The 57,671-nt window shown below is 57.1% G+C and carries 50 protein-coding genes (1 of these 50 only partly in view); 16 read left to right on the top strand and 34 right to left on the bottom strand.

Translation table 11 applies throughout. From position 1 onward, the window contains the following. From HY298_10130 to HY298_10110, 5 genes are all read right to left on the bottom strand, one after another. Positions 1-273, bottom strand: partial view of a diacylglycerol kinase family lipid kinase gene (locus HY298_10130; protein ID MBI3850611.1) — the 5' portion only. The gene continues 618 nt to the left of window position 1, outside the view; only the first 273 of its 891 coding nucleotides appear in the window; it begins with the start codon at positions 271-273; its stop codon lies off the left edge, out of view. Between the two features lie 267 nt (positions 274-540). Further along, complete coding sequence (locus HY298_10125; protein MBI3850610.1) at positions 541-648, bottom strand: prepilin-type N-terminal cleavage/methylation domain-containing protein; 108 nt, start codon at positions 646-648, stop codon at positions 541-543. Positions 649-738: 90 nt separating this feature from the next. Continuing rightward, on the bottom strand, positions 739-2,049 hold the full coding sequence (locus HY298_10120; protein ID MBI3850609.1) for a hypothetical protein: 1,311 nt from the start codon (positions 2,047-2,049) through the stop codon (positions 739-741). A 9-nt stretch (positions 2,050-2,058) separates the two neighbouring features. Then, on the bottom strand, positions 2,059-2,565 hold the full coding sequence (locus HY298_10115; protein ID MBI3850608.1) for a hypothetical protein: 507 nt from the start codon (positions 2,563-2,565) through the stop codon (positions 2,059-2,061). Between the two features lie 78 nt (positions 2,566-2,643). Next, positions 2,644-3,144 carry a prepilin-type N-terminal cleavage/methylation domain-containing protein gene (locus tag HY298_10110; GenBank protein MBI3850607.1) on the bottom strand — a complete coding sequence of 167 codons (501 nt, stop codon included), beginning with the start codon at positions 3,142-3,144 and terminating at the stop codon, positions 2,644-2,646. Positions 3,145-3,703: 559 nt separating this feature from the next. Between HY298_10110 and grpE the strand changes: the two genes are divergently transcribed. Then, positions 3,704-4,624, top strand: a complete 921-nt coding sequence (grpE, locus tag HY298_10105) for a nucleotide exchange factor GrpE (GenBank protein ID MBI3850606.1) — start codon at positions 3,704-3,706, stop codon at positions 4,622-4,624. A 10-nt stretch (positions 4,625-4,634) separates the two neighbouring features. On the opposite strand, the gene HY298_10100 is transcribed toward grpE, so the two are convergent. Continuing rightward, complete coding sequence (locus HY298_10100; protein ID MBI3850605.1) at positions 4,635-8,270, bottom strand: UvrD-helicase domain-containing protein; 3,636 nt, start codon at positions 8,268-8,270, stop codon at positions 4,635-4,637. A gap of 217 nt (positions 8,271-8,487) precedes the next feature. On the opposite strand from HY298_10100, the gene HY298_10095 reads away from it, so the two are divergent. After that, positions 8,488-9,339, top strand: coding sequence for a hypothetical protein (locus tag HY298_10095; protein ID MBI3850604.1), 852 nt, complete (start codon positions 8,488-8,490; stop codon positions 9,337-9,339). Positions 9,340-9,490: 151 nt separating this feature from the next. Here the strand turns inward: HY298_10095 and HY298_10090 are convergent, their stop codons facing one another. Further along, positions 9,491-10,093, bottom strand: a complete 603-nt coding sequence (locus HY298_10090) for a HupE/UreJ family protein (GenBank protein MBI3850603.1) — start codon at positions 10,091-10,093, stop codon at positions 9,491-9,493. 148 nt (positions 10,094-10,241) lie between these two features. On the opposite strand from HY298_10090, the gene HY298_10085 reads away from it, so the two are divergent. Continuing rightward, positions 10,242-10,385, top strand: a complete 144-nt coding sequence (locus tag HY298_10085) for a hypothetical protein (GenBank protein MBI3850602.1) — start codon at positions 10,242-10,244, stop codon at positions 10,383-10,385. 964 nt (positions 10,386-11,349) lie between these two features. Continuing rightward, complete coding sequence (locus HY298_10080; protein ID MBI3850601.1) at positions 11,350-11,865, top strand: hypothetical protein; 516 nt, start codon at positions 11,350-11,352, stop codon at positions 11,863-11,865. Between the two features lie 45 nt (positions 11,866-11,910). Here HY298_10080 and HY298_10075 read toward each other — a convergent pair whose 3' ends face one another. From HY298_10075 to pyk, 7 genes are all read right to left on the bottom strand, one after another. Continuing rightward, complete coding sequence (locus tag HY298_10075) at positions 11,911-12,483, bottom strand: restriction endonuclease (protein MBI3850600.1); 573 nt, start codon at positions 12,481-12,483, stop codon at positions 11,911-11,913. Then, a complete protein-coding gene (locus tag HY298_10070) occupies positions 12,480-13,439 on the bottom strand; it encodes a site-specific DNA-methyltransferase (protein ID MBI3850599.1) in 960 nt (319 codons plus the stop codon). The genes HY298_10075 and HY298_10070 overlap by 4 nt, the downstream gene beginning before the upstream one ends. A 9-nt stretch (positions 13,440-13,448) precedes the next feature. Then, positions 13,449-13,919, bottom strand: a complete 471-nt coding sequence (locus HY298_10065) for a site-specific DNA-methyltransferase (GenBank protein MBI3850598.1) — start codon at positions 13,917-13,919, stop codon at positions 13,449-13,451. A 72-nt stretch (positions 13,920-13,991) separates the two neighbouring features. Further along, on the bottom strand, positions 13,992-14,276 hold the full coding sequence (locus HY298_10060; protein ID MBI3850597.1) for a DUF3892 domain-containing protein: 285 nt from the start codon (positions 14,274-14,276) through the stop codon (positions 13,992-13,994). Between the two features lie 252 nt (positions 14,277-14,528). Then, complete coding sequence (locus tag HY298_10055; protein ID MBI3850596.1) at positions 14,529-14,831, bottom strand: DUF3892 domain-containing protein; 303 nt, start codon at positions 14,829-14,831, stop codon at positions 14,529-14,531. Between the two features lie 110 nt (positions 14,832-14,941). Next, a complete protein-coding gene (locus HY298_10050; GenBank protein MBI3850595.1) occupies positions 14,942-15,634 on the bottom strand; it encodes a hypothetical protein in 693 nt (230 codons plus the stop codon). Between the two features lie 749 nt (positions 15,635-16,383). After that, positions 16,384-17,790: a pyruvate kinase gene (pyk, locus tag HY298_10045; GenBank protein ID MBI3850594.1), complete on the bottom strand. Its 1,407-nt coding sequence runs from the start codon at positions 17,788-17,790 to the stop codon at positions 16,384-16,386. Positions 17,791-17,944: 154 nt separating this feature from the next. Here pyk and HY298_10040 point away from each other — a divergent pair, with 154 nt between their 5' ends. Then, complete coding sequence (locus HY298_10040; protein MBI3850593.1) at positions 17,945-18,187, top strand: ferredoxin; 243 nt, start codon at positions 17,945-17,947, stop codon at positions 18,185-18,187. Between the two features lie 43 nt (positions 18,188-18,230). On the opposite strand, the gene HY298_10035 is transcribed toward HY298_10040, so the two are convergent. Further along, positions 18,231-19,214 (bottom strand): hypothetical protein, encoded by a 984-nt coding sequence (locus HY298_10035; GenBank protein ID MBI3850592.1) that lies wholly within the window; start codon positions 19,212-19,214, stop codon positions 18,231-18,233. A gap of 336 nt (positions 19,215-19,550) precedes the next feature. On the opposite strand from HY298_10035, the gene HY298_10030 reads away from it, so the two are divergent. Both HY298_10030 and HY298_10025 read left to right on the top strand, forming a co-directional pair. Next, entirely contained in the window at positions 19,551-20,714 is a 1,164-nt protein-coding gene (locus HY298_10030; GenBank protein MBI3850591.1) for a lactonase family protein, read from the top strand. Positions 20,715-20,774: 60 nt separating this feature from the next. Next, positions 20,775-21,617, top strand: coding sequence for a hypothetical protein (locus tag HY298_10025; GenBank protein MBI3850590.1), 843 nt, complete (start codon positions 20,775-20,777; stop codon positions 21,615-21,617). A 53-nt stretch (positions 21,618-21,670) separates the two neighbouring features. On the opposite strand, the gene HY298_10020 is transcribed toward HY298_10025, so the two are convergent. The 9 genes from HY298_10020 to HY298_09980 all read right to left on the bottom strand — a co-directional run bounded on the left by HY298_10020 (position 21,671) and on the right by HY298_09980 (position 33,267). After that, entirely contained in the window at positions 21,671-22,075 is a 405-nt protein-coding gene (locus HY298_10020; protein MBI3850589.1) for a hypothetical protein, read from the bottom strand. A gap of 73 nt (positions 22,076-22,148) precedes the next feature. Further along, positions 22,149-23,717 (bottom strand): D-alanyl-D-alanine carboxypeptidase/D-alanyl-D-alanine-endopeptidase, encoded by a 1,569-nt coding sequence (gene dacB / locus HY298_10015; GenBank protein ID MBI3850588.1) that lies wholly within the window; start codon positions 23,715-23,717, stop codon positions 22,149-22,151. Between the two features lie 214 nt (positions 23,718-23,931). Continuing rightward, complete coding sequence (locus tag HY298_10010; GenBank protein ID MBI3850587.1) at positions 23,932-24,564, bottom strand: response regulator transcription factor; 633 nt, start codon at positions 24,562-24,564, stop codon at positions 23,932-23,934. After that, positions 24,561-26,042, bottom strand: a complete 1,482-nt coding sequence (locus tag HY298_10005; protein MBI3850586.1) for a response regulator — start codon at positions 26,040-26,042, stop codon at positions 24,561-24,563. Before HY298_10005 ends, HY298_10010 begins: the two co-directional genes overlap by 4 nt. A 250-nt stretch (positions 26,043-26,292) precedes the next feature. Then, positions 26,293-27,369, bottom strand: a complete 1,077-nt coding sequence (locus HY298_10000) for a response regulator (GenBank protein MBI3850585.1) — start codon at positions 27,367-27,369, stop codon at positions 26,293-26,295. Positions 27,370-27,388: 19 nt separating this feature from the next. Beyond that, positions 27,389-27,784, bottom strand: coding sequence for a response regulator (locus tag HY298_09995; protein ID MBI3850584.1), 396 nt, complete (start codon positions 27,782-27,784; stop codon positions 27,389-27,391). Continuing rightward, a complete protein-coding gene (locus HY298_09990; protein MBI3850583.1) occupies positions 27,781-31,062 on the bottom strand; it encodes an MASE1 domain-containing protein in 3,282 nt (1,093 codons plus the stop codon). The genes HY298_09995 and HY298_09990 overlap by 4 nt, the downstream gene beginning before the upstream one ends. 363 nt (positions 31,063-31,425) lie before the next feature. After that, entirely contained in the window at positions 31,426-32,898 is a 1,473-nt protein-coding gene (gene mnmE, locus HY298_09985; protein ID MBI3850582.1) for a tRNA uridine-5-carboxymethylaminomethyl(34) synthesis GTPase MnmE, read from the bottom strand. A 114-nt stretch (positions 32,899-33,012) separates the two neighbouring features. Next, positions 33,013-33,267: a hypothetical protein gene (locus HY298_09980; GenBank protein ID MBI3850581.1), complete on the bottom strand. Its 255-nt coding sequence runs from the start codon at positions 33,265-33,267 to the stop codon at positions 33,013-33,015. A 90-nt stretch (positions 33,268-33,357) separates the two neighbouring features. Between HY298_09980 and murQ the strand changes: the two genes are divergently transcribed. Further along, positions 33,358-35,289, top strand: a complete 1,932-nt coding sequence (gene murQ, locus HY298_09975) for an N-acetylmuramic acid 6-phosphate etherase (protein MBI3850580.1) — start codon at positions 33,358-33,360, stop codon at positions 35,287-35,289. Positions 35,290-35,317: 28 nt separating this feature from the next. Here murQ and HY298_09970 read toward each other — a convergent pair whose 3' ends face one another. Next, entirely contained in the window at positions 35,318-35,908 is a 591-nt protein-coding gene (locus HY298_09970; GenBank protein ID MBI3850579.1) for a YIP1 family protein, read from the bottom strand. 138 nt (positions 35,909-36,046) lie between these two features. On the opposite strand from HY298_09970, the gene HY298_09965 reads away from it, so the two are divergent. Continuing rightward, positions 36,047-36,439, top strand: a complete 393-nt coding sequence (locus HY298_09965; GenBank protein MBI3850578.1) for a hypothetical protein — start codon at positions 36,047-36,049, stop codon at positions 36,437-36,439. Positions 36,440-36,483: 44 nt separating this feature from the next. Then, positions 36,484-36,807, top strand: a complete 324-nt coding sequence (locus tag HY298_09960) for a septum formation initiator family protein (GenBank protein ID MBI3850577.1) — start codon at positions 36,484-36,486, stop codon at positions 36,805-36,807. A 118-nt stretch (positions 36,808-36,925) separates the two neighbouring features. Here HY298_09960 and frr read toward each other — a convergent pair whose 3' ends face one another. The 3 genes from frr to HY298_09945 all read right to left on the bottom strand — a co-directional run bounded on the left by frr (position 36,926) and on the right by HY298_09945 (position 39,196). Further along, positions 36,926-37,486, bottom strand: a complete 561-nt coding sequence (gene frr / locus HY298_09955) for a ribosome recycling factor (GenBank protein MBI3850576.1) — start codon at positions 37,484-37,486, stop codon at positions 36,926-36,928. 62 nt (positions 37,487-37,548) lie between these two features. Next, entirely contained in the window at positions 37,549-38,532 is a 984-nt protein-coding gene (locus HY298_09950) for a glycosyltransferase family 9 protein (GenBank protein ID MBI3850575.1), read from the bottom strand. A 19-nt stretch (positions 38,533-38,551) separates the two neighbouring features. Then, the gene (locus HY298_09945) at positions 38,552-39,196 is read right to left on the bottom strand and encodes a hypothetical protein (GenBank protein ID MBI3850574.1); all 645 of its coding nucleotides are present in this window, start codon (positions 39,194-39,196) and stop codon (positions 38,552-38,554) included. A gap of 168 nt (positions 39,197-39,364) precedes the next feature. On the opposite strand from HY298_09945, the gene HY298_09940 reads away from it, so the two are divergent. Further along, complete coding sequence (locus HY298_09940) at positions 39,365-39,673, top strand: hypothetical protein (protein ID MBI3850573.1); 309 nt, start codon at positions 39,365-39,367, stop codon at positions 39,671-39,673. Positions 39,674-39,850: 177 nt separating this feature from the next. After that, positions 39,851-42,685, top strand: coding sequence for a hypothetical protein (locus tag HY298_09935; GenBank protein ID MBI3850572.1), 2,835 nt, complete (start codon positions 39,851-39,853; stop codon positions 42,683-42,685). Positions 42,686-43,007: 322 nt separating this feature from the next. Here the strand turns inward: HY298_09935 and HY298_09930 are convergent, their stop codons facing one another. Further along, on the bottom strand, positions 43,008-43,409 hold the full coding sequence (locus tag HY298_09930) for a type II toxin-antitoxin system VapC family toxin (protein ID MBI3850571.1): 402 nt from the start codon (positions 43,407-43,409) through the stop codon (positions 43,008-43,010). Beyond that, a complete protein-coding gene (locus tag HY298_09925) occupies positions 43,406-43,801 on the bottom strand; it encodes a hypothetical protein (protein ID MBI3850570.1) in 396 nt (131 codons plus the stop codon). The genes HY298_09930 and HY298_09925 overlap by 4 nt, the downstream gene beginning before the upstream one ends. A gap of 467 nt (positions 43,802-44,268) precedes the next feature. On the opposite strand from HY298_09925, the gene HY298_09920 reads away from it, so the two are divergent. After that, the gene (locus HY298_09920; protein MBI3850569.1) at positions 44,269-48,831 is read left to right on the top strand and encodes an Eco57I restriction-modification methylase domain-containing protein; all 4,563 of its coding nucleotides are present in this window, start codon (positions 44,269-44,271) and stop codon (positions 48,829-48,831) included. Positions 48,832-48,835: 4 nt separating this feature from the next. Continuing rightward, positions 48,836-52,210 carry a helicase gene (locus tag HY298_09915; GenBank protein MBI3850568.1) on the top strand — a complete coding sequence of 1,125 codons (3,375 nt, stop codon included), beginning with the start codon at positions 48,836-48,838 and terminating at the stop codon, positions 52,208-52,210. 193 nt (positions 52,211-52,403) lie between these two features. On the opposite strand, the gene HY298_09910 is transcribed toward HY298_09915, so the two are convergent. The 3 genes from HY298_09910 to HY298_09900 form a co-directional block, all read right to left on the bottom strand. Further along, the gene (locus HY298_09910; protein MBI3850567.1) at positions 52,404-52,727 is read right to left on the bottom strand and encodes a type II toxin-antitoxin system VapC family toxin; all 324 of its coding nucleotides are present in this window, start codon (positions 52,725-52,727) and stop codon (positions 52,404-52,406) included. 71 nt (positions 52,728-52,798) lie between these two features. Continuing rightward, positions 52,799-53,020 carry a hypothetical protein gene (locus tag HY298_09905; GenBank protein ID MBI3850566.1) on the bottom strand — a complete coding sequence of 74 codons (222 nt, stop codon included), beginning with the start codon at positions 53,018-53,020 and terminating at the stop codon, positions 52,799-52,801. 60 nt (positions 53,021-53,080) lie between these two features. Next, entirely contained in the window at positions 53,081-55,147 is a 2,067-nt protein-coding gene (locus HY298_09900) for an ankyrin repeat domain-containing protein (GenBank protein MBI3850565.1), read from the bottom strand. 119 nt (positions 55,148-55,266) lie between these two features. Between HY298_09900 and HY298_09895 the strand changes: the two genes are divergently transcribed. Then, positions 55,267-55,908 carry a DUF1080 domain-containing protein gene (locus HY298_09895; GenBank protein MBI3850564.1) on the top strand — a complete coding sequence of 214 codons (642 nt, stop codon included), beginning with the start codon at positions 55,267-55,269 and terminating at the stop codon, positions 55,906-55,908. A 25-nt stretch (positions 55,909-55,933) separates the two neighbouring features. Beyond that, a complete protein-coding gene (locus HY298_09890) occupies positions 55,934-57,010 on the top strand; it encodes an aldo/keto reductase (protein ID MBI3850563.1) in 1,077 nt (358 codons plus the stop codon). A 34-nt stretch (positions 57,011-57,044) separates the two neighbouring features. Here the strand turns inward: HY298_09890 and HY298_09885 are convergent, their stop codons facing one another. After that, positions 57,045-57,635, bottom strand: coding sequence for a methyltransferase domain-containing protein (locus tag HY298_09885; protein MBI3850562.1), 591 nt, complete (start codon positions 57,633-57,635; stop codon positions 57,045-57,047). Positions 57,636-57,671 lie beyond the last annotated feature (36 nt).

Here is a 57,671-nt window from a genome sequence, read left to right as displayed (position 1 = left end):
TGTTCCCAGCGGGAACAGGCCAAGCCGAACACGATCAAAAGCGCCGGGTTCATCACCGATGCCGTTGAGGACTTCGTTGAAAGTGCCGTCGCCTCCCGCGGCGACGACGGTGTCAAAGTTTTCGCGGACCGCTTCCGCTGCCAGATGGCGCGCGTCTCCCGCCGCCTGGGTCAATTTGAAGGTGCACCCGGTCTGGAGGGTGTCGAGTTGCCGTCGAAATCGCCGGGCCTTGTCACCCTTGGCGGTCGGGTTGAAAATGACGCAGGTGCGCACGCGCCTATTTGTCGAGGGTCGAACTTCGGGAGTCGAGCAGAAAGCGCGATCGCGATGGCGAAGCTTGCCGGTGCGGTTAGCCGGACGGGTCCTTGCCCAGAACCGCCCACTCTCCGCGAATCAGCACATGGAAGGCCGGAGTGGCCGGCGGCATTTTGAAGGGGGGGTCAGGAAATTGTTGTCGAAGGTCCACTTTGCGGCCCGGACTTGCTCCAGCCGTTGTGTTGCCAGGGCTTGGGCGGCCAGCGAATAAGCAGACCACTCCGCCTACCGTGAGGCGAAGATATGACCGGCAACAATCCCCGCCAGTGAGATGCCGGTGATTGCCATGGCAATGACAATCTCCGCAAGGGTGAATCCTGTTCGAGATCGCACTCCGACTCGTCCCAAGGCATTCGCGATCGATCGGTTGGAAGCTTCGGGTTTCTTCCGCTGTTGAGACAATCGCGCTTGCATGTTAACTGTTCATAACTCCGACCAGGAACTAGCGACGTACCCAAGGGAAGGTCCGTTTCGGGCGAGGCTTTCGTCATAATGAAAGTTAAAATGTCCGTTCATTTTAACTGCTCCGGCTACACAGCTACCCTGAAAGTCGCGAATGTTATTACCACCACCACCCATTGTGAAGGTTGCGCTCGGCGCATAGACTGTCCCGACGTATTCGTCATTACCACCCCATGTTAGGCTGGTGTTGGACGGCAGGCCATAATACTGAAAAGCAAAAGGACTGCCGGCAGTATTAACCAGCGTAACATCCGCGCTGGCGCCTCCAACGTAGAATTTCATGCTTGCTCCTGGGGCCACGATTATTTCGGCCGAGCCCAACATTGTAACATTTCCGGTGATGTATAAGACGGCGTCACCGGCAACCAGCATTTTGTCTCCAGTCTTCATGCTCAGAGTGGACAGCGAGTAATTATCTGTGCCCATAATGTAGGTGTAATTTGTGCCGTTATAGATACCACCCTTCGGGGTTGCGCCGCTTCCCGGAGCGAAAGGAGGATCGACATCGGGGAATTGGTAATTGAAGTCATCGCTGAACCAGCCATTCTCAATGCCCTTGTTTCCGCCGTCCACCCAGGCGGAACTGCCGACACTTCCATTCGGGCCGATGGAAGGGCTGCCACTCGGCCCGGTGCGGATACGTCCCTTAATATTGGCATTGCCGGCGCTGAACGAGTTGGTCAGTCCGTTGTTGGTGGCCACGTCAGCATGGTCTCGGCTCTTGGTAGGATCGTAATACCCGCCTGTGCTGTATCGTGAATCCGTGGAATCGTAACTATCAATCGCTATGTCGTTGCCAATCAAATCGATCGTTTTTTGCGCGGCCATGGCAACCGAAAACAAAGACTGGTTGGTGGCTGTAACCCTGACGACGCGGGCAGCCGTAACCCCCGAATATGTGACGGCCGTATAACCGGTGGAGTAAATCACCGCCGTGCTTCCCGGCAAGATTTTGACGTTGTAATAGCTGCTCCCGAGCGCGCGTTGAGGCGCAACATAGTTGGAGCCGGATTGTATCCACCCGTTGCCACTCCAATTCAGGGGAAGCCCGATTTTGACGCCGGAATTCAGTTGGGCCAAAGCCTCTTCGACGCCTGCTTCTGCCACGGCTAGCGAAGCGTTCCATGCTTGAGAATGGACAACGGAAATATTTTGAAAGCGGATCAAGTAAAGGTAACTCGCCAGTGCAATTCCGACGATAGTCGTCACGATCATCGTCATCATGAGAACGCTACCGCCAAGTCGAGATTGTTTGCAGAAATAGATCTTCATAAATATATGTTAGTGTTTGTTACGGATCACGATTTTGGCGGTCTGCACACTTTCAGTGTTGAGTCGCGTGCTCAGGTAATTGGTTCGGACACATTTCCAGGTCAGGTCAACCAATTTGCAAGTGACCGGATTGGTGGTGGCAACGAACCCGCCGCCGCCGGTTTGCGGGGTGCGCTGGTAAATGCCGAATTGCAGCGAGACACAATTCGTTAGAAGGGTGTTGGTTGACGTCGGTTTGAAGCGAGTCAAAGTCTTTTGCGCCGGGTCATAGGTGTAAATTAGGCTGGTTCCGTCGGAATCCAAGAACGCCAGCCGATTCGTTTGGAACGCAGTCAACCCTGTGGTTCCCCGAATTTCTCGAATCATTTGATCCAGCGTCTTGCGACTGGCATTGTCGAGTTCCACATAATTTCCCATGGAAGCAAAGTTACGCCCACTGTATATGGAAAATGTTGCGATTACGGCGAGCACCAGCGAGCCAATACCAACCGCAATCACGGTTTCAACAAGAGTCATGGCGAAACGGGATTTCCTTGCGCGTGACAGATATGTAATCGGAGGGAGGGTCATGCCGTGATTTTGAAGAGAGTTTTGTCAGTTGTAGATGTAGCGTTGAATACCAGACCGGGCGACGTACGTCTGCATTTCTCGGGTACGCAACGTTCCACTAGAAGGCCAGGTAATCTGGATTCGCACAAGGGCGATATTGGTGCGGTAAGCATCGGGCAAGCCAGAGGAAACCGCGTCGGGGGGACCGGGAACAGCCACATTGCCCGCGGCATTAATTACTTTGCCAGTATAAACGGTCGAGTTAGTTCCGGCCGTCGGACCGTATGACTCAATAAACGTCAGAGGAAAATAATTAGTATCATGGAGTTGCGCCCACGTGTAGAGCCGTATGGTTTCCATGCGTTGCATCAGTATTTGAGTCGCACGCAGATTCTCCCGTGTAACCTGCATGACTAAAAAGCCCGAACCGAACCCGGCGTACAAGGAGATAAGGACGATTCCAAGCACAAGAACGCCCACCATTACTTCAACCAGGGAGAATGCGCCCCGCAATGCACTCGAAGTAGTATGTGTCGGTAGTTTCATAGTTTATCATTGGCCCGCAAAAGGTCGCGCGGCTGGCATAACGGCTTTTTGAACTCTCACTCGCACAAGTATGGAGTAGCTTATCGGGTTTATCAAGAGTACTAACATGATCTGAGTCTTGGGTAACTGGAGCCAAACCATTGAATCGTGTCCCGCTCGGCCATTAATTGTGCCCAGGTACGTCAGCGTTAACAAGGCCATTGATAGGAATCCCATCGCACTCGGGATTCTCGACGATGTCATCTCCGAACCTGTGCGTGAAACCTCAGAGACGAACCGGGGAATTGTCCGATCCTTCTTCATTTGATCATGCGAATGTATCGATAGTCTCATTTTACGACTCTGTGTCCAATTGCTAGCCAGCACTTGTTCTGCCATGTCATTCTTGAGAGTTGAATGCCTCAATAAAGTGAATGCCCCAATAAAGACTGGCAGGAACGCGTTTGCAGGTTTTCGGCCACGCTTGCTGGCTTGTCACGATTTGGTGGACAACCATTGTGACCGCGGGTTTCCTAGACCTTGAACTATAAGCCTGATTCCCTAAACTAACGCCCTGACAATGAATAAATCAGTCGGGCTTAACTTGGTTAAAAGGCCATTCTATTTGGGGGATGCCATGCTGGTGGCAGTCGCGTATTTGGTTTACTACCAAAGTAAATCACCGATGGGCTCATTGGAAATACTATTCTGTGTAGTCGCCGTTGGGCTGGGCGCCGCTCTGGGAGTGACACCCTTTTTGCTGGAATACCGGGCGGCAGTCAAGCTTGCCGAAGCCAACGGACTGGCGACAACTGTGGCACAACTTCAGAATCTGGATCGCGTTGCCAGCCACATCAGCGGTGCGACAGCCCAATGGCAGCGCGTTCAAGAGGAGTCTTCCAAAACCGTTTGCGCCGCCAAGGAAATTGCCGACCGCATGACCGCCGAAGCGCACGCGTTCACCGATTTCATGCAAAAGTTCAACTCCAGCGAGAAAGCCACTCTGCGATTGGAGATCGAAAAGTTGCGCCGCGCGGAAAACGACTGGCTCCAAGTGCTCATGCGGATACTCGACCACGTTTATGCGCTGCATCAGGCGGCCCTGCGCTCCGGACAACCCAGCCTCGTCGAACAACTAGGCCACTTCCAAAACGCCTGCTACGACGTGTCCCGCCGGATCGGCCTCATCCCATTTGTCGCCGCCACCGGACAACCATTTGACCCAAAGCAGCACCGGCTCGTGGAGGAACAAGGAAAGGTGCCACCCGATGCGTGCGTCTCCGAGTCGATCGCGACGGGGTATAATTATCAAGGCCAGCTCATTCGGCTTGCATTGGTTTCGCTTCAACCGACCGTGGAGTCGCACTCACCCGCGGCCAGCTCCGACTCCGCATCGGCATCTTCCAATAAAATGCGCAACTCTCAGCTCCTGGATGACACCGTTTCCGCCGAAAACACGGCCGAGTCGATATCGCCGACGGAACAACCGCCGTTGATTTAGCCATCCACCTTCATGCCGGCTGGCATTCGACCGGCGGACAACACACTGTTTTTCTCAAATTGAGGAAGTGCAGCCAACGTTCATTAACCGGGCGCCGGTAAATCTGCCCAAGCGCCAGGGCGTAGAGCCTAATCTGCGGCTCATAAACTTGGACTTTTTCCGCCAGTTCCTCTTCGGTTAGCCGGTCCGTTTTGAAATCGAGCAGCCAGATTTCCCCGGGCAGGAGGACCACCAAATCGGCAACTCCCTGCACGACGACAAATTCCTCCACTGGTGCCGGCTCAGCCTGCACGAGTCCCAAGTGAGCCAGATCTTTAAGAGGAATGCGCGAAGTAAACGAAAGTTCACGATGAACCGATCCAGTCTCAGCCCGGATCGCTTGACCAATTTCCGACTCCCAAAAAGATGCCAGCGCCGCCAGATCCAAAGCCGCCCTCTGTTCCGGCGTCAGCACCTGTTCCCTCTCCAGTCGATCAGCTTCCTGTGTGAGCGATGTCTGGTCGCCGACCAGGCCAAGCGACATGAATTGCAAAAAAGCATGGTGCGCGATCCCAATTTCGGCTGCCGACAACCGGCCCATTGCTGATTCTGGATTGGCCCGGCGCTCGAATTTGAATAATGGTTGCGCCTCCTCCATCTCTTCCACCAGTCGCCGTCGGATGGCCGACACAGAAGTCTTGGCCTTCTGTTTTGTCGCAACCGGGTGGGGATACCGCCACGCCAGCCGTTTCCGCAACGCGGAAAGTGAAACTGCATTCACCGGCTGGGAAGTGCTTTCGTCCTCAGCAGTTTTTTTTGTCGGCGTTGCCAGGTCTTCAGAATCCACCAGGCGCCAGCTAAGGAACTGACTCTGTCCGCTCGGTTCGACAAGCCAGTCGCTGTTTCCGGTCAGCCGAGGCAACAGCGGCCCGAGCCAGTCGAGGTATTGTTTCGCCGACAAGATTTGATGCGTCGTCAGTTGAGGCTCCGGCTCGTTCGACCAGTTCACCTCGGCGCGCTGGCGAGTCGTCGTGCCGGCCAAAATCAATTTGTCGCAGGCGCGGGTCATCGCCACGTAAAGCAGTCGAAGCTCTTCACCCAGCATTTCCCGCTGCTGGCGTTTGCTTGCCAGCCAGTACGGCAGGCTTTGATATCGCTGCTCGCGTTCCGGCGGCTGCACGTGCGGGCAAAGTCCAAATTCCTCATCCAGCAAGATATCGCCGTGCGTATCCGCAAAGTTAAACTTGCCGCCCAGCCCGGCGACCACGACCACCGGAAACTCCAGCCCTTTGCTTTTGTGGATGCTCATCAAACGAACCGCGTCACCCGTTTCGGCGGCGGCCGGCTCGCGGTCCTCTTCGGCCTTTTGTTGTGCTTCGATGAATTTCAAAAAGCGGAACAAGCCTTGCCGCTGGAACTCGTCGAACTGCCGCGTCATGGCCAGCAACCGTTGCACGTTCGCGCGCTTCTGTTCGCCGCGGGGTTGTGCCCGCAACCAATCTTCGTAGTGGGTTTCATCCAGCACGGTTTCCAGACAATGGGAAAGCGCCCCTTGCCGGGCCAGCCGCCGCCACGCGCCATGCGATTTCAAAAACGCGTCCACTTTGGGCCACGCTGTTTGGGCGACTCCTGCAATCGCGCTCATCGCAAACTGAGATTTGAATTCTGCGATGTCGCGATGAAACCTTTCCATCGCCCCCCAAAACCACCCCGCAGGCTGGGCTAGACGGATGGCCGCCAGTTCATCAACCGATAAGCCGACCAACGGCGACCGCAGCACCGCGAGCGCCGGCACATCTTGCAGCGGATTGTCGAGCAGCGACAGCAGATTGAGCAGGTCCGAGACTTCCGTCGTGTCGAAAAAACCGCCTCGCGCCGCTTCCAGCGGCACCTCAAGTTGAGCGAACACCTTGGCGAAGCTTTCGGCTTTGTTTCGAGGGGAACGGTGCAGAATCACCATGTCGCGCCACTCGATGGCCCTCTGGGTTCGGGTGCGGCGGTCCCAGATCGGAAATGCTTTCTCCGTTAATTCGCGCAATCGCAGTGCAATGAAGCGTCCTTCCGTTTCGGTGCTCGAAAGGTCGGCGACGTCATCGGCATCGGCGGAGTCGTTGTCCGGCGCGTCCGCATGGTCAGCTTCCTCCTTGCTGGTCAACCGCAGCATCAACTCGACGCGCGGCGCGGGATCAGCCGCTGTGGACAGGGCCGGGCGTTCGGCTGGCGCACCGAAACGCAGCCGCGCCCGTTCGTCATAATTCACTCCGCCGACTTCAGATCGCATCAACGAGGAGAACAGGGCGTTGACGAAATCCAAAATCGCTTCATGACTGCGAAAGTTTTCACTGAGCGGAATGACCCGGCCGGCCGCATTGCTCTTGGTCCATTCCTTTTTGTAGTTCTGAAAAATGTGCGGGTCTGCCAGACGAAAGCGGTAGATGCTTTGTTTTACGTCGCCCACCAGAAACCGATTGGCCGCCGCGCCCTCGCGACCCAAACATTGAATGATTTTGTCCTGCGCGGCGTTGATATCCTGATACTCGTCCACGAACACCAGTCGTAATTTATGCCGCCAACTCAGTGCGATTGGCGTTGGTCGGCCTGCGTTGGCATCCCAAAGCAGTTGCAAAGTGAACTGTTCCAGATCGTGGAAATCCACCGCGGCCAGCTCGCGTTTGACTTCGGCGAAGGATTGAGTGAATTCCTGCACCAAATCCAGGAGCGCGGCCATGTGAGGTCGCACCCAAATCCAGTCCTCGAACAACGGATCGCGGTCACCGCCCGTTTCAGCCAGCGATTGGAAGAATTCGGCTTCGGCGAACAAAGTTTTCAACGGGGCGCGAAACGCACCCTTCTTCTTGTTCGGCCAGACATCGTCTGCCGCAAGAATGTGCGTCAAGGCTTCCGCAGCTTGCGAGCGATTGGGATTCTCCGGCAAATTTCTCAGTGCGTCCCGGCATTGTTGGGCGTTGACGTTTTCCGGTGGGGCGGTTTGCAATGCGTCCAGCCAGGCCGCCCGCCATTCCGTCAAACCACTTTGCAGCCAGGCTCGCCATTCCCTTGGTTCGGATTGACTGAACATGGCCGATTGCCTTTGCAACCAAGCCACGGGATCGGGGCGCGTTTGAGTGTATTCATGGACGCGCAACACCAATTCGCGAATCGAAGTGTCCCAACCGCGAGCTTGCTTGAGGATCAGTTGCTGGACCCCCTCAGCGTTACGGGTTTCTCCGCCGTAATGTCGTTGCAGAATGGCGTCGAGGGATTCAGCCGCCAGCAGCCGGGACTGCGCTTCATCCAATACCACGAGTTGCGGGTCCAGCCCAAGTTCGTGAAAATGTTCGCGCACCAGTTGGAGACAAAAACTGTGCAGCGTGCAGATTCTTGCGGTGTCGAGCAAAGCGAGTTGTTCGGCCAGCCATTCATTTGTCTGCTGGTTGGCGGACTTCTTGTCCAGCTCCTCCCGAATGCGCTTCCGCATTTCGGTCGCGGCGGCTTCCGTGAAGGTGACCATGAGAATCTGGTCGAGCGACACGGGATCATTCTCGTCCAGCACCCGTTGGAGACAACGCTCGACCAGCGTGCGGGTCTTGCCGGCGCCGGCGCCCGCCTCGACCAGGACGTTACCCTCAGCGGCGACGGCTTGTTGCTGTGCGGCGGTGAGTGGCATGAAGTTTAGTTCCGGATCTAGGTTGAAAAAGCGAGCCAATTAACCGGATTCCGCGAATAAGACTCAAACCATTTATTTCAAAAACAGGCTTAAAAAAATGTCCTGTTCGGATGAAGTCCGTGATTGCGCCGCCGATTTTCCTGACTTAACATCTCGTTGCAAGGTAGTGGGATAGCACGCCAACCTCATGCGGTTGCTGGATGCGACTAAAAGTGCGATGAAGATCAATTCCCTTCTAAAAAGAATCAGCAAGAGCGTCCGCACTCATGTCGGAAAGAGCGGGCAAATTGCCCCTCCGACGCTCGGCTCCGCGAAGCGTTTTCCTTACGGCCCTTTTCAATTCAAGACGCGAGTTGAGCAGGGCGCTCAGTATAATATTCTCGCGTCAACGGATCTCCAGAATTGGGTCTCGATTTCCACCGACATTGCCACTGGGGAAACCTTGGATTACGTGGACTCCGAGGCGTCCAAATTCAGTTATCGTTTTTATCGACTGGTCGCCGGCGAGGCCCATTCCACCAATGTCATCGGCTATGTCTCGGTGACGCTGCCGCCCGGTTTTTCCATGATCGCCAACCCCTTGATCGCGCGGCACAACACGGTGGACGAACTCTTCCCGGAATTTCCGGACGGCACCACGCTCAACAAATATGACACGCGTCTGTTCGCCCTGAATGAAAATGAGGTCAAAGCAAAAAAATGGACCAATCCGGGGGAGAAACTCGCGCCCGGTGAGGGGGCGCTGATTTTCAATCCCACGTCCGATTACAGAACGCATAACTTTGTCGGTAATGTCATGCAAGGCAATCTGTTGAATCCCATTCCCCCGGGGTTTTCGATTCGCAGTTCGTTGTTGCCAAAACCGGGGCGGCTTCATCTGGATCTCGGTTTCCCGATTGCTGAAGGCGACACCATCCATCTGTTCGACCGGGACAAACAAAAATATTTGATCTGCCCATACGACGCGGCAAAATGGGCCTCCAACCCGCCGGTTATCGGGGTGGGCGAATCGTTCTGGGTCGCCAAGACTTCCCCGGGCAATTGGACGCAGAGTTTGGTAGTGTCCTGATTTGACGACACAATTTCTTCGGAGCAACGCTCAAATCAAGTCCGTCTGCTTCTCCGGCCTGGCTTCGCGTTGCGCTTTGGCGAAGGGATTTACTCGCGGCGGCGCTTCGGCGCGCTCGCGCTTGACTCATGAACGCACATGGGAGACCGCATCAGGTCAAACAAAAATAGACGCCACAAGCTGTGATGGCGACTCCGGCATAACGAATGATCCGGGCAGTGCCTAATCGCTGCGCAAGCAATCCGACGCCAACCCCGCAGAGATGAAGGCAGGCCGTGGCACTCATAAATCCCAGTCCGTAAGCGAATCCTGACGCCGTCTCCGGCATCTCGGCGCCATGTGCATGGCCATGAAACAGCGCGAACAGCCCGATAACAATAACGCTCGCGACCAGCGGAAGGCGAACGGCAGCAGCGATGAGAACACCCAGCACGAGCACGGACGCAATAATGCCGTACTCGACAAACGGAATCGAGATCGCCGCCACGCCAAGCAGCCCGCCCACCGCCATGACGGAAATGAACGTGAGCGGCACGAGCCAGATGGCACGACCACCGCGCTGTGCCGCCCAAAGTCCGACGGCAATCATTGCGCAGATGTGGTCAAGGCCGGTAACGGGATGAGCCAGCCCGGGGAGAAGGCCGCTGGTCTGACCCACGCCGACATGGGCATGAGCCAAAGAAGGAAACAGCAGAACAAACAAGGGCAGAAAAAGCCAACGCAATGCTGACGCACACTCAAAATATCTTTTCATACGCAATCAATATAGCGTCCCCGGTCAGATGTAAATACGCGCCCTTCTGCTCCAGCTTGGATTCACGCCGCGACTGTGGCAGCGGAAGCGCAGTCTTCTGCGGGCACATTTAATTGATTTTTCACGTGGCGGTTGATACCATGCGGACGTGCACATCGGACACTTTCACTTTCATTTTCCGTGGCACAAGACGGGCCGCCAGCGACAGGACATGCGCACGTTTTGCTACACCGTACTCTTTGCCTTGGGCTTGAGCGCGTTGGTCGCCTTGGTGATCTATTTTCTGGGCTGAAGGAACCACGCCTAAGTGAAGACCGAGGTTTACGCAGCCTGATTCGAGGCAAAGCTCCGGCTCAAATCCCTGTGTGTCCCTCACCGCAAGAAAAGCGGCGGTGAACGCACCGCAGTCCAGACGCTCCGCGCAATTCGAGGACGCCCGGCAGTCACGAAGCGTCTGGACTGCGCGTGTCTTTAGCACCGCTGTCCGACGCGGAATGAGCGTTCGGCAAATCCAGTCGCGTGAATTTCAGTGAGACGGGGAACGATTCTCCTTCTCTTTGGGGAGAGGGTCGGGGTGAAAGGGAACGTTCGGCAAACTAACTGCCGCGTAAGCTTCTATTAATCTTTTATCGACAAGCTGAGGAGACGAATCTAATATTCCATAAGTGGGGAAAATTATGACTCAAGAAATTAAAACAGAAAAACCTCAATTGAAAGCGCGCCGGAGATCGGGAGCCAGAGGGCGCGGAAAGGTCACACGCCCTTATCCTAAGGCGCCATTAGCAAAAGCACTGGAGATTCCTTACAAAATCAAGGGGTTAAACGGTGGTAATCCGTGGGCACCAGCTCAAGTCGCTGAGGCAGTCAGCATGTCACCTAAGACACCTGATTTCTATTACCTTAGTGCGGCCTCCAGGGATTTCGGATTAACGACAGGCACGCGTGACACGGCTCTTATAGCACTTACCGACTTCGGAAGGGAGCTCGTGTACGCGCCGAGTCCAGATGTTGAACATGCAAAAAAGGTTGAGGCATTTCATAAAATCGAACTCTTCAGTAAAGTGCTGCAACATTATAAGAGCAGCAACTTACCCGAGATGAAATATCTCGGAAACACTTTGGAGCGTGAATTTGCGCTTTCACCGAAATTCCATGAGGAGTTCTCTCGCGTGTTTCGAGAGAATTGCAAATACTTGGGTATTACGTCTGGCGACTCGGCGATTAGCGCCGGGGGCAGCGAAACGCCCACGACTGTTATCGTGGGTGAAGCGGCGAAGAAATCAGGAATAAAGGCATTCGTCATAATGCCGTTCGTCGAGAAAACCCCAGATCGGCCCATAGGATTTTTTGCGGAAGTTCTTCGGAGCCTGATCACGCCGGCCGCGCTCGATGCGGGCTTCAACGTCGAGACTGCCAACCGGCAGGGTAGCGATGTCATTCAGTCCACAATTGTGAACGAGTTGCTCGAAGCGGATCTTGTGATTGCCGATCTGACCGATCACAACCCGAATGTCCTTTTCGAATTGGGACTTCGCATGGCTATGGAAAAGCCTGTAGCCCTGATCAAAGCATCTGGGACTGGTAAAGTGTTTGATGTTGATAACATGCTTCGTGTCCATGAATATCAGCCAAATTTGTGGCGTTCGACGGTCGAGAGCGATCTCCCAGAGCTCGTCAAACATATTCGTGCAGCTTGGGAAAATAGGGAAAAAGACCAATCCTACATGAAGATTCTGAGACGCTCTGTTTCATCAGGTAATGGAGCGCAGTGAGGCTGACAAGGCCGCCTTCAGTAGCCTGTTTTTGGGCTTCGCATCTTAAGCATCAATGCCGATGATGAGAACGGGGATGTCAATGTCGGCAACCCCGCGATGCTGCAAATCCCAAACGAACTGCTCAAAGTAAGAGACACCGGTGGACATCTGGTCGGCAAACCGCTTGATCGGCACAATCTCAATGCCGGCTTTGATGTGGCCGAGTTTGTGAAAGATCGTCATCTTGGCGCAGACGTTGTAAACCATGAACGCATACTTGCCGAACTGCACTTCAACGCCCAGCCCGCCCTTCACAAAATCCATTTCGCGAAACGCTCCTTTGGATAGTGGTTCGGCTTTGTATCCCGGCTTGTAAAACTCGGTCGGATAGTCACAACGAACCTTGCACTGTGACCATTCATCAAAGGTGGAAAACTCCCGCTTGAAAGATGCATTGAGCGCTCTGGGGCTGAAAAGCATTCGCCGCCGCATCGTCTTCTCTTTGCTTCGCTTCGTTTTGTGGATGGCGCTGTCGACCCGCGCAATGACCTCATAAACTTCATCAAGCAAAGCCTGATAGTGCTTGGTGACAAAGGTTGAACCGTTGTTGAAGGAAAACTCGCCCGCGACTTTCACAACAGAACCTTTTCGTTCTCCCAAGCGGCGGGTCGTTGAGCAACCTTCTCGCGACCTGTCGGCACAAAGACCGGCTTGCCTAGCGGGCGCAGCTTGAGCGTTCCGTCCGCTAATTTGTGAAGCCGCTCGTGAGCGGTTTTCAGATACTTTTCATCCCGGTCACAACCCACGACGCGGCGTTTGTGTTTGGCCGCAGCGATGAGGGCAGAACCGACGCCGCAAAAGGGATCGTAAATCCAGTCGTTCTCGTTCGTAAGTGCCAAGACACATCGTTCCACTAACTCGACCGGATATTGGCAGGGATGCTCGGTTTTCTCCGGGTGATTGGCCTTCACGTTCGGAATCTCCCAAATCCCCCGTTCCCAATCTTGGGCTACGATTGTCCAGACGTCCGACGGATTCTTGCCGAGGGGATTGCCAGAAGGTTGGCCGCGTTTTTCACCCTTGAAATGAAGTTTGCCGGGATACTTCGCCGGAACGCGCACAGGGTCGAGATGGAAAAGGTAATGGTCTGACTTGGTGAACCAAAGCAACGTCTCATAACGTCCCGAAAAACGGAGGCTGCAATGAAGACCGTGTTCGAAATGCCAGATAATTCGGTTGCGAAGCTGCAATCCCTCGCTCTTGAAAAGGTCATAGTAGTAAACATCCAGGGGGAAAACCTCGCCGTCTTCAACATAATTGCCGACCTGCCAGCAAAGACTGCCGCTTCGTTTGAGCGAGCGAATCAGTTCTTTAATCAGCGGCTTCTGCTGCGCCAAGTAATCCCGCAACGAGGCTCGCTGTTCGTATTCCTTGCCCAAGTTGTAAGGGGGCGAAGTGATGATCAACGAAAAGAAATTCGTTGGGAGAGATTTCGCACACACCAAGGCATCATCACAGATTGTGACCAGCCGCTCGTTTTCTGAGAACGTATCAGCGATTTGAATTCGCTCGTTGAAAAGATTGGATACCATTTCTGAGATCTAGCTTCGCAGGGAATGATGCGCAAAGAAATTATTTTCTCCGAAAATCTCGCCGAGCATGACCTTGACGTAGTGGGAGGCGTGCCAGTCGCAGTGGTAATAAAAGCTGCCGGTCTTTTTGAGGACGCGGGCCAGTTCCACGCAGGGCGGGCGCATGAAGTCAATGTAGGCTTGCGTGCTGGCGTGGCGGTCTTCAAAGGCGCGCTTCTCCTTGGTCTCGCCCCAAAAGACTTCGTAGTTGCGGTTGGAATTGAACGGCGGGTCAATGTAGCTGAGGTCAACGCAGGCGTCGGGCAGTTTCTTGAGTTGTTCCAGATTGTCGCCGCAGTAAATGACCAGCGTATCCACGAGGGCGGAGGGTTTGGTTCTGGTGGTAGGGCGCGTCACTCCGTGCGCGCCGTCGGCGGTTGGCGTGCCAGCGGCGGGCAGGGGACTGCCCGCCCTACCTGCGCCGGAAGTTTTCTTCGCCATGAATGGACAATAGAAAACGGTTGTGCACGGGTCAACGCAGCTTTCAGCGCAAAAAAAGCGGCCTCAATGCAATCACGGGCACTCTGGCAGGCTCAAGAGGTTGTCCGGCTGGTCTCCGTCGGCGCTGGTCTTGAGGTATTTGTGACCGTAATGGCTGATCGCCACGATGAGACGAAACTCATACATGCCTTTTTCCATGTAGTACTCGAACGTGCCGTCTTCGATCCAGCGGATGGCCAGTTCGTGCGGATGCGTCCATTGGTGTCCGGGAAAACCGCCACCGATGGCGTTGATGCGCTCATACGGGTCATGCCTGTCGGTTCTGTTAATGCAGTTAACTTCGACTCGCGTTGCCATAGCTCTTCCTTCGTTTGTGCGAATTCCATCTCGTCCAGTTTCGCGGCAGGACGCCCGTCATCTGTGATGCGTGGCGGCGGGCAGAGACTGCACGCTCTCCCGGAAGCTTTTTTCCCTATATTCGAACAATAGAAAATGGCCGTTCACAGGTCAATGGAGGTTTCCTGGCACCAAAAAGCGGCCTGCGTTTCCGAAGGCCGCTGCGAGTTTGCTTTGTAACGGCGGCGGCGGTGCTGGATTATCACCCTGTTCCTACGGACGCGATCTTGGACAATCTGGCAGGCGCAACAGGTGGTTCGGTTCCTCTCCGTCGTCTGGCATCTTAAGGTATTTTTGACCCTCCTGGCTGACCGCCACGATGAGATAAACCGCATCCCCGCCTTTTTCCACGTAGTATTCGAACGTGCCGTCTTCGATCCAGCGGATGGCCAGTTCCTGCAGATGCACCCATAAGTGTCCGGGAAAACCGCCACCGATGGCTTTGATGCGCTCATGCAGGTCGGGTCGGTCGCTTCTGCTGATGCAGTTGACTTCGAGTCGTGTGGCGAAGGTCAGATTCTGTTTCACATTCTTGTTGTGCGTAGGGCGCGCCACTCCCGTGCGCGCCGTCGGCTGTTTCAAGCTTTGGCAGGGCGGACAGCGGACTGCCCGCCCTGCCTCATGCGCTACGGGCCGACGATGACTCTTTGGACCGGACTCCAGTCGCCATTGGGGCTGCCTTTGTCCCAGTAGCGCATCCGGTATTCGCGCGTCTCGGCGGTGGTGGCCACGAGCAACGCGCGCTCGTCGTCGTAGGGTGCCTCGGTGTCGATGCCCAGGAATTCCCACGCCCCATTATTGCGCCGGCTCTCAATATGAATACCTTGATGGCCGAATTTGGTGAAGGTGATGTGCACGCACTGGCAGACATCGCCCTGCCCCACGACGGGTTTGAATTCGGGGACGGGATGCACGCTGGTGTCCTCCGCGCCGATGATTTTCAAGTCTTGCCCGATGGCTTCGGTGTAACCGGCGTTCTTTTTCATGCGCGCAATTTGATTGAAGAGACGGGTGAGCACTCCGGGCGGGCGCATGCCGGGCGGCGAGAAGCTGCTGGCATCGGGCACGACCACGTTGTCGGTGCCCGTTCCGTTGCCGACGATGCGTTTGAAGGCAGTGGCCTCCTGGAGGTCCTGCTTGATGGCCGGATGCCAGGTCTGGAGCACCCAGATGTAGAGTTCGAGGTCTTGGTCCGTATCGGACAGTTCGCCAGCGTCCAGGCCACAGGTCGGCCCGTGCGTGGGGATTTTGCCCCGGTAATTGGTCAGCCAGATTATTTGGCCAGGCTCGTCGGGAGGGAACCAAGGAAGTTTGATCATAGGTTTATATTATTTTTGGTTTTGATTGTGATACTGCTCGCCTGGCAATACGGGGGAAGGGGGGTCAATCTTTCAAAAAATCTTCCAAAATCATGAGTTTTTTCGGTAAAGGCTGGAATCTACCCGATTGACGCTTTCCGGGAATTTGCATTGGAAACCGGGCTAAACCGGCTCATTTACAAGGAGTTAGTGGAGAGATTCCATGACGTTTGGAGACGGTTTAGTGGCTTTCTGAAGCGGATTCATGGGCTTCTGGAACCGTTTCAAGAGGTTGTGAAACCGATTTAGGAGTTTCTGGAATGGTTTCAGGACGTGGGAAACCGATCCCTGAGGTGCTGGAGCCGATTCAGGAGGTTCTAAAACGATTCCACGAGATCGCGGACTGCTCCATAGTCTTGGGAAGCTGTTTCAGGAGCTTGCGAAACCGGTTCACAAGGTTCTGGAACCGTTTCAGGTGTTGCTGAGCCGATTCAGAAACTCCTGGAACATTTTCAGAAAGTCGGGAGACGGCTCCATAAAGTTCTGCACCGTTTCAAAAAGTTGTGGAGCGGCTTCGGGAGCTTCTGGCAACTTTCCAGAAACTTGGCATACCAGTTCAAAGATTTGCGCAACTGGCTCGCAGACGGCTCAAGCTGTTTGGGAAGTTTCCAGAACGGGTCGAGAAGCTCGTTGCCGGGTTCGCCTGCTTTGCCTCGGCCGCTGAAGTGACATTGCGCAGAAGCGCGCGGCGTAATGGCCGTCTCGTTCCTTCAAGTCACCGTCCGCATCTGGACGGCATCGACAATTTGTTCGCCGGCGGAAATGGAACTGATGACAACCGTAGTGTTCCCTTTTTGCAGCAGCCCCTTCGCGGTCAACGTCGCCATCGCCAGCGCAATCGTTTTTTCCGGATCGACATGGTCGAAGGGAATGACGATCGGGGTGACGGCCCAGTTGAGCGTCAGGGAATCCGCAACCGCCTGCGTTTCGCAAACGGCGTAAATCGGTGAAAACCGCGGACGCATCCAGGCTGTGTGACGTGCCATGTTGCCGCGAATGGTAAACACGAGAATGGCGTCGGCACGCAACTCGCCGGCCATGACAACAGCGCTTTTGACCAGTTTTTGTCGTGGGCTGGTCAGCTCGGCGCGTTCCTGATAATTCGCGCCACCACTGCGTTCGATGCGCCGGGCGATGCGGTCAAAGACGACGACACATTGCACCGGATATTTGCCCACGGTGGTTTCACCGCTCAACATGATCGCGTCGGCCTGCTCGAAAACAGCGTTGGCGACATCGGTGATTTCCGCGCGGGTCGGCATTGGGTTTTCAATCATGCTTTCGAGCATGTGCGTGGCGACGATGACCGGCCGGCCAACGCGCAGGCACGTTTTGACAATCTTGCGTTGGACGATGGGCAAATCTTCGTACGGGATTTCAATGCCCAGATCGCCGCGCGCCACCATGACGGCATCGGCTTCGTTGATGATCTCGTCGAGGTTCTTGACAGCTTGCTGGTCTTCTATCTTGGCGACGATGAGTGGGCGCGGTTTGGCGTGCTCGACGACGGCTTTGAGTTGGTGAATGTCTTTGGCTTCCCGAACGAACGAGAGCGCGATGTAATCAACCCCACATTCAAGACCGACACCGATGTCCGCCAGATCTTTTGCCGTTAGAGCGGGCAGGCTGACCTTGACGCCGGGCAGGTTGATGTGTCGCCGACTGCCAAGCTTGCCGGGGGTGAGGACTTCGCATTCCACCTTGTTTCCAGACTTGGCGAGCACCTTCATCTGGATTGCGCCGTTATCAAGCAGCACGACGTCGCCCACGCCGATGTCATTTACAAAATTCTCGTAATTCACATCTACGGAATGCAATTCTTCGCTTCGTTCGCCGCGCACAGTGAGCGTGAATTTTTCGCCTGGCTTCAAATCGAGCGCAGCCGGCAGATAACCGGTCCGGATGGCCGGGCCTTGGGTGTCCATCATGATGCCGACGAAGACCTTGCGGGCGGTGGCGGCGGCACGAATGTCCCGGACGACGCGGCGAGTCCAGTCATGCGTGGCGTGCGACATGTTCAGACGGGCGATGTTCATCCCCGCGTCAATGAGGCGGCCAATCATCTCCGGGGATTCGGTCGCGGTGCCGAGAGTGGCGATGATCTTGGTTTTTCTCATGAGTCGATTCCCGCCGCGAGCATAATGCAGCTACGCGACATTAAAAGCGATTATTCAGACCCGACTGCGCAACAGTGAAAATGAATTCGCCAAATGAGACTTGATATTCATTTTGGCCGGTCGCTATATTGCAGCGCGCTCAACGAGCAACTTTATGGCGGACATCGCAAACAAATATTCTGACAACGTGGCGGGCAGGTATTTTGTCGATAACCAATGCATCGACTGCGACCTGTGTCGCGAAACGGCGCCGGACAATTTTACCCGCAGCGACGATGGCGGTTACTCGTACGTTTACAAGCAACCCACCACGCCGGAAGAGGAAGCGCTTTGCAAGGAAGCCATGGAAGGTTGTCCGGTTGAAGCCATCGGCAACAACGGGGATGGCGCCACGTGAACCACACCTTCACCGAAGTGAGTTTTCGGAAGCCCCGTTGGAATCAGTTCAAGTGTCGCGGGTGAGAAGGGGACGGCTGAGGGCTGCGTTCGTTTACCAGAATCATGTTGTGACTTCCCCGCGCTGCGATGGCCGCCACGTTTGCGAGGCCCGGCGGAATGTTGCATTGACCTGAGGTATTGAAGCCCCAGGCGACCAATGTGCCGTCGCTCAAAAGCGCCAGACTGTGATAGTCCCCAGTGGCAATCGCCACGATCTGGTTTAATCCCGCTGGAACGCTGAACTGGGCGAGTCCGTAGGTGCCCCACGAGACCACCGTGCCGTCGCTTCTCAACGCCAGACTATGATTCCCGCCCGCGGCAATCGCCACCACATCGTCCAATCCTTCTGGCACGGTTGATTGACCCCACTTGTTTTCGCCCCAAGCGACGACAGTGCCGTCTTCTTTGAGAGCCAGGCTGTGATACATTCCGCCGGCAATCGAAACTACTTTATTCAGTCCCGGAGGAACATTGCACTGGCCGTTCCAGTTTCCACCCCAAGCCACGACCGTGCCATTGCGCTTCAATGCGAGACTGTGAATCGCACCGGCAGCGACTGTCACAATTTGCTTCAATCCTGCGGGAACAGTGCTCTGACCGTAGTCCCCATAGTGGCCGGCGGAGGGACCCCAGGCGACGACAGTTCCATTCCACAGCAACGCCAGACTGTGGACATTGCCGGCAGCGATTTCCACCACCGGGGTTCGATCCAGTTCGTCAGGGACAGTGGTCTGACCAAAACGATCATCGCCCCAAGCGGTCACGGCCCCGTCGCTTTCCAACACCAAGCTGTGAAAGCTGCCAGCGGCAATCCCGGCCACCACCCTTTCCTTGGGCCGGGAGGGATCAAGCGCAACATCGTAATTCATGTCGCCCCAAGCGACCACCCGGTCGGCTGCGTACGAGGTGGTCGCCGCGCAAAGCAAAGCGTGAATGGCGATGAGCAACAGCCTGTGGAGTGGGCGGGGCGGAGTTTTCATTTTCATGCGGGTCAAACAAAGTAAGAGATTCATCATGATCGGTGGTGACTAAACATCCGCGACAAGATTATCGCATCACCCAACAAATACTATTGGTAGGTTTGCTGAAACGGCCCCAAGGGATTTACCGGGGCACCAACCCGCGACATTCACTAAACACCGCGCACGGAGAGAGCGAAGGTTGGACTACGGGGATCACGAATAATCGAGATCACTGGTGTTCGGGACGGCATTTGTGCCCGATTCAATTAGTGCAAAGGAAATGGAAGTCAGCTATAAACGTCCGCAATGAAGCCACCATCTTGCACTATGAAAACACCAACCTGCTCTCGTGCCCTCGGCATGTGCTGCCTCGTTTCGTTTCTCCTTGGTCTTGCGACAGTCGTTGCCCAAACCCCCAAACCTGCCGCCAGTCGAGACGTTGCGGCCGTTCTCGTTTACTTCGGTACGTACTCAAACGCGAAGAGCAAGGGCATCTATGTTTCTCGACTCGACCTTGTCACCGGCAAACTCTCCGATCCAGAATTGGCGGTGGAGACAACCAATCCAAGCTTTCTCGCCCTTCATCCCAGCCACCGATTCCTTTACGCGGTCGGCGAGATGGAGAATTTTGGCGGCAAGAAAACCGGTGCGGTGAGCGCATTTGCCATTGATACCGCCACTGGCAGGTTGACGTTGTTGAATCAAAAAGCTTCCGGTGGTGCCGGTCCTTGCCATCTCGTCGTGGACAAAACTGGCAAGAATGTTCTCGTGGCCAATTACAGCGGCGGCAGCGTGGCGGTGCTGCGCATCGAGTCCGATGGGAAACTGGCTGAGGCAACCGCCTTTATTCAGCACACCGGATCAAGCGCCAATCCGCAACGTCAGAAAGAACCGCACGCGCACTCCATCAATCTCGATGCCGCGAACCGTTTCGCTTTTGCCGCCGACCTCGGACTCGACAAGATACTGGTCTATAAATTCGACGCGGGCAAAGGCACGCTCGTTCCCAACGACCCGCCGTTCGCGATTGTCAACCCCGGCGCCGGGCCACGTCATTTCGCCATTCATCCCAACCAACGCTTCGCCTATGTGATCAACGAAATGCAGTGCACCGTGACTGCTTTCAACCTCGATGCGCGACGCGGCGCATTGAAAGAATTCCAAACCATCTCGACTTTGCCCGACGGCGTGGCCGTGCGACCGGAGTTCAGCACCGCGGAAGTCCAGGTACATCCTTCGGGAAAATTCCTCTACGGCTCAAACCGCGGCCACGACAGCATCGCCGTCTTCACCCTTGACGAGAAGACCGGCAAGCTCGCTTTGATTGAAAACCAACCGACGCAGGGCAAGATTCCTCGCAACTTTGGCATCGACCCGACCGGTGCGTTTTTGCTGGCGGCCAACCAGGATTCGGACAACGTGGTTGTGTTCCGCATCAACGCCAAGACCGGCCGATTGACGCCAACGGGACAAAGCGTTGAAGTAGGCGCGCCCGTTTGTGTGAAGTTTTTGGCGATTAAATAAGCCGGGCATGGACGGATTGCCGCAAACATTGCTCCTAATTGGTTTATTGAATGTTGCCTGATGCGCGCTGAAACCCTTCGCGTACACTACGCAAGTTACGGCGAGTTGATTGTCACGCAACTGGCCTCCGCTCCCTTTCCGCATCCCCAACGCGCTGAAGGACACCAATACAAAGATCGATTCTACCCGGCGGACAAACATTATTCGGACAGCAGCGTTGCCATTTTCATTCCCACGGGTTTTCGCGAAAGCGGCAAAACTGATTTTGTCGTTCACTTTCACGGCTGGCGAAACTACATCGAGATTGTTTTCAACCAGTATCAACTCATCGAACAATTCATTGAAAGCGGACGCAACGCCATTCTCGTTGTGCCGCAAGGCCCGTTTGATGCCTGCGATTCATTCGGCGGCAAGCTGGAAGACGTGGACGGGTTCAAGCGGTTCATGGAGGAACTGATGGACGCGCTGCATCAAAAACGGAAGTTGAAGACCAAAGAAATCGGCAATGTGATTCTCTCCGGCCACAGCGGCGGGTACCGGGTCATCTCTTTCATTTTGGCGCAAGGCGGAATGACCGGGCACGTCAAGGAGGTCTGGCTGTTTGACGCGCTTTTTGGCCAGACCGAAAAGTTTGTCGCGTGGCTAGACCTTTATCATGGCCGGCTGATCAATATTTACACTCCTCACGGCCGCACCAAGGAAGAAGCAGAGAAGTGGATGACAGATCTTCAACAGAAACGAACAGAGTTTCTGGCCAGAAAGGAAAACGAAGTGACGCGACAGGAATTGGAGAAGAACAAACTCATCTTTCTTTTCACCGAACTCGGACATAACGACGTGCTGGCGAAACACCGGACCTTTCGCGAATTTCTAAACGCCAGTTGTCTTACCGCATTGCGGTAACAGGCCTTGAGCAACGACATGAAGTTCTTCCGAAGGCGTGGGCCAGCGACGGATTACGGATGGCTGGTGATCTTGGACCATTCAGCACCTTGAGCGCCGGCATAAACCGCAAAGGCACGCTCGTTTTGAATCAACACCGCCCGCACCACGCTCGAGTCATCCGCGCGGCCAAGGTTCAGCACCGAGTCCGGAATGATGCCGGCTTTTTTGTGCGCATAGATCAACGCAAACACCGCCTGGGCGAGGGCAAGGTAAGGTAAATCCTTGTAAGCCCCATCCGCCGTGTCCTCCACGGCGTCCGCCAGAAATTCGAGTTGATCCACCAGGTGTGGAAACAGCGGCGCGTGAATTTGAGTGAATTCCAGTTTCCATTGCGGCAGCACCCGGAGCACTTTTTCGACAATGCCCGGCGTGATGGATGCGGCCCCATGATTTACGAATGTGGCAATTTCCGGCATGCGCGGCACTGTATCGGAAAGCCCGGAGGTTGCAAAACAAAACGCAGGCGGTGGCTGAATTCCAGCGGAACCATTACTCGTTTTGCTTTCCGCTGTGACCGGTGAATCCAGCAAGAATTATGGCAATGGCGTCTATTTCGTCGCGCGCAGAATGGGTGGAGTCGGGATTCTGATAGCGATTGAGCATGATCGAGAAGATCAATCGTTCGCCGGCAGCGGTGGTGACGAAGCCAGACAGAGAATTGGCCCACCGTAATGTCCCGGTCTTGGCGCCGACGTTGCCGGTCGCTGGAGTACCCTTCATGCGATTGAGCAACGTTCCGTCAATACCCGCTATCGGCAGCGCGTCACGGTAAGCGTCCGCCCACTTGTGGCGGCTCATGAATTGAAGCAGCGCGACCGTGGCATTGGGCGTGGTCAAATTGTTGCGGGACAATCCCGAGCCTTCCTCGAATTGGACGTCGCCTTGCCGGATACCTGCCTCCGCGAGAAAGGCTCCAAGCGCTGCGATGCCCGCTCCTTCGGAAGTCTGGTCGGGCGTCGCGTTGGTGATCGGTGAATGCACGCCAACGTGCGCGAGCAGCAAGTCAGCGTAGAGATTTTGCGACGGCTTTTGGATTTCGCGCACGATGTCACGCAGGGGCGGCGATTGCACCGAACCCAGTTCCACCCAATTACTCACGTCAACGGGTGCGGCCTGCCGGTCCAACCAATTCATCGCGCGCGGTCGGCCACTGACTTTGATGCCGTGCCGCGTCAGGGCTTCTTTGAAAAAAGCGACGAACAAACCCGCTGGATTGTGAACGGTGACATGCTCAGTGTAGTCCGCGTCATCGATGGGCATTTGGCCGGAGACGTAGGTCAGGTTGCGGCCGGGCGGGCGGTAGAGAGTGATGTTGCGCTTGAGACCCTGGGCAATGGTTTGCGTTCGATTGCTCAAGATGACGAACAGGCTCGCCGGCGTCAGGGCGAGCTGGCAGGGCGCGCCGACACGTTGGCCGGGTTTGACAGAGAGTTGGAGGACATTGTCGTTGATTGTTAGCGCTGAGAGTTCTGCGCCGGAAAAGAATTGAGCGTCGTCCCAAACCCAGCCCGAACCGAACGGCGGGCCGTGGAAATAACTTTCATCGCCAATGAGATCGCCTTTGATGCGTTTGACACCGGCGTTCGTCAGGGCGGCAACCAAGGGGTCGAGCGCCCTGAAAATGTCGCCGCCGTTCAAACGCGCGTTGATTGTCGGGTCGCCGCGACCATAGATGATCAGATCGTCACGCAAAGTTCCCCGGCGGTTAGGCTTCGACACCGCATAGAGGGAAGTTTTGATGCGATAATCTCCTCTCAAGCGGTCGAGCGCGAGCGCCACGGTGTAGAGTTTGGTGTTGGACGCTGGGCTGAAATATTTTTCAGCGTTGTGCTCGAAAATGGTTTTGCCGCTGTCCAACGATACAACCTTCACCCCCCAAGAAGCGGCGGCAAAGCGCGCCTGGGAAATGTGATTGGAGATGCGTTGTTGAAGTGAAGCGAGCGTTTCGTCGGGTTGAGCGGGCGGCGGCTCCGCTGAGAAAACCTGGAAAGCAAACCAGCAAGCAAAGGTGAAGAAGACCGATCTGCGGGAAATGTTTTCCACTGACCTGTTCTTCATATTGCCATTCCTGAAAGTGTTGTTGGCGTGCGATGGTATTTGTCAGCGGCACTTCTCTCGCTTGCAGGCAGTTTAGATATTCCTGGTTTGGCGTCAGCAAAACCGCGAGATGGGGACGCCCCCACCTGGTGCAGAGGCTGAGAGTCGGTGCGGTCGCGCTCGTTGCCCGCAGGCACGGTTTGCGAGCGATGGTCGGGGAGCTGGATTTTGGGACTCATTCCACCAGGCCGTTCTTGATCGCGTAATGAGTCAGCTCGGCATTGGTGTGCAAGTTCATTTTTTCCAGGATGCGCGTGCGATAGGTGCTGACGGTCTTGACGCTCAGCGAAAGTTGTTTGGCGATTTGAGTGGGCGTTCTTCCGGAACCGATCAGGCACAGAATCTGGTATTCCCGGTCGGAGAGTTTTTCATGCGGCGGCTTGTCGGCATCCACGCTCAGATTAAAGGCCATTTTCTCCGCCTGTGTGGGACTGATGTATTTGCCCCCGCTGTGGACCTTGCGAATGGCTTTGACCAGTTCCTCGGGCGCGCTTTCCTTGGGCAGATAACCGGCGGCGCCGGCTTTCAAGACGCGCGGGGCGAATTGTTCCTCCGCGTGCATGCTGAGCACCAGCACGGGCAGTTGCGGTGCCAGTTGTTTGAGCTCCCGCAATATATCCAGACCGCTCCGACCCGGCATCGTGATGTCCAGCACCAGCACATCCCAGCTTTTGGCGCGCACCTGATCGAGCACCTCGCCGGCATTGGTCGCCTCGCCGCCAACGACGATGTCGGAATGTTCCTGCAGTATCTGTTTCAACCCGCGCCGCACCACGGCATGGTCATCCGCGATTAGAATTTTTATCATGGTGGTTGGACTTGTTTGATGGTTCCTCCATGGGGGAGCTTCACCGTAACGACGGTGCCCGCCCCAGCCTTGCCATTAATCCAGAACTCTCCGCCCAAAATCGCCGCCCGTTCCCGCATCCCCAGTACTCCGAACGAACTGGATTTGCGCAGCGCCGAGTCGGAAATGCCACAACCGTCATCCGTGACCTCCAGCAGGAGTTGACCGGAGCACTCCTTGAAACTCACGGCCACGCTCGTAGCCTTGGCGTGGCGCGCCACGTTGGTGAGTGATTCCTGAAAAATGCGGAAAACCGCCGTGCTGAGATCAGCGTCGAAATCCGCCTCTTCCAAGTCGGTCGTGATTTTGCACGGGATGCCGGTGTGGGTTTCGAACTCGCGCGCCTGCCATTCCAAGGCCGCGACCAAACCCAGATTATCCAGGACGCCCGGCCGCAATTCCGCCGAAATTTTCCGCACCGATTGCACCATCTGGTTGAGCAGCGCCGACATCGATTGGGTCTTTTCCAACAGATGAGAGCCCGGCGTGACTTTCCTTTCTTGCGGCAACTTTTTTTCCAGCCAGGCCAGATCCATTTTCAAACCGGTGATCAATTGCCCCAACTCATCGTGGACTTCGCGCGCGATGCGTGTCCGTTCCTCTTCGCGCACCGATTGCAGGTGGGCCACCAGCGAACGAAACTGTTCCCGTGAACGGTTCAATTCACGCTCCGCCTGTTTGCGCTCGGCGATATCCCGGAAGATCAGCACGCTGCCGATGATGTGGCCCTGGTCATTTTTGATGGGCGAAACATTCGTTTCAATCGGAGCCTCGCGCCCATCCTTCGCCAGCAAAACAGTTTCTCGTGGAAAGCCAGCCGTCATGCCTTTCCTCACCACGCGCGTGACCGGATTCTCCCCCGCGGCCCGCACGGGTCCATCGATCACATGGAACACATCGCTGAGGCTGCTGCCCACGGCCTGGTGCTGACTCCATCCGATCAACGCTTCGGCCACGGGATTGACGAATGTAACCCGCCCCGCCTTGTCCGTGGTGATGACCGCGTCGCCGATGGCTTTGATGGCGGCGGAGAACCATTGCTCGATCTCTTTGAGTTTGCGCTCCCCTTTGTGCTTTTTGAACGCCAACTCGATGCTGGCCTTGAGTTCTCCCGGACGAAACGGCTTGAGCAGGTAACCGAACGAATCGGACTGTCGAACACGATCCAACGTGGCCTCATCCGCCAGGCCGGTCAAAAACACCACCGGAATGTCAAAGCGATCGTGCAGCCGTTGGGCCGTCTCCACGCCGTCGATTCCGCCTTTGATCTCAATATCCATCAGCACCAGATCCGGATACAGCGACTCGGCCTGCCGAAGCGCTTCCTCGCCCGTCTCTGCTTTGGCGGAAATCGAAAAGCCGGCCTTTTTCAAATAGCGCTCCAGCAACGTGGCCACCGGGCTTTCGTCTTCAACAATCAAAATGCGTTCATTCGCCATAGGCTCTTGGAATGGCTTCCGCGGGCAGTGGACAAACCTGGTTTTCCGCGCCGTTTCCTTTGACACGGAGGTCAAGCCGCGCTTTTGCTTTTGTCGCATCTTAAAACCGGACGGAGGCTTTAGTCAAACTATGCCGCCGGGAGTTTGAAGCCAGACTTCCCCTGCCAATGGACCTCACGGCACAGAGTGGACGAAAACGATGTGCCGTCCCGGCGTCCAGACATCGATGCTCGGTCGTCGTCCCGGCCGGTCATGAGCGTTTGACCAACCAGTAGGCGGCCAGGTCACCGTGCCCCTTAAGCTGCATGCGGTGCGGTTGCTCAAACTGGTAATTGTGTTTCAATCGTTGGTAAGTCGATTCGCCGACTTGGATCCTGCCCGGTTCACCCGTCGTTTCCAAACGGCAGGCCACGTTGACGGTGACGCCCCAAAGATCGTAGGCGAATTTTTTGCGGCCAATGACGCCGGCGATCAGCGGACCGGTATTGATTCCAATCCGGATGCGGATGGCCGTGTTGTATTCAGTGTTGAGCCGCTCAATCTCCCGCTGCATGTCCAGCGCCAGACCGACGATGGCCTCGGCATGGTCAGGTCGCGGAGTGGGCACGCCGGACGCCACCACATAGGCATCGCCAATGGTTTTTATTTTTTCCAGGCCGCGTTTTTCAGCCAACACATCAAAGGCGGAGAAGATTTCGTTCAACAAGAAAACCACCTGTTCGGGATCAACATGGGAAGACAAGGTGGTGAACCCAACCAGATCAGCCACCAGCACCGTGGCCTCCGGGAAATGGTCGGCGATGTTGAGTTCCCCTTTTTTCATGCGTTCCGCGATCGGGTTGGGGAGGATATTCCGCAACAACTGGTCAGACTTCTCGCGTTCGGTTTGGAGTTGGTCATGCAGCCGTTTGGCGTAAGCCGCGTTGCCCACACGGAGGGTCACATCCTGAATATCGACCGGTTTGTTCAAGAAGTCATTCGCGCCTGCTTCGATGCCCAGCAGTCGTTCCTTGCGCTCGGATAACGCCGTCACCATCAAGACCGGGATGTGGGCGGTCCGGCCGTTTCGTCTCAGGCGGCGGCAGACCTCAAAGCCATCCATCTTGGGCATCATGACGTCGAGCAGGATGACGTCCGGTGGACGGTCGGCAATCCGCTGGAGCGCCTCCACGCCGTTTTCGGCTTCGGCAACTTCAAAGCCGCGGGCTTCCAGCGGATCGCGCAACAGCGTGCGGTTTTGTTCTTCGTCGTCCACGATCAGTACGAATCCCCGACGACGGGTCGTCGGGACGGGGGTGGGTTTGGGGTTCAGGATTTCAGCTTGCATGGTTTTGTTCTCCAGGTGGTTATGTGGTTGTTGGTGGTTTGTTTGGGGACGTAATGAAGTCTGCAACGGTTGCGACAAAGGTTCGGGTGTTGATCGGCTTGGTCAGATAGCCGGCGCAGCCGGCGTGGCGCGCGATTTCTGCGTCGCCCTTCATGGCGTGGGCCGTGAGACCAACGACCTTCAGGTGGCGTGTCGCCGGATCCGCTTTGAGGGCTTTGGTGGCGCACAAGCCGTCCATGCCGGGCAGACTGATGTCCATCAACACCAGGTCGGGCAACAGCGCGCGCGCCAGGCGAAGCCCTTCCTCAGCGGATTGCGCCGAGGCAACGTTGAAGCCGTTCGCTTCGAGCAGGTCGGTCGCCAGCTCAAGGTTCAACCGGTTGTCCTCGATGATGAGGATTCTGTTGGCAGTCATGGATTCACTCCTTCTCCAACCGTTTCTTCACTTAGCGCCTCCAACCGTTCCAGTTCGGCCAGCAGGCTGGCTTGCTCCGTCTTGGAGGTGATCGATTGCACCTGGGTCGCCAGGTGTTGTCGTTCCTCCTCGTTGAGCACAGTGCCGGAATTGATCAGGATGGGAATGGTTTTGGTGCGCGGATGTGCGCGCAGTTTCTCGACGACCTGAATGCCGTCGAACTCGGGCATGGTGAGGTCCAGAATGATGACGTCGGGGAGATACCTCGTGGCGACTTCCACACCCATGCGGCCGTTGGAGGCCCGCAGCACTTTGAAGCCTTTTGGCAGCAGCGTCTTGGTCAGCAATTCCAAGATGGCCGCCTCGTCGTCAATGACCAGCACGGTCTTGACTTCTTTGCCGGTGGTTTTGTTCGAGCCGCGGATGGCGTCAACGAGTCGGGAGCTTGGCGGAAGTTGCAGTTGCGGTTCCGCACGGTACAAACTGAACGCCGGCTGGTCGCTTCCATTCATCGAATAAATGACCAGCGGAATTTTGGACGGGACGTTGGAGCGGCACTCCCGCAACGCCTCGCCGCCATCGGGAGCAGTCAGGGTTCGATCCAGCACAACCGCATAAGGCCGTCGGGCCTTCAAGGCGCCGCTCATCGTCTCGATGTCGGACGCCGCGACCACGTCATAGCCGACCGCCCTCAAATATTCGCCAATCCGATGCTGACTTCGGGCCTCGGGCGACACCACCAGGACGCGCGGATGAAGACTGTCGTCCGGTGCCTCGGGTTGGTCGGCAGGTGTCGCCGGCTTGGTTTCCGGTTTGGGAAACGGAATCAAGAAGGTAAACGTGCTGCCCCGGCCTTCGATGCCTTCACTCACCACCCAGATTCGCCCGCCGTGCATCTCGACCAGCCGTTTGGTCAAGGCCAGTCCCAAACCGGTACCCTGCTGCTGCCGGCCATAAGACGAGTCCACCTGCTCGAACTCTACGAACACGCGCTGTTGATCGCCTGGTTTAATCCCGATGCCCGTGTCAGCCACCGACACCCGCAACGACGCGCTCACCACCGCGGCGCCGGCTTCCGGCGTTGAGCTGGGAACAACTTCGTTCTGGTTCGTGGCAGTCACCGTCACCTTCCCGCCGTCGGGAGTGAACTTGATGGCGTTGCTGAGCAGGTTGTACATGATCTGCTTGAACTTGGCTTCGTCCGCAAGGAGCGGCGGAAGGTCGGTCGCGACCTCGATTTCAAGCCGGATGCCTTTCTTGTTGGCGAGCGTCTTGACGATGCACTGCACATCTTGCAACGCCTTGCCGACGGCGAACGTGTCGCGCGCCAGCTCCATGCGTCCGGCCTCGACTTTGGACAGGTCGAGAATGTCATTGATGAGCTGGAGCAGGTGCCGGCCGCTGTTGAGAATGTTGTTGGAGTACTTGAGCTGCCGTTCGTTCAAGTCGCCAAAGATCTTGTCGGTGAGGATTTCTGAAAAGCCGATGATGGCATTGAGCGGCGTGCGCAATTCGTGACTCATGGTGGCGAGGAACTGGCTCTTGGCGCGGTTGGCGGATTCGGCCGCGTCCTTGGCTTGTTGCAGGGCCGCTTCAGCGTGCCGGCGTTGCGTGATGTCCAGGAAAATTCCGTCGGCACACCAGTGGCCCTCGCGCCGCCGCGTGGTCAGGGCCCGGTCTTGCAGCCAGATCCACTGACCGTCTTGCCGGCGGACGCGGTATTCCCGGTCGTACGGTTCGCCGTTGGAGAAGAGCTTTTGAAAAGCCTCCTGCACCTGCGCGGCGTCTTCCGGATGGATGCGATCCAGCCAAAGCTGGCTGCCGGCGTTGAGGAGTTCTTCGGAACTGAAACCGAGCACGTTGCGGGCGTTGCCGCTGATGTAGATGAGGTCGCGGTTCGCATTGGCCGTCCAGACCACGTCCGGGATGTGATCGATGAGGGAACGGTATTTTTCTTCGCTGGCCCGCAACGCCTGTTCGGACTGTTTGCGGAGGGTCACGTCCTGGATCACCGCCTGAAACTCCAGCGTGTCACCGTGTTCATCGAACAGGCGTCGCACGGTGTATTGGTGCCACACCGCCTCGTCATCCGTTCCGCGAACCCGGTGATCAAACGAAATCACCGGCGCCTCCGCGGGGAGACTATTGAAGTAACTCAGCGCCACGGCCGCATCCCCGTCGGGAAGCGACAACAAAAGATTCGTGCCCAGCAACTCGCCGCTGCGCTTGCCGTGGAAACGACAGAACGCGCCATTCACAAACGTGAGCGCGCCGTCCGGCTTGAAGCGGCAGATCAAATCCGTCTGGTCCTCCACCACCGCGCGAAACCGTTTCTCACTTTCCGACACGGCCCGTTCGGCCTGCTGGCGCTCGGTGGTCGCCGCCGCCAGAAACATGTTGGTGACCGCCAGTATCCCGATGTAACTGCCGATCAACATCAGACTGTTCTGTTCCGAACCGGTCACGAACGGCCCTGTCCCGCGGAGCAGTGAGTGGATCGCGAGCGCCGACACCAGCAACGTTCCCGTGGTCGCGCCGCGCTGGCCGAACCGCAAGGCGCTCCAGATCAGAAATGGAAACGGCAGGTAGGCCAGCGGATAATTTTGAATGCCATAAACAAACCAGGAGTTGAACGAGAGCAACGTGCCGCCGACCAGACCGGCGCCGCAGATCATCGCCTCGAAGATCAACCGGGCATCCCAGCGGATGGCCGACGGCGTCGCCCAGGTGATGATGAACGGCGCAACCACCAATCCGGCCAGCGCATTCGGCACCCACCACACCAGAATGTTGCCGAACAAATCGTCCCAGGCCACCGTGCCGCTGTAAGCGAGGCTGACGACGTTAAATGCCGCGTTGACCGTGGTGCCGAGAAAACAAGCCAGCGCGATGTAGCCGGTCACATCCCGGGTGCGCTCCATCGCGTTGTCGAAAGCGATGAACTTCCGGAGAAGAAACGCGCACGTGACGGCGCCCAGGGTGTTCCCGATGGCCGTGCCGAGCGTGAAGAATCCCAACGGCATTCCGTTCATCGTGGAAAACAGCAGGGCGCCCAGTGCCACGCCCGGCCAGAAGCGGTAACCAAACAGCAAAATCGCCGCGAGCGCGATTCCCGCCGGCGGCCAGACCAACGCCATGCTGCCCGACAGAAACGAGGCCTCCTTGCCGAGCAGTCCACCCACAAAGTAGAAGGCCGTGAGGATGACGACGCGCGTGAGCGTCGTCAGGTTGCGATTCCGACGCAAGTGCCCCATCACATTGTTCCCGGTCCCGGTCATATATTTTTCATCAACGGCGCGCTTTAGTTCCGATCAATACTTCGTGAACAGAATAGAATCGGCGACCGCCTGTCGGTATCGGTTGCCGTCTGATTTTCGTGTGGGATGTTGGCCCGGAGAACTGTCGGGCTTTATCTGACAGCAGAAATTCAAAGCGGTAGGAGCAGCCGCAATTCAATCCAGTGTCGCAAGTCCGACCTGGCCGGGGTGCGTCCCGCGCGACCGCATTTGGAATGCACTGACCCATCACCGCGGTCGCAATGGCTGTCAGCTCGGCGACCTCCCAGCCTTCCGCGAACTTCAGAGTGTTTCCGAAAAAACGTTGAGTGGGTCAGGATGCCGGTGACGCAGCGGCGAAACAGATCATTTCCCCAGACAAAACTGGCTGAAGATGGAGTCGAGCAAATCCTCCGTCGTGGTCTTGCCGACGATTTCACCGACGGCATTGACGGCAATCCGCAAATCCAACGCCACGAGTTCCAGCGTGCGGTCCTGGCGGAGTGACTCGATGGTGAGACGGGTCGCCGTTCGCGCGCGGTTCAGCGCGTCCTGATGACGCGAGTTGATCATCACCGCCAACATCTCCATTCGGATTTCACCCGCCCAGACCAAATTCTTGATGGCGTCTTTCAACGCCTCTATCCCCTGCCCCGTGATGCAACTCACGTCCACGATTGGAGTGCCGGGCACCGTCTCGGCGCGTTGGTCGGGTTGGAGTTCAAGCTTCAGCTTGTTCGGCGGACAGACTAAAGCCTGAACTCCAGCTCCTCGGGTCGGTGCTCGGCGCTCCAAATCTTCCATGCTAAGCTTTATCGGTAAATCAATTTTGTTCCGCACGAGAATTCCTTTCTTGGCTGTAAACTCGACCAGATAATCTTCATCTGCCGGCGTCAAAGGCTCGGATGCATCAAGGACATGCAGAATGAATTCGGCCTGGGCCAGTGATTGACGGCTCCGGCGAATCCCTTCGACTTCGATCTCATCGCCGGCTTCGCGCAGACCCGCCGTATCGACGAACACCACCGGCAGTCCCCGGATGTTCGCCGTTTCTTCAATCGTGTCGCGCGTCGTGCCCGGAATCGGCGAGACGATGGCGCGGTCGCGACCGAGAAGTTGATTGAGCAAACTGGATTTGCCGGCGTTGGGCCGTCCGATAATCGCGGCGCGGATGCCGCGGCGCAGGATTTGCCCTTCGTTCGCGGTGCGCAACAGTTCGTCCATGAACGCCACGCCACGTTCCAGCCGGGCGAGCAATTGCTCCTTCGTGTCAGGCGAAATGTCTTCGTCGGGAAAATCAATGTGCGCCTCCACGTGCGCCAGGATTTTCATCATGTCATCGCGAAGCTGGTTGATGCGCTGCGAAAGTTTGCCGGCGAGTTGTTCGTTGGCGGCGGCGAGTGCCAGTTCCGTGCGCGACTGAATCAGGTCGGCGACGGCTTCCGCCTGCGTCAAGTCGAGCCGCCCGTTGAGAAAAGCGCGGCGCGTGAACTCGCCCGGCTCTGCGAGCCGCGCCCCGTTTTCCAGGACGGTGTCCAACACCAGCTTCGCCGGCAGCAACCCGCCGTGGCAGGTGATTTCCACCGCGTCTTCGCGCGTAAACGTGCGCGGCGCGCGCAGGACGGCGACCAACACCTCATCGACCGTGCGATCATGACGCACGATTTTGCCGTATTGAATCGTGTGCGTCGGCGCGCTGGATGGTTTCAGCGAAGACTTGCCGACGGGAACAAAACACTGGTCCGCGACCGCGAGCGCTTGCGGGCCGGAAAGACGAATCACGGCCAATCCGCCTTCTCCGAGCGGTGTGGCGATGGCGGCGATGGTGTCGTCGAGCATGGGTGAAAGTTACAGGTTGAAAGTTACAAGTTGCAAGTGGTCCACGCCGGTTGGAGTTGAGCCTTCAGGCTGTGAGCGACGCGCGCACGCTAAAGCGTGAACTCCAGCCGGCCATCATACGTGTCGGCAATTGCCAACCTGATTCTGCGCATCGCGCCCCTCCAAAAACAGCCGCGCCTTCTCATAACTTTTCTTGTGCAGATAATGCAGCAGGTCGGGAGCGGTTTGCGGTGGCAACTGGCGCGTCAATTCCTCCAGACGCGCGAAGAGCGGCAACAGATTCGGTTTCGGATTGGCCGTCGGCATTGACTTCACGGCGTTCTCCAGATCGACCAGCGTGGTGTGAATATTTCTTTCGGTGGCAGTCACAGAATTTAGATAACTCATCCGCGCGATGAATCCAAGCTTTCGATTGCCAATTGCCTTGCAAAACGGCAGCGGCCCAAAATACTTCGGCCCGTGAACAAACCGCTTAAACCGCCCGCGTCAGCCTCGTTTCTGGGGATCGAATGTGGCGGCACGCGCTCGGTCGCACTATTAGCCGATGCCGAAGACCGGCTGCTGAAAAGAATCGAGGCGGAAGCAGCGAACCTGCGGTTGTTCACGGATGCGCAACTGCTCCGCCGTTTGCGATTTATCGCCAAAGCGTTTCCCCCTCCCGCCGCACTCGCCATCGGCATGGCCGGCGCGCGGACGAAAACAGATTGGGACCGAATCCGCAATGCCGCCGCCAAAGTCTGGCCGCGCATTCCCTGCCACGCGACCAATGACTTGGAGACGGCACTGGTCGCAGGGCGAATGCAGACTGACGAATGCAAAAGGCAGAATGTTGACAGAAATTCGCGACGCCATTCGTCATTCGTTATTCGCCAAGCCTCAGTTCTCCAGGTCTTGGTTTTGAGCGGCACCGGCTCGTGTTGCTATGGGCGCAATTCATCCGGCACGACCGCCAAGGTTGGCGGCTGGGGCCATATCCTCGGCGACAAGGGGAGTGGGTTTGAGATCGGGCTGCGCGCATTGAAGGCGGTGGTCTATTACTACGATCGCGATGGCGAATGGTCTCCGCTCGGCCAAAGGATATTGCGCTCGCTTCAACTCAGCGATCCAGAGGATTTGATTGGCTGGGCGCAATCCGCGAGCAAGACTGAAGTCGCCGGTCTGGCCATGGACGTATTTGCCGCGTGGCGAAAGCGGGATCAAATTGCCACGGACATTCTCAAAGGCGCGTCGCACAGTCTGGCGCAGGACGCGATTGCGTGTGCGCGCCGATTGACCAGGTCCGCCTCCTCACGGCGGCGGCGACCAGGTCGTGTGGAATTTATTCTGGCGGGCAGTGTCCTCCTCAAGCAACCGCGTTTCGCGGCGCGAGTCAGCGATGAGTTACGCCAACGCTGGCCCGGAGCGGTCATCACGCCGTTGCAACGCGAGAGCGTGTGGGGCGCGGTCGAGCTGGCACGACAAGTTGGAGTTCAAGCTTCAGCTTGTTCGGGCGTTGCCTCTGATTCCGGCCAACAAGCTAAAGCTTGGACTCCAACGACGGCGCGCGACCTCGAGTCGCTGAAACGCTCACCTACTGAGCAGCGCAATCCGCGTTCGATGAATTTGGACAAGCTGCCCTTGTCCAGAGCCATAGCGCTGATGCTTTCAGAGGACGCAAAAATTACCGGGGCGTTGTTGAACGAGAGCAAAAAGATCGAGCGCGCCGTCAGATTAATTTCACAGGCGTTTAGACGGGGTGGACGGTTGTTTTACGTCGGCGCCGGCACGAGCGGACGACTGGGCGTGCTGGACGCCACTGAATGTCCGCCCACGTTTCGAACGTCGCCCGAAATGGTTCAAGCGATCATGGCCGGCGGGCAGACCGCGCTGTGGAAATCGGTCGAAGGCGCGGAGGATGATCGCGAAGCCGGGGCGCGGGCGATTGAGTTTCGCGGCGTCGGGCGCCGGGATGTCGTCGTGGGCATCGCCGCCAGCGGCAGAACGCCATTTGTGTGGGGCGGATTGGAAGCGGCGAAACGGCGCGGCGCCACCACCATCCTGCTGGCGTTCAATCCCTTTTTGAAGATTCCGCGGGGGCACCGACCCAGCTTGGTTATCACTCCAGATGTCGGGCCGGAAATCCTGACCGGCTCGACGCGCTTGAAGGCCGGCACCGCCACCAAACTCATCCTGAACATTTTTTCCACGCTGGCGATGGTGCGCCTCGGCAAGGTGGTGGGCAACTTGATGGTGGATTTGAATCCTTCCAATGTGAAACTCCGCGACCGCGCCATGCGGATTGTGCAGGAACTGCGCGGGGTCGATCAAGCGACGGCGAAAAGCGCGCTGGAAAAATCAGGCTGGGTGGTCAAGCAAGCCGTGGCACGTTTGGCTACGAAGCGAGAGCCTTGACATTGGGCGCGTGCCGTCCGCCCGACCGTCAAAACGGAAATCGCATCTTCTGTTGCAGCAGCAACGTCGCGACAAAGCGTGCCAACCCGGTGATGACCACGAGCACCAGAATACCGAGAAAATAAAGTCCCAAGGCATGGGCCGGGTCCGGTTTCAAAATCCGCGGCAGTCCATGATAAAAAACGGCGAAGGTCAAAGTCATGCCGATCCCCCAGGTGACCCAGGCATTCATTGCCGGAATGGCATCCAGCAAGCGCACCAGAAACAGCGGCCCCAGCGCGTACGCCACCACGGTGAACGCCTGGGTGTAGGTCGTGCGACCGTGAAAGCTTTCGCCGATGGTCTGGATCAATCGCGCGCCGACGAATACCACAATCAGGCTGAGCACGAGTTGACCGACTTCGTAAAAGACCAGCACAGCCTCCGGCACCTTGGTCAACTGATGCAGCATGCCCTGCTCCTTGCCCCATTGCAGGATGCCATACGCTTCGCCGGCCAGTGTGATGGAGAGCAGCGGCAGCAGATATAAGAAGAAAAGAAACACGACGCCCCGCTGGGCTTTATCAATTCTTTCCCACGTGGCAATCGGGTCGAAAATCAGCAACAAGACCTTTATCATGAAACCCCACTCTTAGCGGTGAAGCCACGCCGTGACAACACAATACCTGCCACCCCATCGCGCCGCGACCAGGGGGGCGCACGTTTTTGACAATGAACCCGAAGTTGCATTCATTCAATCGCTGGGGAAAATTGCGGCATGAAAACGAATCAGGTTTCCGGTCTGCTCTGGAGGCGGCTGCTGGGCGGATTGCTATTGGTCTTTTTGGCCGGGTGTGCCACCAGCCCCAAAGTTGATTGGGCGGCGCGCGTTGGCACTTACACTTATGATCAGGCGGTCACTGACCTCGGCCCGCCCGATAAGTCAGCCAAACTAACGGACGGCACCACCGTCGCTGAATGGTTGACCGCGCGCGGCTACGGCGGCTATTCCGGCATGGATTTCGGTTACGGTGGTTATTACGGACGCTGGCCCTATTACTACTACGGCCCGGTCTATCATTACTACGATTCGCCCACGCCGGATTATTACCTGCGGCTCACCTTCGGCCCGGACGGCAAATTGAAAGATTGGAAACGGCTCCGGAAATAATTTTCCGCTTTTGTTGCGCGAGCAGCCGTGATTAACTGCGGGTGATGAACGTTAATCTCGGCCTCTGGGGTAAACTCACCCGGTTGGTGGTTTTTCTCCTCTTGCTGGCGGCGTTTCTTGGGGTCGCACTCTGGTACTGGCCATTGATCCAGCAGAACGAGCGGATGCGGAAGAGAATTCTTGAGCTGGAAACCCAGATTCAGAAGGAGGAAGAAATCGCCAGACAGCAGAAAACGTCCATCGACGCCATGCGCACGGACCCGAAAACCGTGGAGCGCTTGGCGCGGGAAACCCTCGGCTACGCCAAGCCCGGGGAAATCGTCATCCGTTTCGAGCCATCGCCCACGAACAATCCGGTGAAGCGGTAACATCAAGAAAAACGGGGTAGTGGAGCAATGAAGCGATGGAGTGTTGGGTCGCGGCATCAATCATGGGGTTAAACTCATCAACCCATCACTCCAATCCTCCTCCACCCCATCCGGCACCTCACACCGTCATGATTTCTTTTTCTTTGTGCGCCAGGTGGGTTTCGATCTTGCCGATGTATTCATCGGTCAGTTTCTGAATTTCCTTCTCGGCGTGCTCCTGTTGATCTTCCGTGATGCCACCGCTCTTGACTTCCTTTTTCAAGTGCTCCAGCGCATCGCGCCGGACATGACGGATGGCCACGCGGCCGTCCTCCGTCATTTTCTTGACGATCTTGGTGAACTCGATCCGGCGCTCCTCGCTCAGTTCCGGAAGCACAATGCGGATATATTTTTTGTCCACCATCGGATTGAGGCCGAGATTGCTTTTTTGAATCGCCTTTTCCACCGCGTGAAGGGTGGCAGCGTCCCACGGCTGGATCAAAATCACGCGCGGTTCGGGCGTGGTGATGCCGGCCAGCTCGCGGATGCGCATCTGCGAGCCGTACGCCTCCACTGGAATGTTTTCGACGAGTCCCGCGGAAGCCTTGCCGGTGCGCACGCCCGCGAACTCGTGCTGCACCACCTGCTCGGTCTTCATCATCTTCTCTTCCGCTTCCAATAAAATGTCGTCCAGAGCCATAATGTTCACAATTACCAAATCCGCCGTCCGCTGTATAGCGGCAAACGCGCGCGACCACTGAGTCAAAAACGGATGTTAGCGCGTAATTTTTCCGGAACGTGATCGACCGAATCAGCCAACACGTTGGCCAACTCCCTGACCACCCGTGCCACCGGCAAAGCCGCCAATCCTTTCGCGTCGCGCAGGACAACCATTCGCGCGGACGGTGGACGCCAGACCGCTTCCGCCGTGTCGGCCCACAGAATCACCCCCGGCAAGCCGACCGCCGCCGCGAGATGCGAAATCCCGGAATCATGCCCGATGAATGCGGCGCAGCGGCCCAACCGCTCCGCCAGTTCAGCCAACGGCAGACTCCTCGCCAGTTCAACACGACTTAACGGTAACAAACCCGCCAGTCTCTCCAATCGCCCGGCTTCCGCTTCACCGCCCACGAGCAAGAGCTTGAATTCCGTATTGGCGATCAGGTGTTGCAACAACTCCGTCCATTTTGCCAATGGCCAGTTCTTTCGCTCGCTGCCGCTGCCGGGATGCACGGCAAAGTGGTTGAGCGTTGAGCGTTGAGCGTCAAAGGTTGAGGGTCGAGGGTTCAGGCGAAGTCGAGGCACCGCGTCCGCGTCGAAAATGGCCAGCCGCTCCAACGGTTGCAGAAAAGTTGCACTCGCGGGCAAACCGGCGGCTTCATCCGGTCGATGCGGTCCGGCGATGAATTGCGCCGCGGAACAACTCGCCACGTTCGTTTGAAATATCTTATCCGGGTCGTAGAGATAAGAAACTACCACATCGAAATCGGAAAAGTATTCGCTCAACGCCGCGTCCAGTTCACTGTGTCGCGCAAAGAAGCCGGCCAGTGCGCGGGCCTCAATGGATCGCACACGATTCACCAGTCCACCCGCCAACGCGAGCTGCGCGATGTGCGGATAACCCAGCACTTCAAGATGCGCCAGCGGGAATTGCCGCCGCAAAGCCGACAGCGCCGGCAGCGTCAGAATGAAATCACCGATCGCCCCGCCGCGAATCACCAGAATCTTTCCCTGCGTTTGAGTCATGATCTGTCATCATGGACGATTATTTCTGCGGTGTCGTTGCCGGGACTGAATTGGTTGCATTCAGCTTCGCAACCGGGGCGGTGACCTCCGGCTTGTCCGTTTCGGTGAGGAAATGTTCTAGGATTCGGAGATATCCATCAAGTACTCCACCTGCGCCCTCACCCAATTCTTCCTTGGCGGCTTTGATGTCCTGCACGGACTTCCGCGCCTGCACCCGGATGTCGTCGATCGTCAGGCTGCCCGTCATCAAGCCTTTGACTGATTCGGCGAATTGTCGGCGCGCTTCCGGACTCGCCGAGCCGAGCAACTCCTGTTGCACCTGGCTGAGCGACTTGGAATCCAAATCGAGTTTCGGAGGCAATTGAACCGCCTGATTTGTCTTCGGGTTCGACGGCAACGCATTCGTCACAATTGCCGGCGTCCGTCCGGTTGATTCGCCAAACGAAATCCGGGCGACTTTGTTCCGCGGTAAATTCAACGTCCCTTGGATTTCGCTTCGGAACGTCACGTTGCTCGGCGTGACTGAAATCAGGTTGCCCGCGTAACGGTCGCCATTGATCATCTCCAACGCATCGCCTTTGAGCATGGTTGGCACCAGTGCGGCCACGCACAGGAAAGCATTCAGTGCATAACGTTTCTTGCCGGGTGGAGTTTGCGCCTTCATGGCTTGGTGTTTTGTTTCATCAGCATTTTCGGTCGGCGGTTTGAACCAACCCAACCTGCCAGAGAATCAGGAAAAAACAATCTCACAGATTGGTTTGACGAAATCGCTCAAGAAATCAGGTTGCAATACTGCGGTCCGGCGATAATCTTGGCGTCAAAGCCACCCAGTATGGATCCAGAACAAAAGCCCGACCCGCCGGTTCCGGATGAAGTGACGCGTGTAAAACTGTTCCTGGGCATCCAGGCATTTTTCCTCGTCGTTTCTGTGTTTGCCGGTGGCTTCCAGTTCAAATTGTGGTCGATGCTCGATACCGCCCTGCTCATCCAATCCATCGGCGTCACGGGCCTCGTGCTCGTTCTTGAGGAAGCCAGACTCCGCCGGCTCGCCTTCCGGGCAGCAGTAATCCTTTACCTCCTGTCAATTCTCGACATGGGAATCAACGTCCTGATCTCCGGTGTCGTTGGCTGGAAAGCATAGGTCTGTGATTGTAACCCGCTGGCGTTTCGCCCAAGATGCCGGTATCGAATGAACTCTCGCCACAAAGCGTTTCGTAACCGCCGAATTTGTAGCCGCCGACGTGAGGAGGCGGAAAATGCGTGCGCTCAAGAATCCGCCCCCTTACGTTGGCGGCTACATTGTCTATTTTGGCAGTCCTTGTTCCTGCTCACCAGCGTTCAACTGCTCGGCGCCGCGCCGCAGCATTCCAAGCCGGCTCTGACTCTCCAAAACCGTTACGTGCGTTATGAACTCGGTGCCGACGGTCGCAATCTCCACTTTATCGACCGTGCCACGGGCAAAGACTACTGCGCCACAAATCCACCCGCGCCGTTTGCGTCCGTGAAAAAATCGGGCCGCCTGTTCGCAGCCGCGTCCGCGTCTTACTCTGGCGGCAAGCTGGCTGTGGAGTTCGGCGATGCCGGGGTGACGGCCACGCTCAAAGTCACGTCCAAGAAGCAATATTTCGTCTTCGAAGTAACCGACGTTCGCGGCGACGGTGTGGAGGAACTGGTCTTTACCGACCTGCCGCTCACGCTCAAAGGAACTCCCAACGAACCTTTCGCCGGCTGCGCCGTGGCGTTGAATCTTCAGACAAACGTTCGCGATATTCCCGGTGCCAGCCACCAGCTTTGGGCGGCGTGCTATCCGCGTTTCGGTTTGACAGGCGCGCGGGTGGCAGTGATCGGCTGTCCGCCAAAGGAGCTGCGCCGAGTCTTGCAGGAAGTGGTGAGCGCGGCGCCCGACCTGCCACATTCGCCGATCGGTGGGCCGTGGGCGCTGGACTCGGAAAAAAATCGCGGCTCGTACCTCTTCAACTTCGGCGACATGTCGGAAGACAAGGTGGACGACTGGATCAAACTGGCGCGCAGCCTGGGAATTACCCAGATCGATTTCCACGGCGGCAATTCGTTCCGCTTCGGCGATTGTCTGCCCAACCCGAAAACTTACACGAACGGCTGGGCGAGTTTCAAAGCGGTTATCGACAAACTGCACGCCGCCGGACTGCAAGCCGGACTTCACACCTACGCACAGTTCATCGACAAACGCACACCGTGGGTCACGCCCGTGCCCGATCCGCGCCTCGGCAAGGACGCCACCTTCTCGCTGGCAGAACCGTTGACCACCGACTCAACGAACGTTCCCGTTGTCGAATCCACCAAAGCCATGTCCGCAATCACTGGCTTCGCAGTGCGCAACAGTGTGACGCTGCAAATCGACGACGAACTGATTACTTACACCGGCGTCGCCAAAGAGCCGCCGTTTGCATTCACGGGTTGCAAACGCGGCGCGAACGGCACACGCGTCGCGTTGCACGCCCAAGGTGCGAAGGTGCATCATCTCAAGGAATGTTTCGGGTTGTTCGTGCCGGACGGCGATTCGACGCTCTACACCGAGGTCGCCGCCAAAACCGCTGAGGCATTCAACGCGGGCGGGTTCGACATGATCTATCTGGACGCGCTCGACGGCTCCGACATCGTGGGCGGTGGAGAGAATGCCTGGCATTATCAGTCCAAGTTCACGTTCGAGATTTGGAAGCGACTCAAGAAACCGGCGATGATGGAGATGAGCACCTTCAGCCATCATCTCTGGTTTGTGCGCGCGCGCATGGGCGCTTGGGACCATCCGCGCCGCGCTCACAAGAAATTCATCGATACGCACGTCGCCGCCAACGAGGACAATCGCCGGATGTTTTTGCCGGGCCAACTCGGCTGGTGGTCGGTCAAAACCTGGAGCGGCCCGCAAGGTGAACCGACCTTCGCCGACGACATCGAATATCTGATGTGCAAATGTCTCGGCACGGACACCGGCTTCGCGCTCATGGGCGTCGATCCCGCGAACATCAAAAAGATTCCCGCCTACCCACGCCTCGCGACGATCATGCGGCAATACGAAACCCTGCGCCACGCGAACTATTTTTCCGAAGCGGTCAAAGCCAGACTGCGCGCGCCCGGCGATGAATTCACGCTGTTCCAAAGTGCCGAAGGCGAATGGCAGTTCCGTCGCGCGCAATACGACCGTCACAAAGTGGAAGGACTGGACGGTTGGAGCAACTCGTGGTCTATCACGAACAAGTTCGTGCGGCAGCCGCTTCAATTGCGCATCGAGGCGCTTATGTCCGCCGGACCTTACGAAGCGTCGAACAACATCAGCGTTGCAGATTTTCGTGGCGCAAAGGACTTTTCCGACTCGGCTGATCAAACCGGCGTCACCCACAAAATCGACTCGGTGAAGGAGCCGCTGAAATCCGGCGCCGCCAGCGGTCGGTTTAGCGCCACCAATGCGACCTCCAATCGCCGCGGCGCCTGGGCCAAGGCCGGAAGAACTTTTGACCCGTCCCTCAAGCTGACCGGACACGAAGCGTTGGGAGTCTGGGTGCATGGCGATGGCAAAGGCGAGACGCTGAACCTCCAACTCAACAGCCCCGCGCATCTGTTCAGCGGCATTGCGGACAACTACATCGTGGTTGATTTCACCGGCTGGCGGTATTTCGAATTGATCGAGCCGGAGGCGCAGCGGTTCACGGATTACATCTGGCCTTACGGCGACGCGTATTCCATCTATCGCGAGTCGATTCACCCCTCGGCGATTTCCAGCTTGAACCTGTTTTACAACAACCTGCCGCCAAACGATTCGGTGACGTGCCATCTCAGTCCGGTCCGCGCGTTGCCCACCATCAAAGCCAAGTGGCGCAATCCGTCGCTGACGATTGGCGGGCAGACCATCGTTTTCCCGGTGGAAATGGAAAGCGGTTCCTACCTCGAACTCCGGTCGCCGGCCGATTGCAAACTGTATGGCCCGACCGGCGAACTACTGGCCGAAGTGAAACCGCAAGGCGGAGTGCCGATGTTGGAAGCAGGCGTGAATCGAATCACAATCAGTTGCGACGCGCCGGCGGACATGAATCCGCGCGCCTATGTCACCGCGATCACCCAAGGCGAAGTTGTGCGCGGCGTCAACCCGGCCAACAAGCTTAAGTCCGCGAAGAATTGACGGACCGACGCCAACCAACAACTCTCAACCGCAGATGAACGCCGATGGACGCAGATTCATTTGCCGCAGGCGAACCCAGAAAACGCACAGCAGTTTCACCCTCTGCGCCTCGAGCGGGGAGAGGGTCGGGGTAAGAATTCCCCCAAAAGAACGTTCCGCGCCTTGAACCCGTGAACCCACCCCTGGCCCCTCCCAGGAGGGGAGCGCCACATGGTGGATAGTTCCCCTCCTGGGAGGGGTCGGGGTGGGTGTGGTTTGCAGCAGATTCATGGAGGTGTCGAATCCGCGCATTACTCGAAAACAAATTCCTCGCCCTTGCCCGCTACTTGAGCAGCGCCTTGAAGCCCGCCTGCTCGAAATGCCGGTCGCCAGTGAGCGCGTCACTGATTCCCTCATCGTCCATCACGACGAATGACATGCAATCAGTCAGCGGCCAGTCCTTGTCGCGGCGATACCGGTAGAGATGCAGTCCGTCCTCCAGAAGCTGGCGCGAGGCGGGTATCACTGTCGTGCCGGAGTGCGTTTGAATCCAATAGTGGAAACGCGTGAACACATCGCGATTACCCGTCTTGCTCAAGGCGTCCCCCACCTCCACCAGCACGAAATCCGTGGTGACGCGATGCCGGCGTTCCGACCGGCTGGCCGCCACCGCGCGCGGATGATTGGGATCCGCCCGATTGAGGATGGCCAGATAGAACCACGTGTCGGCAAACACCAGGTTCATCGTTTGGGCAGACCGTGCAGATAGTGGTCGTGATTTGCGGAAAGGTCAGCCGGAAGGTTTTCGGTTTCCGCCGCGAGGGCGAGAAGTTTTTCTGTGCTGCCCGCCGCCTCCTGCTGTGTCAACTCCGGCATCGGCTTGTCCGCGCAAATCCACCGCCCGCGACGCGGCTGCTGCTTGTGCTGATGCCCGTGCAGGTAATAGTCGAGATTGATGGACAGATCATCCGGCAGACCGACCACCGTAGGAAACGGGCTGGCGGTTTCGCGGAGCACAAAAGCTTCCTCGGGCGACGCGGAATCCGGCACGGTCAATTGGACTTCCAATCCATCCGGCAGTTTCAATCCCGGCGGCAGGATCACGACGCCGTCTTTGACTGTTCCGGTAAAGCTCATGGTTTTCTTTTCGCCTGAAATGCCCGCAAAAGCAAGTCCGCGTTCCGCCCGCCACGACCCTCAACTCTCAACCAACAACTCTCAACTGCTTCCAACCGCAGATGGACGCGGATTTCTGCCTTCAGCTTTCAACTTTCCCCATTTGATCTTCATTTGACGCTGATAAATTTCCCGCGCACACTCGTCCCTGTCCTAATAACCAAAAGAGAAAAGCTATCGACTAACACTTTTTACATAAACCAATTCGCGGCTTCGGCTGCTGTCCATAACGAAACCTAGGAAATTTCGACGAAGAGCCGCGCTTGAAGTGCGCCCCACCTGGGGCGCATTGAAAGCGTTTCTTCGTGGGCCCTCCTAGGTGCCTGTTATGGGACGCAAGTAAGTGCGTCCCACTTTCATTTCGGGCACCAAGATTCCCACGAGAGGCAGTCTCCAGACAGGGCTGATTCGCGCGCGAGCGAACAGCCATGTCACGACCCGAACGACAACAGAACGTTCTGGAGTTGCTGAAAGGGTTGCGGGGGATCGAACCTCTCAAGCAACTCTTTTGGTCGGAACTCAATTATCAGCGCGTGAACCAGCCGCTTTCACGGCGCGGCTGGACGGAATCGGTGAGCAAGGCTCTGGCGGATGATCCCGTGTTGTTCGCGGGCGGCGGCGAGAATAATGACTTCCACGTCATCTATGCGCGGCTCGCATCTGACAAACTCTTGCTTGGCGGCGAGCGACCCGTCGTTTCGCGATTGCTCAACGAGCATCCTTACACGCTTTTCGTCTTTTCCAATGCCGCACAAAACCGTTGGCATTTTCTCAACGTCAAATACGACGAAACGAGCGACAAGCGCCGTCTCTTCCGCCGCATCACGGTTGGGCCGGAGCAGCGGTTGCGCACGGCGTCCGAGCGGATTTCGCTTTTAAGCCTTGAATCGTTCGGCCTCGCGCCGCTGACGATTCAGCAGCATCACGACGAAGCGTTCGACAAAGAAGCGCTCACCGATGAATTCTTCCGCAAACTCGACAAGCACATCCGCGCTGTCGAGGAAGACCTAAAAGAACATCACAAGCTCGATGGACAGGACGCTTTCGGTGAAGCCCAACTCCTGATTGAGCGGCTCATTTTTCTCTACTTCGCGCAGAATCGCGGCTGGCTGAATCAGGACTCGGAATATCTCATCAAGAATTTCGCCGAACATCGCGGTAAGCCTAGCGCCTTTACCTACTATGCGGATTCACTTCACCGGCTTTTCAAAAGTCTGGCGGAACAAAGTTTTGGCAATCGGCTGCCGGGTGTTCCCTTCCTCAATGGCGGTTTGTTCGATGACGACGAGTTCAAGCCGGAATCGTCCAAGCTCCGCATCCGCAACGCCACCTTCGCCAATCTTTTCGATCAACTCCTCGAAATCTACAACTTCACCGTCCGCGAAGACACGCCGCTCGATCAGGAAGTGGCGGTTGACCCGGAGATGCTCGGCAAGATTTTCGAGAGCATCGTTCTTCACAGAGAATCGGCGGGCACGGAATACCAAGCCCCCAATCTGCGTAAGGCCACCGGCAGCAACTACACCCCGCGCATTGTCGTCCACTTCATTTGCCGGGAGGCGCTGCGGCTGTATTTCGCCGGTCGCGCTGAACAACTGGCCGACCCCGGCACCAAGCACACTTGGTCCGCCCGCGTCACCCGCCTTTTCAAAGAAATTGAACCTGACGACGGCTTCAGTGAGCACGAACTGAAAACATTGCGGGAAGTTCTCTCGCCGACCGAAGCGCGCCGCAGTATCGAAATCCTGAAAAGTCTCCGCACACTTGATCCCTCAGTTGGCTCGGGCGCGTTTCCAGTTGGCCTGTTGCACGAGATGGTTTCATTGCTACGCATCTTTGAGACGGTGGCGGGCGGCTACCAAGACCCGGTCAAAGGCGAGGGCAGCACATGGAAACAGAAAGCCAAGGAACATTTCATCCAGCACAGTTTGTTCGGCGTGGACATTCAGCAGCAGGCCATCGAAATCTGCCGCCTCCGGCTCTGGTTGAGTTTGCTGGTGGACTACGAACTCGGCGTGAATCCATTCGAGGCCGAGCGCAGCAAGTTTATCGAGGCCATCAATCATATTTCCCAACTGCCGAATCTGGAAATGAACTTCCGTCGGGGCGACAGCCTGCACGATTATATCTGCGGCCATCCCGTCCGGCTCGACGGCACGCAACTGACGGATTACACCGACGACCTCGCGCGCATCGAAAAATCCGGGCAGGAACTCCACCAGGCGAAACGTGCCGAGAGAAAGAAACGCCTCCGGCTCGAAATCCTCGCCCAACGTCTCGACCTTGGCAAACGTATCGTCACCGACCAGATTCGCGCGCTCCAAACAAATCAGCAGGTTGGTGACTTGTTTGGCCTGACGGGTTCGGACGCGGCCACTCAACGCCGGGTGGATGCTGAAATTGCCCGCCTTCGTGACGCGCACAAGCAACTGGAAAAAGACGAAAAGGAATTTCAGCGCGTTCAAGCCAAGCCGCTCGACAAGAATTTTTACCGCAACCTCCGCAAGCTGGAAGGTGCAGAGCCGGACGGCCCGCACAATTTCGTCTGGCGGCTCGACTTCCCGCACGTCCTTGCCGAAAAAGATAAGGGAACGGTCTTGGACAATCTCGCGCTCGTCAACGAAGCCGGGCAGGGAGAACTGGTCAAAGCCAAAAGCAAATCGGCGGCTGGCTTCGATTTGATTGTCGGCAATCCGCCGTTCGTTAATGTTCGTTCAAAAGCGAAAGTTGAACTTTACCGCGAGCGTTGGCCGGCCGTCTGCGTCGGTGATTATCAAATGGTCTGTCCGTTCTTTACTCTCGGATTTGGCCTGCTTCGTCCTTCTGGACAATTAGGATTCATCGTTTCAAACGCTTTCTTGAAGCGAGAGTTCGGAAAGCCTTTAGTCGAGGATTACTTCGAGACTGTACATGTTCAGAAAATAGTGGATTGCTCGGGACTAATGTTTCCCGGTCATGGCACGCCTACGTGCATCGTTTATGGGAGGCAGGTTTCAAGTCCGCAAGATGCCGACTGGATGCGGTTGCCTGTTCGCGTTGTCGCTATTCTGCCGAGCGGCGGTGATCTCCGAACTACTCCAGAGGAGAGTCCACTTTGGCATACAATCGAATCCCAGCAAGAACCCATTCCAATTCAAGAGTTGAACAACGCAGAGCAGACCGTCGGATTCCGCAAGCTGTTTGAAGACACCCGAATTGCAGTTGGTGATTGTGACCGGAAAAGAATGTTGCGCCACCCGGCGCTTTTAAGCTTCTACGATTGGCCGACATTGGATGTGTTGAACCGGTCAGATTCAGACCCGTTGCGGGATACTTTGGGCGACGATGTGGGATTTATGTTCATTCTTGGCCGGAATGATATTTTTATGAGCACTGCCGACCATGTGCGGCGGCAGGAGATACCGCCGGCAAGCTTAAAACGGCTCAATGTTGGCGATGAGGTTAGGGACTGGCAGCTATGCGGCGACGCGTTTTTGATTTTTCCGTATGACCAATCTTCGATTCGTTTGCTTGAATTGAGCAACACGTCGCCGATGGGTAAATACTTCGAGTTATTTTCCGAAGAGCTATCGAACAGGCCAACATTCAAGGGGAGCTTCAAAGAAGCGGGCCGAAAGCCCTACCAGTTTCACCAGATGCCGGTCGAACGTGCCAAAAATCCAAAGTCCATTGCGCTTTCTCAAATCTCGACGCACGGTCATTTCGTCGTGGATTTTGACGGTTGCGCATTCAATGAGAAAGCCCCGCTGGTAAAACTCCCGGCAAAAGCCGAGCCGGGTGATTATCATTTGCTTGCTTCAGAACTCAACTCCTCGACTGCGCTTTTCTGGTTAAAGCACGAGTGCTTTAGCAAGCGGGAGTCTGAAGACGGAGATAAGGACACATATTTTGAATTTGCTGGCAAGAAGCTTCAGCGGTTGCCTCTAGCACGATCAATTGCCGACGCCCTGCGCGGCAAACCGAACGCGCTGGCGGAGCGATTGACCGCGTTGTCGCGCGCCTGCTGGGAACGCGGGCGCGTGTTGCCGTCGCTGGCGTTGCGGAAGTTGTTCGAGAAATCCGGCGAGGCGTATCACGCCTGGAACGCCGCGTTGCCCGGCCATGTGGCGCCGCACGCCAAACTCGCAGCGGCCTTCGCCACCACCCCCGAGTTGCAGGAGCGTTTCGCCCGCGCCGTGTCCCTGCGCGAGCAGTTGGGCGCCGGGATGGTCGCCCGGCAGGAAGAAATGGACTGGCTGGTCTATGCCGCTTACGGCCTGTTGCTCGCCGATCATTCCGCCGCGCAAGTTGAAGCCGAACCCGCGCCGCTCAATCAGGCGCAACGCCCTTTCCGTCTATGGGAATCCACCGGTGGCGATTTCGACAAAGCCATTACGCTGATTCCCGCAGACTGGCCGAAGCCGCGCCGCACATTATGGGAAGCGCGCCTCGCCGCCATCCGCGACAACGAACACATCCGCCGCATTGAGCAGCCGGTCTATAAACGCCGCTGGGACGAGCAATGGAAGGTGAGCAACCGTTGGATGGCCGGCCCGGTCGCCTACGCTCAGGAATTCGTGGACGCCTTCCGCTGGTGGCTCGCCGAGAAAGCCGAGTGGCTGCTCGAACACAAGGCCGATGGCGGCCCGGTGGAACTCGGCGGCTGGACGCCCGCGCTGTGGAAAGACAAACGCATCCAAGCCGCATGGCCGGTCGTAGCTGATGCGGTTCATCAGGTCAGGCAGTTCAAATTTGACGCTAGCGAAAACGAGAGCAAGAAATTGCTCGCCCTCGACGCCAGCTACGAATCCTTCTCCAAATTTCTCAAAGAAACCGTTGCCGACGAAACCGTCCCCGCAGGCATCCCGCCCGCAGTCTCGTGGGAAGAATTGGAAAAGAAACAGAAAATCCCCGCCAAAGTCCGGGCCATTCGCGGCAAACTCAATGTGCCGCGCGAACGATTTAACCTGACGTCCACCGGGAAATTCGTCTGGGCTGGCAGGAACGCATGAAATTATGCCCACTCACGACATCATAGATAACCGCAAGGAAAAGCTGGTTGACCACATCAACCGCATCCTGTCGTCAACGGAGTCGGCGCGGTTTGCGGTCGGATATTTTTTCCTTTCCGGGCTGGAGAGCATCGCGCAACGACTGGCAGGTGTGAAGGAGTTGCGGTTGCTCATCGGGAACACGACGAACCGCGAGACGTTGGAGCAATTGGCCGAGGGCTATCGGCGGCTGGACTTGGTGGCGGAAGCGGCGGAAGCCGAAGCGTATCCCAAGCGCACGGATACGAAACGCATGGCCGGTGAAACGGCGGGCAACATCCGGTCGGCCATCGAACTGATGGATCAGACGGATGAAGCGCAGGCGGTGGTGACGACGCTGGTGCGGATGGTCGAGGAGAAACGGCTCAAGGTGAAGGTCTATACCAAAGGCCGGTTACACGCGAAGGCTTACATTTTCAATTACGGGAAAATCTATGACAAGCAGGGAAAAGAACTTGAACGGCAGGAAAAAGGTATCGCCGTAGTCGGCTCGTCGAATCTCACGCTGTCGGGCGTCACCCACAACACAGAGTTAAACGTGTGTGTGCAGGGGAATGATAATCACAAGTTCCTCGGCGATTGGTTTGATGAATTGTGGAAGGAGTCGCAGGACTTTGACGAAGCGTTGATGCAGGAGATGAAGCAGTCCTGGGCGGTCGCGTCCGTGCGCCCGTATGACGTGTACATGAAGACGCTCTACACGCTGGTGCGCGACCGGCTCGAAGGCGAAAACGACAAGGATATTTTGTGGGATGACGAAATCACGAAGCGGCTGGCGGATTTTCAGAAAGTGGCGGTGCGGCAGGGGGTGCAGATCATCAAGGATTACGGCGGCGCGTTCGTGGCGGACGTGGTTGGCTTGGGCAAGAGCTACATCGGCGCGGCCATCGTGAAGCATTTTGAGCGCACGGATCACGCGCGTGCGCTCATCATCTGCCCCGCTCCACTGGTGGAGATGTGGGAGCGATACAACGAGGTGTATCAATTGAACGCCCGGGTGCTTTCGATGGGGTTTCTGCGCGAGGACGACGATGGCGCGGTGAATACGCTGCTGGAAAACGTGCTCTACAAGGACCGTGATTTCGTGCTGATTGATGAGAGCCACAACCTTCGGCATCGCGACACGCAGCGATACAAGGTGGTGGAGGCGTTTTTGAGCACTGGCCGGCGTTGCTGTCTCCTGACGGCCACGCCGCGCAACAAAAGTGCGTGGGATGTTTATTCCCAAATCAAGTTGTTCCATCCGGATGACAAAACGGATTTGCCAGTTGATCCGCCAGACTTGAAGCAATACTTCAAATTGATTGAGGATGGCCAACGGAAGCTACCGGACTTGCTGGCGAATATTCTCATCCGCCGGACGCGCAATCATATTTTGCGCTGGTATGGTTTTGATTCCGAGACGCACCAGCAGGTTGACCCGTCACAGTTCCGGGATTATCTCGACGGCAGAAAGCGGGCGTATGTGTTCGTCGGCGGGCGTCACCAGTTTTTCCCCAAGCGCGAGTTGGAGACGATTGAATACAGCATCGAGGACACTTACCGCGGGTTGTACCAGGAATTGCTCGGCTATATCGGCAAGCCCTCAAAAAAGAAAACGCCGCGACGCATCATCCAACCTACCGGCGAGGAACTCACCTACGCCCGGTATGGACTGTACAACTACGTGCCTGCCGAGAAACAAAGGCGTGAGCCTTACGCCAGCTTGCACCGCGCTGGCGCAACGCTGCGCGGCCTAATCCGCATTCTTCTCTTCAAACGGTTCGAGTCGAGCGTCTTTGCGTTCAAGGAGACTGTCCGCCGACTGCTTCTGGTCCATGAGCGATTCTTGCAAGCACTGGAGCTAGGCTTTGTTCCTGCGGGCGACGAGGCACAAGCGATTCTTTACGAACCGAACCAGGCCGAGGAACAAGATTTGATGGACGCGCTGCGGCAGGTGTCAGGCCGATACGACATTGGTGACTTTGATTTGTCGCGCCTGAAAGCGGCCATCGAGCACGACGTGAAGCTGTTGAGAAAAATCCTGGAGTGCGTCAAGCCGATCACGCCGGAGCAGGATGCCAAGTTGCAAAAGTTGAAAGAATACCTGGGGAAAAAGCCGCTGAAGGATGGGAAGCGGTTGATCTTCACGCAGTACGCCGACACAGCGAGATACCTCCACGACAATCTGAATCCCGGCGGCAAACGGGACGACATTGACGTGATTTTCAGCGGCGATAAAAGCAAGGCGCGAGTTGTGGGGCGGTTCGCGCCGAAAGCAAACCCGGAGTACAAATCCACGGCAGGTGAGAAAGAGTTGTTCACGGTGGTGGCGACGGACGTGCTGGCGGAAGGATTGAACCTTCAGGACTGCGACAACATCCTCAATTATGACCTTCACTGGAATCCAGTCCGGCTCATTCAGCGCTTCGGGCGCATTGACCGCATTGGCAGCGACCACGATGTGGTTTACGGATTTAATTTCCTGCCGGAAACCGGCTTGGACAAGAACCTGGGGTTGAAGCAGAAGCTTCACAACCGCATTCAAGAAATTCACGACACCATTGGTGAGGACTCGGAAATTCTCGACCGCACCGAGCGGCTGAACGAAGACGCCATGTATGCCATTTACGAGGAAAAGCATGGCGGCCAGTTGAGTCTGTTTGAAGATGAGGAAGACGAGTTCCTCGACCTGAATGAGGCGGAAGAAATCTTGCGGCAGTTGCGGAAGGAGAACCCGGCAGAATACGGGAGGATCGCTGATTTGCGCGACGGCATCCGCGCGGCAAAGTCATCCACGCTCAAGGGACAATTTGTTTTTTGCGAGGCGTCGTATCCCGAACGTGAATCCTCGAAGGGATACCAGCAATTGTTTCTGCTCGATGCAAACGGCGCGGTCGTGTCGAAAGACATTCCAAAGATTCTTAGCGCGATCAAGTGCGGACCGGAATTGAAGAGCCAAGCGCTGCCGAAAGATTACAACGTGTCCGTGATGCGAGTGCAACGGCAGTTCGCCGAAGAAGTGAAGCACCGCCAAGCCGAGCGTACGCATACCTTGTCTTTGAGCCACGGGCAGAATTATGTCTTGCGCGAGTTGCGCGTGCTGTTTGGGGCCAGCACGGATGAAGATCAGAAGGCAATGATCAACGTGCTCGAAAAATCTTTCCGAGGGCCAATAACACGAGCCGTCAACCGCGAAGTGGTGCTTCTGCGGCGGAACGGCATGAGCGGTGAACCGCTTCTGAAGGCGCTCGCCCGCATTTACGACCAGCATAATCTCCGTGACTGGCTTGACCGGCGAAGCCTCCATCCCACAGGTCGACCAGTCCCGAGAATCGTTTGCAGCGAGGCGCTGGTCTAGATTGCGGGAAATCCAGTCAACCAAGGAGACTTGGAGAATTTATTTAGACAGTTTAGCCACGGTTGAAATTATGGGATTTTATCTTAGTGACTTTCAGTTCTGGAAATTGGCGGAGATTCGTGAAATTCGCGTCAACCTCTCCGATCTGCGTCTCCCGCCTTGACTCCGTTTCGGCGTGGCAATGGCGGCGAGTTTATGCCGGGCGGCTCGGATCAAGAAGTTTCAGGTCTTGAAAATAATCCCGGTAATAACCCCGGTCGCGGGCTAAAAGACCGTCGGCATGAAGTTGCGCGTGGGCGGCAACAAGGAAGTCCGGCACGACCCGGCCGCGTTTGCCGCCGCGCTCCAAATAACGATGAAACATGCGTCCCGCAAGCACGGAGCTTTCTGCGGATGAAGGAAGAAAAGCGAGGTGCCAGTCGGCGAGAAACTCCTGGACGGAAGCAGGCGTGAGCACAGGAACAATTTCGGCAACGACTATTTCGCAAACGATCAAACCACCTTCGGGATGAAGCATTGCGCAGAGCAGCTTCCGAGCGTGCCGCGTGCAGTGGGTCTGCCAGCAGCACATCAAGCAACACCGAGGTGTCAACTGCCGTTGCCATCGCGAGTCACTTGCAGGTAGGCGTCGGCGTTGCGGCCAACTGGCAGCCGCCCGCGTCCGCGCCATTTGGCCAAGGCGTCTCCGGCGAGCGGCAGCGGCGTGTCAACCTCACGAACGAGATACTCGTGCAGCCATTTTGCGACGGCGCGCGCTTCCGATGTCGGAAGGTTGCGAATGGCGGTTTCAATTTCTGTCGCCGTGCTCATGGTGGAAATATTAACCGGGATGTTTATTTGGAGCAAGTCGGGTTTTGCGATACTCGGCGATCAGCGGCGCGCGACGGCGTCCGTCGCACTGGCTGTGACTTTGGTTTCTTCCGGGAGACTCAAGGCCAGCACCGCCCAACTCGTCGCGGCGGCGGAGATCCACGAGTCCCGGCCATGCGGGAAGCCACTCTTCATCGTCGGTTGGAAAGGAAACGCGCGGCGACGAACAAACCATGTGCCGTCGTCGAGCTGGGTCTGGAGCAGGTATCGCCGGGCGTGGTCAAGAGCGGGATGCGAACCGGCAATTCCCGCCCCGATGCGCAACGCGTACACGCTTTGTCCGGTGGCGAAGGCGTCGCTCTTGAGCGTTGGCAATTGCGACCAGCCGCCGTCACTGTGTTGCTCGGCGAGCAGGGCTTTGGCCAGCGGTTGCAGTCGGCGCGCCGGTTCGCCGGCCCAGGCCAGCCCGAGAATCTGGAATACGCGGCCGCTGTTGTTCTCCGGTTTCACCGACCACAACCATTGGCGTGCGCGCTCGACGCGTTTTGCGAATTCGGCTTTGCGTCCGGGCAGCGGATAGCGCTGCAGCGCATGGATGGCGAGCGCCGTGGCGCCGATGTCGCCGGTTTGAAGGGGAGGCCGGGGCAGATTGTTGAACCATCGTCCGTCCTCACCTTGAATCGCGGACAGATGATGCACCCAGGAATCGGTGAATTCATCGGCGGGTAGTCCGTCCGCCGCATAACCAAAAAGTGAGTAACCCTTGGTCTGCACCGGGTCAGGGTGAAAGAGCGCCTGCCAGTCGGCTTCGATGTTCTTCAGTTCGCCTTTGTGCATTAGTTCCTCCAGTTGCCGCTCGGCGTCGGTGTCCACCTTGACCTGTTGTCGTTTCGCGAAACCAATCGCGGCCAGCGGCAGGGATTGCTGGTGACAGGAGATGCAGTCCTGGTGCGAGGCGTGATTCACGAAGGCTTGCTTGGATTGCAACGAGCTTTCTTGAAGTGGCGGCAGCGCACGGCCGATCGCCGAACGCAAGGTCGCGCTGTCGAGTCGATCTGGAAGAGCGCGGGCCGGCGCCGCCAGCGAAGGCAGGCGGTCCGGGGTTTCATTGGTGGCGCCGGCAGCCAGCAGCGCCGCGAGAATCGGCGTCTCCCCGCGCCGCCGGGCCAGCATCAATGGTGTTTGCGGTACGCTCATGAACGCGTCCACATTCTCACCGCCGCCGAGATTGGGGTCGGCACCGCGACTGAGCAGGAGTTTCACGAGCGAGGCGTCGCGCTGTTCTGACGAGGCCGCCCAGTGCAACGGCGTGTAGCCATCGCCGTGCCCGGCCTGATTCACTTGCGCGCCGCGATCGATCAGGAACCGCGCCGCCTCCGTGTGGTTGGCCCACGCGGTTTGCGACAGCGGTGTGCCGAGGAATCCTTCCCCGTTAACGTCCGCGCCAGCGTCAATCAGCTGTTTCATGATCGCGGTGTTGCCACGGTAGGCGGCCCACATCAGCGCGCTACGGCCGCCGCCAAAGATAAAAGCCACATGATCAACGACGGGTTGGGCATTCGCGTTGGCGCCATGCTTCAGCAGCAGGCGGACAGAGGTGTCGTCGCCGCTGGCCGCCGCCGCCATCAAGGCCGTGGCGCCCCAATTGTTCGTGGCATTGGGGTTCGCGCCGTGCGCGAGCAGCAGTTCGACCGCACGATGGGAATTTGCCGGACGGGCAGCGAGCATCAACGCGGTATTGCCCAGCGTCGATTGCGCGTTGATGTCCGCTCGACGTTCCAAAAGCAAGCGGAGCTTCTCGTAATCGAACGCAGCGCGCATCAAAGGAGTCGCGCCCGCCGCATTGGAGACGTTGACTTCCGCGCCACGATCCAACAGCAGCTTGACGCAGGCAGAATCGGCATAGACGGCAGCCAGCATCAGGGGTGTGTTGCCCTGTGCGTCCCGGGCGTTGGCGGGCGAACCGTGGTCCAGCGCGTCGCGGAGCCGGCGCACATCGCCGCTGCGCAGAACGGCGCTAAATTCAGGAGTGATTGACGGTTGTCCCACGGGAGCCGCCTCGGTGTGAAGCAGACCACCGCAGAGTGACAACACCGCGAGCGAAAGAATCGATTGGATTGTTCTCATAGGCGTTGTTCCATTTAGAGAATTCTCTCCGGGTTGGCAACGCTTATTTCGGTTTTTTTCGCGCTTGCTCCCGGGCTGACTCGCGCGCACAGTGTCGGTGGCGACCAGTTCCAAAAGTTATGACCTCAACACTTTCTTTTGGTGTCGGCATCGTCGGGTGGTTTATCGCCTCGGCTGCCTTGACCGTGGCGCGCGCGGACGACTTCAAGCCCGAACCTGGCTACATCAGTTTGTTCAACGGCAAGGACCTCACCGGCTGGGGTTACAAGACGAATAATTTCGACGGCAAGACGCAAAGCGATGACGGGCGTTTCACGGTGAGGGACGGCGTCCTGGTGGTAAATCCCAAAACTCCCCGTCTGGAGCAGGCGTTGTGGACAACGCGCGAGTTCCCAAGGGATTTCAATCTCAAGCTGGAATTCCGCGCTGGCGTGAATGCGGACAGCGGCATTTTCATCCGCGGACCGCAGCTTCAGTGTCGCGATTACCTCGTCGCCGGCCCTTACAAGGAACTTAAGAAATACAAACCGCAAGACTGGAACGAAATCCAGATCACGGTGCGGAAGAATGTCGCCCATTGCACCTGCAACGGGGAAGTGCTGGAAGATGCGCTCCAACTTCCGGCCACCGGCCCCATCGGTCTCGAGGCTGACCGCGGTCAAATGGAGTATCGCCGCATTCGCCTGCTGGGGCCGCCGCAAGCTCCGGGAGCGTTGAGAATCGTCCCGCAAGGGGGAACCAATTTGTTAACGGGAAAGTGAACCATGAACCTAATGGAGGAGTCCGATGAAAAAATCTTTGCTCGAAGTCACCCCGTCTCTGCAAGCGACCGCGTTCGACAGTAACACACAGCGAACTGCCGGCGGTGCCGGTGTCACCCGACGAGAGTTCGTCAAGTTGGCGGTCGCAACCAGCGTGGCCGTTGCCGCCGATCCTCGCGGCTGGGCCGTTGAAACAAGAAGCGAAATGCCTTACCGCACATTGGGGCGCACGGGCGAGAAGGTTTCGGCCATCGGCTTGGGCGGCTATCACATCGGCGTGCCAAGAGAAGAGCAGGAAGGCATTCGCATCATTCGCACCGCCATTGATCGCGGGATCAATTTCATGGACAACTGCTGGGATTATCACGACGGCGGCAGTGAAATCCGCATGGGCAAGGCGTTGCGCGACGGCTATCGCGACAAGGTCTTTCTGATGACCAAGATCGACGGCCGCGGCAAAGCGGCGGCGGCGAAGCAAATCGATGAATGCCTCCAACGGTTGCATACGGACCGCATCGACCTGATGCAGCATCACGAAATCATCCGGCTCGAAGACCCGGACCGCGTCTTCGCGGAAGGCGGCGCGCACGAAGCCATGTTGGAAGCGAAGAAGGCCGGCAAGATTCGCTACATCGGTTTTACCGGGCACAAGGATCCGCTCGTACATCTGCGGATGCTGGAGATCGCCGCCGACCACAAGTTCCATTTCGATGCCGCGCAGATGCCATTGAACGTGATGGACGCGCACTTCCGGAGTTTCGAGCACAAAGTTCTTCCCGTGCTGGTGAAGGAACAGATCGGCGTGTTGGGAATGAAATCGATGGGCAGCGGGGCGATTCTGAGAAGCAACACGGCTTCGGCCATCGAGTGCCTGCACTATGCCATGAACCTCCCGACCTCGACGGTGATCACCGGCATCGACAGCATGAAAATTCTCGATCAGGCGTTTGAGGCCGCGCGCACGTTCAAACCGATGAGCAAGACGGAGATTTCAGCATTGCTCGCTCGCACATCGGCCGCCGCCGCGACCGGGCGCTATGAACAGTTCAAGACGACCGAACGCTTCGATGGGACGGCGCGCAATCCACATTGGATGGGGTGACGGGCGAGGAACTCCGCTCGAACCCAGCATCACCCTACTTGCGGCGCATGAGGATGGACCAAGCGAGCGGACGGAAATTACTCTGACCGGTGGAGAACCGGAACTCGCGCAGCTCGAGTATTTCAAACAGCGGTCCAAGCTCCGCACGGATTTCGTTTTCCTGAACGACCGGCGGGCCATTCTCAATCTTCTCCTTGGCGTTGCCGGCCAGACTCAACCACCAACTGCCCTGACGAGTGGCGCGCTTGAGGAATTCTTGAAATCCCTTCAAGTCCTCCGTGCGGAGATGATGATAAACGCCGCGGTCGAACAGAATATCATACAGCCCGCCCAGGTCGTCCTTCAACACATCGGCCACGCGGAAATCCACCGTCACCCCGGCCTGCCTGGCCTTTTCGCGCGCCGCCAAGATCGGCTGCTCGACGTAATCCACCGCCGTCACTGTGTATCCGCGCCGGGCCAGTTCGAGGGCGTTCGTTCCCGTGCCGCAGCCAATTTCCAGAACCGTTTTCCCCGTCAGCTTCCCGGCGTTCAACACCCGGAGCAACTCCTCGCTCGGTCTGCCGGAATCCCACGGCGTTTCCGCCCGGGCATATCGCTCAACAAAATTAACGTCTTCAGGCATAAGATTCCTTTCCTCAATCGATGACTCGCCGCACGT

Source organism: Verrucomicrobiota bacterium (genome assembly GCA_016200005.1).
Classification (GTDB): Bacteria; Verrucomicrobiota; Verrucomicrobiia; order Limisphaerales; family PALSA-1396; genus PALSA-1396.
This window is presented reverse-complemented; position numbering and strand designations above follow the sequence as displayed.

What these genes read in the sequence shown, in the direction of transcription:
- HY298_10090 (MBI3850603.1), bottom strand. Translation starts at nt 10,093, where the DNA reads ATGAAAAGATATTTTGAGTGTGCGTCAGCATTGCGTTGGCTTTTTCTG.
- HY298_09940 (MBI3850573.1), top strand. Translation starts at nt 39,365, where the DNA reads ATGGATCCAGAACAAAAGCCCGACCCGCCGGTTCCGGATGAAGTGACG.
- HY298_10115 (MBI3850608.1), bottom strand. Translation starts at nt 2,565, where the DNA reads ATGACTCTTGTTGAAACCGTGATTGCGGTTGGTATTGGCTCGCTGGTG.
- HY298_10000 (MBI3850585.1), bottom strand. Translation starts at nt 27,369, where the DNA reads ATGCAAGCTGAAATCCTGAACCCCAAACCCACCCCCGTCCCGACGACC.
- HY298_10010 (MBI3850587.1), bottom strand. Translation starts at nt 24,564, where the DNA reads ATGATAAAAATTCTAATCGCGGATGACCATGCCGTGGTGCGGCGCGGG.
- frr (MBI3850576.1), bottom strand. Translation starts at nt 37,486, where the DNA reads ATGGCTCTGGACGACATTTTATTGGAAGCGGAAGAGAAGATGATGAAG.
- HY298_09920 (MBI3850569.1), top strand. Translation starts at nt 44,269, where the DNA reads ATGTCACGACCCGAACGACAACAGAACGTTCTGGAGTTGCTGAAAGGG.
- HY298_09945 (MBI3850574.1), bottom strand. Translation starts at nt 39,196, where the DNA reads ATGAAGGCGCAAACTCCACCCGGCAAGAAACGTTATGCACTGAATGCT.
- HY298_10100 (MBI3850605.1), bottom strand. Translation starts at nt 8,270, where the DNA reads ATGCCACTCACCGCCGCACAGCAACAAGCCGTCGCCGCTGAGGGTAAC.
- HY298_10040 (MBI3850593.1), top strand. Translation starts at nt 17,945, where the DNA reads ATGGCGGACATCGCAAACAAATATTCTGACAACGTGGCGGGCAGGTAT.
- HY298_10035 (MBI3850592.1), bottom strand. Translation starts at nt 19,214, where the DNA reads ATGAAAATGAAAACTCCGCCCCGCCCACTCCACAGGCTGTTGCTCATC.
- HY298_09890 (MBI3850563.1), top strand. Translation starts at nt 55,934, where the DNA reads ATGAAAAAATCTTTGCTCGAAGTCACCCCGTCTCTGCAAGCGACCGCG.
- HY298_10030 (MBI3850591.1), top strand. Translation starts at nt 19,551, where the DNA reads ATGTGCTGCCTCGTTTCGTTTCTCCTTGGTCTTGCGACAGTCGTTGCC.
- HY298_10110 (MBI3850607.1), bottom strand. Translation starts at nt 3,144, where the DNA reads ATGAAACTACCGACACATACTACTTCGAGTGCATTGCGGGGCGCATTC.
- HY298_10095 (MBI3850604.1), top strand. Translation starts at nt 8,488, where the DNA reads ATGAAGATCAATTCCCTTCTAAAAAGAATCAGCAAGAGCGTCCGCACT.
- HY298_09965 (MBI3850578.1), top strand. Translation starts at nt 36,047, where the DNA reads ATGAAAACGAATCAGGTTTCCGGTCTGCTCTGGAGGCGGCTGCTGGGC.
- HY298_10025 (MBI3850590.1), top strand. Translation starts at nt 20,775, where the DNA reads ATGCGCGCTGAAACCCTTCGCGTACACTACGCAAGTTACGGCGAGTTG.
- HY298_10050 (MBI3850595.1), bottom strand. Translation starts at nt 15,634, where the DNA reads ATGATCAAACTTCCTTGGTTCCCTCCCGACGAGCCTGGCCAAATAATC.
- HY298_09900 (MBI3850565.1), bottom strand. Translation starts at nt 55,147, where the DNA reads ATGAGAACAATCCAATCGATTCTTTCGCTCGCGGTGTTGTCACTCTGC.
- HY298_09990 (MBI3850583.1), bottom strand. Translation starts at nt 31,062, where the DNA reads ATGACCGGGACCGGGAACAATGTGATGGGGCACTTGCGTCGGAATCGC.
- HY298_09930 (MBI3850571.1), bottom strand. Translation starts at nt 43,409, where the DNA reads ATGAACCTGGTGTTTGCCGACACGTGGTTCTATCTGGCCATCCTCAAT.
- HY298_09960 (MBI3850577.1), top strand. Translation starts at nt 36,484, where the DNA reads ATGAACGTTAATCTCGGCCTCTGGGGTAAACTCACCCGGTTGGTGGTT.
- HY298_09925 (MBI3850570.1), bottom strand. Translation starts at nt 43,801, where the DNA reads ATGAGCTTTACCGGAACAGTCAAAGACGGCGTCGTGATCCTGCCGCCG.
- dacB (MBI3850588.1), bottom strand. Translation starts at nt 23,717, where the DNA reads ATGAAGAACAGGTCAGTGGAAAACATTTCCCGCAGATCGGTCTTCTTC.
- HY298_09970 (MBI3850579.1), bottom strand. Translation starts at nt 35,908, where the DNA reads ATGATAAAGGTCTTGTTGCTGATTTTCGACCCGATTGCCACGTGGGAA.
- pyk (MBI3850594.1), bottom strand. Translation starts at nt 17,790, where the DNA reads ATGAGAAAAACCAAGATCATCGCCACTCTCGGCACCGCGACCGAATCC.
- HY298_09995 (MBI3850584.1), bottom strand. Translation starts at nt 27,784, where the DNA reads ATGACTGCCAACAGAATCCTCATCATCGAGGACAACCGGTTGAACCTT.
- HY298_10070 (MBI3850599.1), bottom strand. Translation starts at nt 13,439, where the DNA reads ATGGTATCCAATCTTTTCAACGAGCGAATTCAAATCGCTGATACGTTC.
- HY298_09910 (MBI3850567.1), bottom strand. Translation starts at nt 52,727, where the DNA reads ATGCTTCATCCCGAAGGTGGTTTGATCGTTTGCGAAATAGTCGTTGCC.
- HY298_10120 (MBI3850609.1), bottom strand. Translation starts at nt 2,049, where the DNA reads ATGAAGATCTATTTCTGCAAACAATCTCGACTTGGCGGTAGCGTTCTC.
- HY298_09905 (MBI3850566.1), bottom strand. Translation starts at nt 53,020, where the DNA reads ATGAGCACGGCGACAGAAATTGAAACCGCCATTCGCAACCTTCCGACA.
- HY298_10065 (MBI3850598.1), bottom strand. Translation starts at nt 13,919, where the DNA reads ATGGCGAAGAAAACTTCCGGCGCAGGTAGGGCGGGCAGTCCCCTGCCC.
- HY298_09915 (MBI3850568.1), top strand. Translation starts at nt 48,836, where the DNA reads ATGCCCACTCACGACATCATAGATAACCGCAAGGAAAAGCTGGTTGAC.
- HY298_09950 (MBI3850575.1), bottom strand. Translation starts at nt 38,532, where the DNA reads ATGACTCAAACGCAGGGAAAGATTCTGGTGATTCGCGGCGGGGCGATC.
- HY298_10020 (MBI3850589.1), bottom strand. Translation starts at nt 22,075, where the DNA reads ATGCCGGAAATTGCCACATTCGTAAATCATGGGGCCGCATCCATCACG.
- HY298_09895 (MBI3850564.1), top strand. Translation starts at nt 55,267, where the DNA reads ATGACCTCAACACTTTCTTTTGGTGTCGGCATCGTCGGGTGGTTTATC.
- HY298_09885 (MBI3850562.1), bottom strand. Translation starts at nt 57,635, where the DNA reads ATGCCTGAAGACGTTAATTTTGTTGAGCGATATGCCCGGGCGGAAACG.
- grpE (MBI3850606.1), top strand. Translation starts at nt 3,704, where the DNA reads ATGAATAAATCAGTCGGGCTTAACTTGGTTAAAAGGCCATTCTATTTG.
- HY298_10005 (MBI3850586.1), bottom strand. Translation starts at nt 26,042, where the DNA reads ATGGCGAATGAACGCATTTTGATTGTTGAAGACGAAAGCCCGGTGGCC.
- mnmE (MBI3850582.1), bottom strand. Translation starts at nt 32,898, where the DNA reads ATGCTCGACGACACCATCGCCGCCATCGCCACACCGCTCGGAGAAGGC.
- HY298_10060 (MBI3850597.1), bottom strand. Translation starts at nt 14,276, where the DNA reads ATGGCAACGCGAGTCGAAGTTAACTGCATTAACAGAACCGACAGGCAT.